A 55,634-nucleotide genomic window follows, 5' to 3' on the forward strand; every position below is an offset into this window, starting at 1 on the left:
CAGGCCAATCGCCAATCAGCCGAGTGAACAACGCTCCAGGCCAATACACCTAGCCGTTCTCGGAGTCTCCGACGGTGCCGTACTCGGGCCGCCCCGCCACCTCGTACGACTGGATGGACACCCCGGCCCCGGTGACGCTGCCGGCGGTGCGCCGGAACGCGGTCGGGACGGTGCCTTCGGTGAAGAAGCGGCGGCCGGCGCCGAGGACGACCGGGAAGGTCAGCAGGTGGAGGGTGTCGACGAGGCCGAGGTCGAGGAGGGATCGTGCCAGCGCGCCGCTGCCGTGCAGCTGGAGTTCGCCGTCGGTGCGCTCCTTGAGCGCGCCGACCTCCTCGGCGAGGTCGCCGCGCAGCACGGTGGTGCCGGACCATCCGGGGTCGGTGAGCGTGCTGGAGGGGACGTACTTCGGCAGCCGGTTCAGGGGGCCGGCGACCGGGTCGTCGGGGTCGGTCACCTTCGGCCAGTACGCGGCGAAGATGTCGTAGGTGCGGCGGCCGAGCAGGAAGGCGCCGACGCGTCCGAAGACGTCGTCGACGAACCGTCCGAAGTCGTCGTCGACGTACGGGAAGACCCAGCCGCCCTGCTCGAAACCGTCGCGGGTGTCCTCCTGGGGGCCGCCCGGGGCCTGGTAGACGCCGTCGAGGGTGACGAAGACGGTGGAGACGAGCTTGCCCATGACGAGTGCCCTTCCTGGGAGTGCGCGGGTCTGCTGTCATCAGTGCAGACCCGCCGGACCGGCGCAACTCGTCGGTTCACCCGGCGTGCGGGGCTCCCGGTGGCCGAGGTCGACGTCCGTTCACCGCCGGTCTCCGGGGGCGGGAACGGCTGGAATGGCCGCATGAACTCCTCGAACACCATGAACACCGTGAATTCCATGAGCCCTGAGGCGCCCCTCGCCGGCAAGGTGGCTCTCGTGACCGGCGGCAGCCGCGGGATCGGCGCGGCGACGGTCCTGCGGCTCGCCCGGGAGGGCGCGGACGTCGCCCTCACCTACGTCAGCGGGAAGGAGGCCGCCGAGGACGTCGTACGGGCCGTGGAGGCGACGGGTCGCCGCGCGGTGGCGCTGCGGGCCGACTCCGCGGACGCCGAGGAGGCGGCGGGTGCGGTGGAACGCGCCGCGTCGGCGCTCGGCGGTCTGGACGTGCTGGTGAACAACGTGGGCGTCGGGCTGCTGGGCCCGCTGGACGGCATCACGCTCGCCGATGTGGACCGGGTGCTGGCGGTGAACGTGCGCGGGGTGTTCCTGGCCTCGCAGGCGGCCGCCGCGCGGATGGCCGAGGGCGGGCGGATCGTCACCATCGGCACCTGCATGACCCAGCGGGTGCCGGGCCCCGGCGGCACGCTCTACGCGATGAGCAAGGCCGCGCTGACCGGGCTGACCAAGGCGCTGGCCCGGGAACTGGGCCCGCGCGGGATCACGGCGAACATCGTCCACCCGGGCCCGATCGACACCGGCATGAACCCGGCGGACGGCCCGTACGCGGCCGGGCAGGCGGCGATGACCGCCCTGGGCCGCTTCGGGACCGCCGACGAGGTGGCGGCGACGGTGGCCCACCTGGCCGCCGCCTCGTACGTCACCGGGGCGGAGTTCTCGGTGGACGGCGGCCACGCGGCCTGAGGCCGCGGACCGGCTGAAACGCGGGGCGCGCCGGTGCTGTCCGGCCGGGGCGCCCCGCGGGTCGTGGGCGGGCGGTGGGTCAGCCGCCCAGTTCCTGGTGGCGGGCGGCCAGCCGCTGGGCGCCCTCCTCCGTCAGGGAGCCGAACAGGCGCAGGCGGGAGATGCCGCCGTCCGGGAAGATGTCGACGCGGGCGTGGGTGCCGACCGCGGGCTCCGGCAGGACGAAGCGGTGGTTGGTGTCGGGCTGGAGGCGGGTGCGGGGCAGGATCTCCCGCCAGTCGCCGTCCTCGCCGTCCTTGACGGACACCGAGGCCCAGCCCGCGCTGTTGCCCTTCAGGTAGGCCGTGTCGATCTCGATCGCGCGGATCCGGGACTGGGACACCAGCTGGTAGCGGATCCAGTCGTTGCCCTGGTCGCGGCGGCGGCGGGTCTCCCAGCCGTCGTCCATCTTGCGGGAGCGGCCCGGCTGGATGGTGTTGGTGGCGGGCGAGTAGAAGAGGTTGGAGGCGTCCTCGACCTGGCCGCCGTTCTCCAGCGCGACGACGTCGAAGGTGCCGAGGACTTCCAGCCACTTCGGGTCGGGTACGACCTCGCCGTACACGCGCAGGCGGGCGATGCCGCCGTCGGGGTGCTGGTTGACGCGGAGGTGGGTGAAGCGCTGCTCCGCCGAGACGGCGAAGCCGTTCGCCGCGTGGCCGCCCACCGGCGTGCGCGGGACGAGCGTCGTCCACTTCACGTCGTCGGCGAGCAGTTCCTCGGGGGACGGGGAGCCGGCCACCGACGCGCCCTCGACAGACACCGACTGCGGGTAGTTGCCGCGGAAGTGGGCGGTGTCGACGACGATGCCGCGGATCACGCCGGGCGCGCCGAGGCGGATCAGCGCCCAGTCGTGGTCCTCGGCCGCCGGCCAGGGGTGCTCGGCGGAGACGCCGCGGCGCCGCCGGGTCTCCCAGCCGTCCATCACCTTGCCCTTGTGGCCGAAGTGCTCGGGGTCGAACTCGGCGCGCTCGGGCACCAGCAGGTTCTCCCGCTGGGCGAAGAACTCGTCGTTGGCGGCGATGACACCGGCGCCGAGCTGCCGGTCGGCGAGGTTGGCGTACTGGGTGAAGGGCAGGTCTGCGGTGCGGTAGTCCGCGTACGGGTCACCGCCTCCGTAGGGGTTCGCGTCGCCGGTGAAGCTGGGTATCGCCGTCACGGTGATCAGTTCTTCCTTTCGGGAGTCGGCCGCCGGGTGCGGGCGGGCGGCGGTCAGGGGGTGCGGGTGAGCAGGTGCCCCCGGGGATCGGTGAATTCACCGTCGGCGTAGATCCGCTCGCCGCGCAGCCAGGTGGACTTCACGACGCCGCTGAGGGTGCGGCCGGCGTAGGCGGTGACGCGGTTGCGGTGCTGCAGGGCCGCCGGGTCGACGGTGAAGGTCTCGTCGGGCGCGAGGACCGCGAAGTCGGCGTCGCGGCCGGCCTCGATGGCGCCCTTGCGGTTCAGTCCGACCAGTTCCGAGGTCCGCGTGGACATCCAGCGGACGACGTCCTCCAGGCCGTGGCCGCGCCCCCGGGCCTCGGTCCAGACGGCGGCGAGGCTCAGCTGGAGGCCGGAGATGCCGCCCCACGCGGTGGCGAAGTCGTCGGTCTTCAGGTCGGCGGTGGACGGGGAGTGGTCGGTGACCACGCAGTCGATGACGCCGTCGGCGAGCGCCTGCCACAGCAGGTCCTGGTTGGCGGCCTCGCGGATGGGCGGGCAGCACTTGAACTCGCTGGCGCCGTCGGGGACTTCCTCGGCGGTCAGCGTCAGGTAGTGCGGGCAGGTCTCCACGGTGACGCGGACGCCCTCCTCGCGGGCGGCGGCGATCAGCGGCAGCGCGTCGCTGGAGGACAGGTGGAGGATGTGCACGCGCGCGTGGAGCCGCTTGGCCTGGGCGATGAGCGCGGCGATCGCGGTGTCCTCGGCGTCGCGCGGGCGGCTGGCGAGGAAGTGCGCGTACTTGGGGCCGCCCTGCTGCGGGGCCGCGTCGAGGTGGTGCGGGTCCTCGGCGTGCACGATCAGCAGGCCGCCGAATCCGGCGATCTCCGCCAGGGAGCGGGCCAGCTGTTCCTGGTCGAGGTGCGGGAACTCGTCGACGCCGGACGGCGACAGGAACGCCTTGAAGCCGTAGACGCCGGCCTCGTGCAGCGGGCGCAGGTCCTTGACGTTGTCGGGCAGGGCGCCGCCCCAGAAGCCGACGTCGATGTGCGCCTTGGCCGCCGCGACCTCCTGCTTGATGCGCAGGTGGTCGACCGTGGTGGTGGGCGGGAGGGAGTTGAGCGGCATGTCGACGAGGGTCGTGATGCCACCGGCGGCCGCCGCGCGGGTGGCGGTCCAGAAGCCCTCCCACTCGGTGCGGCCGGGGTCGTTCACGTGTACGTGGGTGTCGACGAGGCCGGGGAGGAGGACGTGGTCGCCGAGGTCCTCCAGGCGGGCGCCGTCCGGCACCGGGGCGTCGTACGGCAGTACGGCCGTGATGGTGCCCCGGGCGACCGCGACCGTCGCGGCGCGCGTTCCCTCGGGCGTGATGACGCGCGTCGAGCGCAGCACCAGTTCAGCGTCGGACACCCGGACCCCTCTCTTCGCCGCCGTGTCACTTCCGGGAAAACGGGCGTGACCGCCACGAAACAAACTTCAACACTCTGTTGAATCCGCTTCGGAGTCTTCACTCCCGCTCCCCCGCCGTCAAGGGGCACACTCTCCACGGTGCACCCTCGACGGCCGCTCTGGATGTTTCCACAAAGCGGAATTAGAATTCCAGCAAGCAGAACGTAGCTACGCACAAGCCAGGAGTCAACCGGCCGCCGGGTAGGCTTCTGACCTCCCGCCAGTCCCGAAAGGAACGCGCCGTGCCGACGTCCAGCGCCAGCACCACCGACTCCGCCAGGTCCGCCAACGGCGGTGGCGGTGTCCAGTCCCTCGAGCGCGCCTTCGATCTGCTGGAACGGATGGCGGACGCGGGCGGCGAGGTCGGGCTCAGCGAGCTCTCGGCCAGCAGCGGACTGCCGCTGCCCACCATCCACCGGCTGATGCGCACCCTGGTCGCCTGCGGCTACGTGCGCCAGCAGCCCAACCGCCGGTACGCGCTCGGTCCCCGTCTGATCCGCCTCGGCGAGTCCGCCTCCCGGCTGCTCGGCACCTGGGCGCGGCCCTACCTGGCCCGCCTGGTCGAGGAGACCGGCGAGACGGCGAACATGGCCCTGCTCGACGGCGACGAGATCGTCTACGTGGCCCAGGTGCCGTCCAAGCACTCGATGCGCATGTTCACCGAGGTCGGCCGGCGCGTCCTGCCGCACTCCACCGGCGTCGGCAAGGCGCTGCTCGCGAGCTTCCCGGACGACGAGGTGCGCGCCCTGCTGGCCCGCACGGGCATGCCCGCGGCCACCGACAAGACCATCACCACCGCCGACGGCTTCCTCGCGGCCCTGGACGACGTGCGCGAGCTCGGGTACGCGGTCGACGACAACGAGCAGGAGATCGGGGTCCGCTGCCTCGCGGTGTCGGTGCCCGACTCCCCCACCACCGCCGCGATCTCCATCTCGGGCCCGGCGGGCCGGGTCACCGAGGCGGCGACCGAGCGGATCGTGCCGGTGCTCCAGCAGGTGGCGCGGGAGCTGTCGGAGGCCCTGGCGAGCTCGACCGGCGCCGCCTGACCCTCCCTGCGGGACCTCACCCGAACAGCCGAACAGCCCCTGGCCGGGAAGGCCAGGGGCTGTTCTCGTATCGACCCGGATCAGTTCCGCGGCGGCGGCCCGAACAGCTCCACCGCGTGCCGTACGTCGGCCAGCGACCGCGACAGCGCGCTGACCGACCCGATCGCACCGGCGATCAGCAGCAGCGAGCGCCGTAACCGGGGGATCTCGGGCGTCCCGACGACGGTCATCGCGGCGAGCGCGGCGAGTTCGTCCTCGGCGACCGCCCGGTCCGGGAACTCGGCGGGGTGGGCGGCGAGCTGACGGCGCAGCCGGGACACCGCGCTCCGCAGTTCCGCCACTCTCGGGTCCTCGCCGCTGCCGGTCACCGGCCTCTGCCCCAAGCTCCGCAACACAGCTCTCCCCCCTGGCACACCCTTGTGCCCGTACCGTTCACTCCCCCTGTGCGCCCCCCGCACGAATCGGGCGCCGGGGATGTGCGGGTCAGTAAACGCCACCGGGTGCGCGAGCGCCACCACGAGGAGAGAAATTGAGTCCGCGAGGACGACCCGGTCGAGCCCTTGTCCGGTATGCGGGAGCGTCCGGTATGCAGGAGCCATGACTGACACCGAGGACCGGATCGCCGGGGTGCTGCTCGCGGCGGGCGGCGGACGCCGGCTCGGCGGACGCCCCAAGGCCCTGCTGGAACACCGGGGGCGGCCGCTGATCGAACACGCGCTGGGGGTGCTGCGGGCGGCCGGCTGCGCCCGCGTCCACGTGGTGCTGGGGGCGCGCGCCGACGCCGTACGGGAACGGGCCGAGCTGCCCGGATGCGTACTCGTGGAGAACCCGGAGTGGGAGCAAGGCATGGGCACCTCGCTGCGGGCCGGGCTCGCCTCGCTGGCCGGGACGCCGGCCCGCGCGGCGCTGGTGTCGCTGGTGGACCAGCCCGGCATAGGACCGGAGGCGGTGGCCCGGGTGCTCGCGGCGTACGAGGACGAGCACTCCCTGGTCTCGGCGGCGTACGCCGGGGTACGCGGACACCCTGTGCTGTTCGGGGCGGCGCACTGGGCGGGCATCGAGGAGGCGGCGACGGGGGACCAGGGCGCCCGCGGCTATCTGCGGGAGCACGCGGCCGAGATCCGCCTGGTGGAGTGCGGCGACGTCGCCCAGGCCTATGACATCGACACCGAGGCCGACCTGGTCCACCTTGAGTGAGCGGGGTGGCACCCGGCGACACCTTGCCTCGACTCAGAGAATCTCGACATCAACAAACCATTGAAGTTCCACAATGAGGAAACTAATATCCACTGACCAGAAGCACCCGACCTCCCCCACTCTCGGACACGCTCGAGCGGGGGGACCCCCATCGCGGGTGCGATTTCCCCCATTCGTGCCCCTTGGCACCCGGTGCCACCGCTGAAGGAAGTGACAGCTCATGTCCGCACCAGCGCCGTCCCCGCTGGCCATCGTCGACGCCGAGCCCCTGCCCCGGCAGGAGGAGGTCCTCACCGACGCGGCGCTCGCCTTCGTGGCCGAGCTGCACCGGCGGTTCACGCCGCGCCGCGACGAACTCCTCGCCCGCCGGGCCGAGCGCCGCGCCGAGATCGCCCGCACCTCCACGCTCGACTTCCTGCCGGAGACGGCCGCCATCCGCGCGGACGACTCCTGGACGGTGGCCCCCGCTCCGGCCGCGCTGAACGACCGCCGCGTCGAGATCACCGGCCCCACCGACCGCAAGATGACCATCAACGCCCTCAACTCGGGCGCGAAGGTCTGGCTCGCCGACTTCGAGGACGCCTCCGCACCCACCTGGGAGAACGTGGTCCTCGGCCAGCTCAACCTGATCGACGCCTACACCCGCAGCATCGACTTCACCGACGAGCGCACCGGCAAGTCGTACGCCCTGCGGCCGAACGAGGAGCTGGCGACCGTCGTCATGCGCCCGCGCGGCTGGCACCTGAACGAGCGTCACCTGGTCGTGGACGGCCGGCCGGTCCCCGGCGCCTTCGTCGACTTCGGCCTGTACTTCTTCCACAACGCCCAGCGCCTGCTCGACCTCGGCAAGGGCCCGTACTTCTACCTCCCGAAGACCGAGTCGCACCTGGAGGCCCGCCTCTGGAACGACGTGTTCGTCTTCGCGCAGGACTACGTCGGCATCCCGCAGGGCACCGTCCGCGCGACCGTGCTGATCGAGACGATCACGGCGGCGTACGAGATGGAGGAGATCCTCTACGAGCTGCGCGACCACGCCTCCGGGCTGAACGCGGGCCGCTGGGACTACCTCTTCTCCATCGTGAAGAACTTCCGGGACGGCGGCGAGAAGTTCGTCCTGCCGGACCGCAACGCGGTCACGATGACCGCCCCGTTCATGCGGGCCTACACCGAACTCCTGGTCCGCACCTGCCACAAGCGCGGCGCGCACGCCATCGGCGGCATGGCCGCGTTCATCCCGTCCCGCCGCGACGCCGAGGTCAACAAGGTCGCCTTCGAGAAGGTCCGCGCCGACAAGGACCGCGAGGCGGCCGACGGCTTCGACGGCTCCTGGGTCGCCCACCCCGACCTGGTGCCGATCGCCATGGAGTCCTTCGACAAGGTCCTCGGCGACAAGCCCAACCAGAAGGACCGGCTGCGCGAGGACGTGCACGTGGAGGCGGCCGACCTGATCGCCGTCGACTCCCTCGACGCCAAGCCGACGTACGCGGGCCTGGTCAACGCCGTCCAGGTCGGCGTGCGGTACATCGAGGCCTGGCTGCGCGGGCTCGGCGCGGTCGCGATCTTCAACCTGATGGAGGACGCCGCCACCGCGGAGATCTCCCGCTCGCAGATCTGGCAGTGGATCAACGCCGGGGTCGTCCTCGACAACGGCGAGCAGGTCACCGCCGACCTGGCGCGCAAGGTCGCCGCCGAGGAGCTGGCGAACATCCGCGCGGAGATCGGCGAGGAGGCGTTCGCCGCGGGCCACTGGCACCAGGCGCACGACCTGCTGCTGACGGTCGCCCTCGACGAGGACTACGCCGACTTCCTGACGCTGCCGGCGTACGAGCAGCTCAACGGCTGAGCCGCACGCGGACTCACGCGGGTTTCTCCGAGTGGCCCAGGGGTTTCCCCGGGGCCACTCGGTCGCGTACGGCCCGCTTCACCGCCGTCGGCTCGGGGAAGCCCTGCTCGCGGCGGTCCCAGACCACCTCGTCGTTCACCCGGACGACGAACACCCCGCCCGTGCCCGGCTTGAGGGCCAGTTCGGTCAGCTCGGCCTCGAAGGTCGTCAGCAGTTCCTGCGCCAGCCAGGCCGCGCGGGGCAGCCAGCGGCACTGGGTGCAGTACTCGATCTCCACGCGCCGTACGTCGCTCGTCGCGCCGCTCATCCCAGGTGCACCGACCAATCCTGTTCCGCCGCCGGCTTGCCGTGCAGGTCGGGCACCCGCTTCAGCCAGTCCGGGCGGCCCTGTTCCGTCCGCGCCGCGCGGCGCGCGTTCTCCTCCGCCAGCTGCTCCCGGCTCGGGAAGTCGGTGGGCAGCCAGGCGTCGCAGGACCGCACGCGCGCGTGGAGGTACGCCACATAGGCCTCGCGCACCTCTTCGGGGCCGCCGAAGCCGGGTTCGTCGGCCAGCCAGGCGTCCGGCACCTCGTCCGTGACGGCCCGCAGCAGCTCCCCGGTCACCTTGGGCCGCAGCTCGGCGTCGGCCGCGCGGACGTCCGGCCCGTACTGACCGAGGGCGTGGTGCCGGAAGTCGTACGCCTTCGTCGGGTCGGTGGTGCCCCAGCGGTGGTGGAAGACGAGCGCGGCACCGTGGTCGATCAGCCACAGGTGCGGCGGCGCCACCCCGAGCGTCGGCCAGACCATCAGGTTGGAGCTGTGGACCGTGCGGTCGACGTTCGCCGTCAGCGCGTCCAGCCAGACGATCCGCCCCGCCTCCAGCGGATCGACGTCGAAGACCTCCGCCAGCTCCGGCGTGAAGTCACGGGCACCCGGCAGATAGTCCATTCCGAGGTTGACGCCCGCGCTGGCCGCGTGCAGCTCGCGGACCTCCTGGTGCGGTTCGTGCGCGGCGATCGCCGGGTCGAAGCGGACCAGGACCAGCTCGGGGAAGCGCAGCCCCAGGGCGCGCGCCAGCTCACCCACGATCACCTCGGCGACCAGCGCCTTGCGGCCCTGCGCCGAGCCGGTGAACTTCACGACGTAGGAGCCCTGGTCGTCGGCCTCGACGATTCCGGGGACGGAGCCGCCGGAGTGCAGGGGCGCGACGTAACGGGTTGCGGTGACCTCTCTCAGCATGTCCTCAAGCCACCCGCCTCACCCAGCAGTCCCGTCGACGGCCGTCCGGCTGCTGCCTCCGGCCTCCGGCACACGAAGTGAGCATAGTAACCGGGGGTGATCGTCGGCGAGGAGCGCCGTCCTCGTTATGGCCGGTTGACGCCTTGTCCTCGTCGGGCGCCCCGACGAAGCATGGGCCCGCGGGTACGCCTGGCCCACCGCGTTCCGTGTACCGAGCGCGCTTCCGACCACACGCACCGAGGAGTCCGCGTTCGTGTCCGAGCAGCCGATCATCGTCCTCGACCCCGCCGGGTCCGACCGTCACGCCGAGCACCGGGCCCTGCGCGCCCAGGGGCCCGCGGCACGGGTCGACATCCTGGGCGTCCAGGCGTGGGCCGTCACCGACCCCGCCCTCCTCAAGCGCCTGCTGACCAGCCCCGACGTGTCCAAGGACGGCCGCGCGCACTGGCCCGCCTTCGCCGAGACCGTCACCCGCTGGCCGCTCGCGCTGTGGATCGCGGTGGAGAACATGTTCACCGCCTACGGCCCCGACCACCGCCGTCTGCGCCGCATGATCGCCCCCGCCTTCAGCGCCCGGCGCATCGCCGCCATGAAGGACGCCGTCGACTCCATGGTGACCGCCCTGCTCGACGAGCTGGCCGCGCTGCCCCCGGGGGAACCGGTGGACCTGCGGGCGCACCTGGCGTATCCGCTGCCCATCGCGGTGATCGGCCATCTGATGGGGGTGCCCGAGAGCCGGCGCGAGGCCTTCCGCGGCGTCGTCGACGGCGTCTTCGACACCACCCTCACCCCGGCCGAGGCGCAGGCCAACACCACCGCCCTGTACGAGCAGCTGGACCGGCTCGTCGCCGACAAGCGCCGCACGCCCGGTGACGACATGACGTCCCTGCTGATCGCCGCGCGGGACCACGAGACCGACGGGGCCAGCCTGACCGGGCAGGAACTGCGCGACACGCTGCTGCTGATGATCAGCGCCGGTTACGAGACCACCGTCAACGTCATCGACCAGAGCATCCACACCCTGCTGACCCGCCCCGACCAGCTGGAGCTGGTCCGCACCGGGGCCGTCGGCTGGCAGGACGTCGTCGAGGAGACCCTCCGTCACGAGCCGGCCGTCAAGCATCTGCCCCTGCGCTACGCCGTCAACGACATCGCCCTGCCCGACGGGCGGACCATCGCCCGCGGCGAAGCGATCCTCGCCTCCTACGCCGCCGCCAACCGCCACCCCGACTGGCACCGCGACCCCGACACCTTCGATGCCGCCCGCCCGGACCAGGACCACCTGGCCTTCGGGCACGGCATCCACTACTGCCTCGGCGCACCGCTGGCCCGGCTGGAGGTCGCCACGGTCCTGGAACGTCTCTTCGACCGTTTCCCGCACATCCGGCTCGCCGTGCCCGCCGCCGAGCTGCGGCCGGTGCACTCCCTCATCAGCAACGGCCACCAGACCCTCCCCGTCCACCTCCACCGCCCCTGACCGGCCGCCGGGGAGCGTCAGCCCCCGGTGAGCCAGGTGCCGATGCCCGGCAGCGCGTCCGGTCCGCTGTCGGTCTCCACCGAGGTGACGAGATCGGCGATGGTGACGCCGGCGAGCGAGGCCCGCCACGCGGCGTCCGCGGCGCCCATCGCGCGGGCGATGGGGCACGGCTTCACGCACTTCTCCGGCGGTGTCGCGAGGGGGCCGCGCTGACGGATCTCGGTGCAGACGAACGCCGGAGCGGCCCCGTCGACGGCCTGGACCACGTCCAGCAGCGTGATGTCGCTCGCCTTCCTGGTCAGCACGTATCCGCCGGTCTTGCCCTGCACGGACCGCACCAGGCCCGCCCGCGACAGTGCCTGCATCTGCTTGGCCAGATAGCTCGGCGACACGTCGTGCAACTGGGCCAGCCGGGCGGCCGGCACCGGTTCGCTCGCCGCCGTCAGGACCACACAGCAGTGCAGCGCCCATTCCACGCCACCCGACAGTTTCATTCCGCCGCCTCCCCGGTTGACCCGGATACAGAATATCCGAGTATCATCTCGGACATCAGGTATCCGAGTTTGCGCTCCGTCGGTGACCGACCTCCGGTGCGCGAAGGGAAGGCCTCACCATGAAGATCACCGTCATCGGCGGCACCGGCCTCATCGGCTCCCAGCTCGTCTCCCGGCTTCAGGACGCGGGCCACGACGTGGTCTCCGCGTCGTTGTCCTCGGGAGTCGACCTGCTCACCGGCGCCGGACTCGACGAGGCGCTCGCCGACGCCCACACGGTCGTCAACGTCACCAACTCGCCGACCTTCGACGAGCAGTCCCCCGCGTTCTTCCGCACCAGCATGGACAACCTGCTGGCCGCGGGCGAGCGCGCCGGAGTGAGCCACCAGGTCGTCCTGTCGATCGTCGGCGTGGACCAGGTCCCCGAGCTGGACTACTACCGCGCGAAGACGCTCCAGGAGGAACTGCTGCGCAAAGGGCCCACCCCGTACTCGATCGTGCGCGCCACCCAGTTCTTCGAGTTCATGGACGCCGTGCTGTCCTGGACCTCCGACGCCGAAACCGTCCGCCTGCCCGCCACCCCGGTGCAGCCGATCGCGTCCGCCGACGTGGTCGAGGCCCTCGCCGACGTGGCCGGCGCGGAGCCCCGCAACGGCATCCTCGAGGTCGCCGGACCCGACGTCCTCCCGCTGGACGAGATCGGCCGGATCACCCTGGCCGCCCGCGGTGACGGCCGCGCCGTCGTCACCGACGACCAGGCCGGCATGTTCGCCGCCGTCCGGGGCGACGTCCTCGTCGCGGGCCCCGACGCCCGCCTGGCGCCCACCCGCTACCAGGACTGGCTGAGCGCCCGGCTCGGCGGCTGAGCCCCGCCTCGCGGGATCAGCCGAGTCTCCACAGGGCCAGGCGGTAGTCCAGGGACTCGGCCGGCAACGCGCCGTCGGGGCTGAAGGCCAGGGCGGTACACAGGGCCTGGTCCGACGCGGCCGGCCCCATGGCCTCCGCCGCCCCCTCAACCCTCTCGTCCAGCGCCCGGACGGGGTTCCAGGTGGCGGTGGACCAGACGTGGACCGGCCCGCCCCGCTCGGGGGAGCCTGTCACACCGGCGTGAGCAAGTGCCCTGCGGAGCAGCTGGGTTGGCGGTCAGCCCGTGGACAGCGGGTTGGGCAGCGGCAGGTAGCGGGCGTCGGCGCCGTCCGCGCCGGTCCAGCGCAGCAGCAGGTTGGTCTTGGCGGGCAGGGCGGGCGCGGTGAGCAGGCCGGCGATCTCGGGCAGGTCGTGCCGGGCCAGTTCGCGGCGGACGGCGGGCCACGGGTCCAGCCCCGGGTGGCGTTCGGCGAGCGCGTCGGCCAGCTCCAGCAGGTGGTTGACGACCAGGCAGTACACCAGCCGTTCCCAGCCGGCCGCGCGGTCCACGTCGGTCAGCAGTTTCACGCCCTCGGCGTCCCGGAACAGCGCCTGCACCGGCATGCCGTCGTCGTCGCAGGCGATCAGGCAGTTCTGCAGATGGGCCTCCAGGACGACGCCGTGGCCGGCGAAGGCGGCCAGGGCGGGCGGGACGACCTGGGCGAGGTAGGCCTCCCACCAGGCGGCGGGGTCGGCGAGGCCGTCGAGCGGGCTGCCCGCGAAGCCCTCGACGAGTCCGGCGGCGAGGCAGGGCGTGGCGCCGGGCAGGACGTGGTCGCGCAGTCCGTCGCGGACCAGGACGGCGAGTTCCTCGAAGGCGAATCCGGCGGTGCGGTAGCCGCGGTCGGAGAGCCAGGCGGCGGGCCCGTCGAGGGCGGCGAAGGCGGTGCGGACGGCGGTGTCGGTGCGGGTCAGCCTCAGCAGGTCGTGCCGCCACAGCCGGCGGATGTCGTTGGTGACGCGCACGTCGAGGCTGAACTTCAGGAAGAGGTCGCGTCCGGGGACGTGGACGGTGCGGATCGCGGCCGTCGGCCAGGTGTCGAACGCGGTGGTGCCGAGCCGGATCAGCCGGCCGTCGGCGAAGGCCGCGGTGAGCGCCGCGCCGGCCAGTTCCAGCTGCCAGGGGTGCGCGGGCAGCAGCCGGTAGCCGGGCGGGGCCTCGCCGAGGGCGTCCAGCGCCGACGGGTCGCCCTCCTCGACGACGCAGTCCTCGCGCACGCCGAGCAGGGTGAGCGGGAAGCGGGCGTGCGCCTCGGGCGCGTACGGCAGCCAGCCGGCGGCCGGTCCCCCGCCGCGCGCCTTGGGTGCCGGGTGGTGCGGGTGGCCGGTGATCAGGCACTGCTCGGAGCGCGCGTACGGGTCGGTGGGGGTGCTCGCGTGGGCGCGCGCGGTGAGCAGGGCGGCGACCGCGTCGCGGCTGTCGGCCATCTCGGCGGGCAGTTCGTGGTTGGGCCGGCCGGTGTGCCGGCGCAGTTCCTCGGAGACGAGCTCGACCAGTCCGGGGTGGTCGAGGCGGTGCCAGCCGCCGTCCGTGCGCACCTCGGGCGCGGCGGGCCGCCGGCCGCCGCGCACCCGCAGCAGCTTTCCGCAGCCCGGCAGCCGGTGGACGCCCGCCCGGCCCGCGACGGGCCGGGCGACCTCCCGCAGCAGGCAGTTGAGCAGCGGCGCGGCCGCGTACGCGTCGGCGCGGGCGGCGACGTCGTGCGGGGCTGCGGAGTCGCCGCCGGCGGGCGGGGGCATGAGGTCCACGCGATCCACTCGTTCCTACGGTCTTGCGAGGGTTTCCAGTTTCCGTGCCTCTCGCGGAGTTCCCTACGGTTCTCCCGGAGACGATCAGTATCGCCGCCGTCACGCCCCGCCGTGACCCGCTCCCGCTCGCCCTATCCGTACGGAGGACCCGACCGTGCACCGTTCCCCCACCGCCGAGGCCGAGGTCGCCGGTGAGCTCGCCGCCCTGCGCCCGGACCTGGCAGCGCGGTACGCGGCCGAACTGCCCGGCGCCCGGGCGGCCGTGCTGACCCGCCTGTGGCGGGCGCTGACGCACGAGCCGCTGCCGTGGATCGAACGCCGGGAGGCGGCCGGGGACGGCGCGGTGCTGCGGCTGCGCGACGGCCGCCGGGTGCACGGCCCGGCGCCGGACCCGTACGCGACCGGCGCGTACGTCACCGCCGTACGGCTCGACGAGGTGGTGTACGAGGACCCGGCACGGCTGATGGCGGACCTGGCGGTGCCGCACGGCACGGAGTTCGCCCGGGAACTCGGGCACAGTGTGGCCTCGATGGCGCTGTCCCGGGCCGGGCAGCCGGCCGGGGAGCGGGCGTGGCCGGCGCGGGACTGGGAGTGGGAGCAGCGGGTGGTGGACGGGCACCCGTACCACCCGGGCTGCCGGTCCCGGCCCGGTTTCTCGGTGGCCGAGCAGCTGGCGTACGCGCCCGAGCACCGGCCGGTGGTGGGGCTGGGCCTGCTGCCGGTGCCGGGTGAGGCGTGCCTGGTGACCGGGGACTGGCCGGCGGATCTGCGGGACGGGGGCCGGGTGCTGGTGCCGGTGCATCCGTGGCAGGCGGCGCATGTGCTGAAGCGGCCGGCCGGGGAACGGCTCGCGGGGCATCCGCTGATGTCCCTGCGCACCCTCGCGCTGCCGGGCGGGCCGCATGTGAAGACCGCGCTGAGCGCCCGGCTGACGTCGTCGGTGCGGGACATCTCCGTGGGGTCGGTGGCCGCCGCGACGGCGCTGTCGGCCCTCGCGGAGGAACTGGCGGACGAACGGCTGCACTTCACGCGCACACTGGGCGCGGTCACGGACGGCTCGCCCGAACTCGCGGCGGTGCTGCGGGAGTCACCCGAGGTGTACGCGGGGGCGGGTGAGCGGGTGGTGCCGGTGGCCGCTCTGCCCGGCACCGGGCTGCCCGGGGAGCCGGGCTGGGCGGCGGAGTTCGCGCGGCTCGCGCTGACCGCCGGGCTGCGGCTGCTGGAGCGGGGGGTGGCGTTGGAGGCGCACGGCCAGAACCTGCTGGTGGTCCTGTCGGCGACCGGTGCCCCGCTGCGGCTGGTCTACCGCGATCTCGCCGACATCCGGGTAAGCCCGGCCCGCCTCGCCCGGCACGGCATCCGGCCGCGTGTGCTGCCGGAACTGCCGGCGCGTGTCCTCACCGACGAGGTGACGGCGCTGCGGCGGAAGACGTTCGGTTCGCTGGTGGGCGGCGCACTCGCCGGGGTGACGGGTTCGGCGGCGGCGCTGCGGGCCGCGCTGGAGGCCGTCGTACGGGATCTGCCGGACACGCCCGATCTCGCGGCGCTGACCGGGGAGCCGCTGCCGGTGAAGGCGCTGACGCTGATGCGGCTGTCGCCGGGGACGCCCGGGGACCAGTGGACCCGGCTGCCCAATCCTCTGGTGTGACGGTCCGTTTTGGTGGACACCCCGCTCGGTCCATAAGATCCGCCGATGATCACAAGAAGACGGCTGGCGGCAGGGGCCGGTGCCCTGTCCGCCGCGCTGGCGGTGGGGCTCTCCCTGCCGTCCACGGCGCTCGCCGACGAGACCACGGCCGGACAGCCCAAGGTCAACCTCCTTCTGGACGTGAGCGGTTCGATGCGCGCCCGCGACATCGACGGCCAGTCCCGGATGGCCGCGGCCAAGCAGGCGTTCAACGAGGTGCTGGACGCCACTCCGGAGGACGTCCGGCTCGGCATCCGCACGCTGGGCGCGAACTACCCCGGCGACGACCGCAAGAAGGGCTGCCGGGACACCGCGCAGCTCTACCCGGTCGGCCCGCTGGACCGCACCGAGGCCAAGACGGCCGTCGCCACCCTGGTGCCGACCGGCTGGACGCCGATCGGTCCGGCGCTGCTGAAGGCGGCCGACGACCTGGACGGCGGCACCGGCTCCAAGCGGATCGTGCTGATCAGCGACGGTGAGGACACCTGCGCCCCGCTCGACCCGTGCGAGGTCGCCCGCGAGATCGCGGCCAAGGGCATCGGGCTGACCATCGACACCCTCGGTCTGGTGCCCAACACGAAGATGCGGCAGCAGCTCAGCTGTATCGCGGAGGCGACCGGCGGCACCTACACCTCGGTCGAGCACACCGACGATCTCGCCGACCGGGTCAACCAGTTGGTGGACCGGGCGGCGGACCCGGTGGTGACCCCGGTGGTCACCCAGGGCGGCTCGGAGTGCGCCAAGGCGCCGACCCTCGAGTCCGGTCTGTACACCGACCGCGAGGAGTTCGGGCAGCAGCGCTGGTACCGGGTCGACCTGCGGCCGGGCCAGGAGCTGCGCGCCTCGGTGAGCGTGTCCGCGGACCGCGCGGTGAACCCCGGCTACGGGGTGCTGCTGCGGGCCGTCACGGTGCACGAACGCGAGATAGTGCGCGGCGAGGCGGCGGGCGACGGCCGTACGGACGTGATCTCGACGGGCCTGCGCTACCCCAAGCCGGAGACCGACGAGGACGAGGACGACGCCTCCGTCGAGACCGTGTGCCTCCAGGTGGCCAACTCCTTCTCGCCGGCCTCCGGCGTCAAGACCACGCCCGGCCTCCCGCTGGAGCTGACCCTCGACGTGGTGGACGGGCCGAGCGAGTCGGACGACGTGGCCGCCTTCGGTCTGGGACGCGGCTGGTGGCTGCTGGGCGCGCTGATCGTCGCCGGGTTCCTCGCCGGTGTGGTGTGGGGCTGGGTGTCGCGCTGGCGGATCGCGGTCTGGAGGACCAACTGATGCGTATCCCGCGTTTCTCCAAGGTGTTCGGTACGGCGCTGCTCCTGCTGGGCCTGGCCGTGGCTCCCGCGGCCGCGGACGGCACCGACGCCGGGGACGCGCCCACCGAGGCGGGCACGTCCTTCCGTACGGCCACCGAGATCGACCAGGGGCAGACCGCGACGGCGGACGCCTCCGCGGGCGACTACCTGTACTGGTCGTTCCCGGCGGACGCGGAGCAGCGGCCGACGGTCCGGGCGACGGTGAAGCTGCCCAAGACGCACGCCGCCGAGACCTGGCAGATCGACGTGTACGACGGTCTGCGCCGCCGTCAGGCCTGCCAGTGGGGCGCGCAGACCCGCACCGCCGCGGCGGACGCGGGCAGCGTGGAACTGGCCTGTGTGCTGCGCACGGTGCGGGCCTGGTCGGAGCCGTGGGCGAACGACCCGCTGCCGGGCACGTACTACGTCCGGCTGACCGCCGTCGGCCTGCCCACCGGGGACCTGGGGCTGCCGGTCGGCGCCGAACTGCGGGTGGATTCCAAGGACATGGGCGGCGCGGCGGCGGTGGACGGCCGGCTGGCCGAGCCGCTGGTGCCGGGCAGCGCGGTGGCGGCCGCGGAGCCGGACGAGGACGCGTCGTCGGCGGTGCTCTCGAGCATCGAGCCGGAGGACGGCTGGGCCTCCGGCTGGTGGTCCGACCGCTGGGTGTGGACGGCGGTGGGCGGTGTGCTCGCGGCACTGGCCGGGATCGGCGGGTACGCGCTGACGCGCGGCTCGGGGCGTCCGTCCCGGGTTCCGCCGAACGCGTGACCCCCTGAACACCCCTGGGAAGGCCCGCCCCCGCGCGGGCCTTTCTCGTCTCTCGTTCCCTCGGGTCTCATTCCCTCAGGGCTTTGGCGATCGCCCCGTCGCCGGTCACGGTGACCCGCCCGTCCCGCACCGCGTCGGCCAGGGCGGCCTCGCCGCGCGCGACGGCCGTGCAGGTGCCGACGTCCAGGACGAGCCTCGCGTCGGGCTCGCCGGGGGCGGGGCCGTCGCCGTAGAGGGGACCGTCCTCGGCGCCGACGTACAGATGGAACTCCCCCTCGTCGAGGCGGACTTCGACGACACCCTGGCCCTCCAGCCCGCGCAGCAGCGGCAGCGCGAACCAGTGGGCGCGCACCGCGTCGGTGGGCCGCCGCTCGCCCAGCTCGGCCTGCCCCCACGCGCCGACGGCCTGGAGCACCGGCAGCAACTCGCGTCCGCGCGGGGTGAGTTCGTAGACGTAGGCCGCGCCGGGCGGCGGCAGCCGGCGCCTGGTGGTCAGCCCGTCGCGCTCCATGTCCTTCAGCCGCGAGGCGAGGACGTCCGTGCTGACGCCCGGCAGGTCCGCGTGCAGGTCGGTGTAGCGTCGCGGGCCGGCCAGCAGCTCACGGACGATCAGCAGGGTCCAGCGGTCGCCGATGACGTCGAGCGCGCGGGCGGCGGAACAGTACTGGTCGTAGCTTCGGCGAGGTGGCATGCGACGCAGTCTAGACATGTTGTTGGACTTTCCAAGCGACTACTTGGTAAAACCAAGTGACACTGGTTACCTGGAGGGGCGCATGGAGTTCCGGCAGTCGAGCAAGCTCAGCGAGGTCTGTTACGAGATCCGCGGCCCGGTCATCGAGCAGGCCAACGCGCTGGAGGAGGCCGGGCACAGCGTGCTGCGCCTCAACACCGGCAACCCGGCCCTGTTCGGCTTCGAGGCGCCGGAGGAGATCCTCCAGGACATGATCCGGATGCTGCCGCGGGCGCACGGCTACACCGACTCGCGCGGCGTCCTCTCCGCCCGCCGCGCGGTCGCCCAGCGCTACCAGACGCTCGGCCTGGAGGTGGACGTCGACGACGTGTTCCTCGGCAACGGCGTGTCGGAGCTGGTCTCCATGGCCGTCCAGGCGCTGCTCGAGGACGGCGACGAGGTCCTCATCCCCGCCCCCGACTTCCCCCTCTGGACGGCGGTGACGACCCTCGCGGGCGGCAAGGCTGTCCACTACCTGTGCGACGAGCAGGCCGAGTGGTACCCCGACCTGGCCGACATGGAGTCGAAGATCACCGACCGGACCAAGGCGGTCGTGATCATCAACCCGAACAACCCGACCGGCGCGGTCTACCCGAAGGAGATCGTCGAGGGCATCCTCGACCTGGCCCGGCGGCACGGCCTGATGGTCCTCGCCGACGAGATCTACGACCAGATCCTCTACGACGACGCCGTCCACCACTCGGCCGCCGCCCTCGCCCCCGACCTGGTGGTGCTGACCTTCTGCGGCCTGTCGAAGACGTACCGGGTGGCGGGATTCCGCTCCGGCTGGCTGGTGGTGACGGGCCCCAAGCAGCACGCGCGCGACTACCTGGAGGGCCTGACCATGCTGGCCTCCATGCGGCTGTGCGCCAACGCGCCCGCCCAGTACGCCATCCAGGCCGCGCTCGGCGGCCGGCAGTCCATCGCCGACCTCACCGCACCCGGCGGGCGCCTGCACGAACAGCGCAATGTGGCCTGGGAGAAGCTGAACGAGATCCCCGGCGTGTCGTGCGTGAAGCCGAAGGGCGCGCTGTACGCCTTCCCCCGCATCGACCCCAAGGTGCACCCGATCCACGACGACGAGAAGTTCGTCCTGGACCTGCTGCTCCGCGAGAAGATCCAGGTCGTCCAGGGCACCGGCTTCAACTGGCCCGCCCCCGACCACTTCCGCATCCTCACCCTCCCCCACGCGGACGACCTGGAGGCGGCGATCGGACGGATCGGACGGTTCCTGAGCGGATACCGGCAGTAGGCCCCACGTAACCTGGCCGCATGGGTGATCTCTTCCTCGTGCGGCACGGTGAGACCGAGTGGTCCCGGTCCGGACGGCACACCGGATCGACGGACGTCCCGCTGACCGAGCACGGCCGGGAGGAGGCGCGGCGGCTGGTGCCGCTGATCCGCTCCCACCGGATCGGGGCCGCGTTCGTCAGCCCCTTGCAGCGGGCGCGCGAGACCGCGGAGCTCATCGGGTTGCAGGAGGTGCGGGTGGACGCCGATCTGCGGGAGTGGGACTACGGGGCCTACGAGGGCGTCACCACCGTCGAGATCCAGCGCGAGCGGCCCGGCTGGTTCCTGTTCCGGGACGGGGTCGCGCCGGGGCCCGCGGCGCGGCCCGGGGAGACGCCGGAGCAGATCGGGGAGCGGGCCGACCGGATGCTGGGCAAGGTGGACGCGGCACTCGCCAACACCGAGGGCGCCGTGGTGCTGGTCGCGCACGGGCACATCCTGCGGGTGCTGACCGCGCGGCGGCTCGGTTTGCCGCCGCACGACGGGGCGCTGTTCCAGCTGGCCACGGGAGCGCTGTGCCGGCTGGGCACGGAGCACGGGCGGCCGGTGATCGCCGGCTGGAATGTCAGACCCCCGTCGTAGCCTTCGAGGCGATGGGTCCTGACCCGCCGCCGGGAAGGAGCACGCCGTGACCCGACCGCCCACCGCCGCGCAGCGGCGTGTCGTCGACGCCGCCGATCCGGTCACCGGACGGCTGAAGGGAACCGAGGCGCAGCTCGCCGCACTGGTGAAGCGGGGGCTCGCCTTCCGGCATCCCCGGCCGCCGCACGACCACTTCCTCACCCCGGCCGGACACCGGCTGCGGGAGGCCGAGCCCACGGCGCCTCCCCCGCCGCCCGCGCCCGCCGAACGCACCGGCGTCTTCGCCGCCCGTCTAGGTGGTGAGGAGGACGTGCCTGCATCGGGCCCGGCCCGGGTCCGCGAGGTGCACAGTGCCTGGCAGGGTCTGCTGGAGCTGCGCCGGATGACCAACCCGGACGGTGCCACGGACCGGCCGTGCGGCTGGGAGCGGACACATCTGGTGCAGGCCGCCGCGCTCGCCCTGGAGGCCGCCGGACACCGGCCGGAGGGACCCGGCTCACCGGGGTACCGGGTGCGCGCCACCCCGCAGCCGGAGGCCGTCGCCGTGCACGAACCGGACACCGAGGCGCTGCGGGCCTGCGCGGCCACGCTGGAGGGGGCGGGCTGGCAGGCCGGCGAGCACACGGAGCCGCGGACCCGGGCGCGCTATCTGCTGGCCTCCCCTCGGCGGGCGTGAGACCCGCGCATGCCAAGATCGGACGAAGCAACCGCCGACCGACAGGGGACATGGTGAGCACGCCGTTTTCCGTACCGGTGACCGTCCGCGGGTACGAGACCGACACCCAGGGCCACCTCAACCAGGCCGTCTACCTCAACTACGCCGAACACGCCCGCTGGTCCCTGCTCCAGGCGGCCGGCATCCGCCAGGCCGCCCTCCAGGCGAAGGGCGTGGGACCGGTGGCGCTGGAGACGACCATCCGCTACCTGCGGGAGCTGCTGGCGGGCGACGAGGTCGAGGTGACCTGCGAGTTCGTGTGGGGAGACGGCAAGACGTTCCGGATCCGCCAGCACATCGTGAAGGCCGACGGCACGGTCGCCGCGGAGATCGAGGCGGTCGGCGGCCTGCTCGACCTGAAGGAGCGACGGCTGCTCCCCGATCCGCGCGAACGCTTCAAGGAACTGGCCGCGGATCCCGCGGTGTTCGGGCTCTGAGCCCCATGGCGACACGACACGTCAAGCCGAGCCTGTACATCTCGGTCGACATCGAGGCGGACGGCCCGATCCCAGGGCCGTACTCCATGCTGAGCCTGGGGGCGGCGGTCGCCGGTGTGCAGGACGCCGACGGGTTCACCGCGGCCGATCCCGAGCGGCGCACGTTCTATCGCGAACTGCGGCCGATCAGCGACGAGTTCGTGCCCGAGGCGCTCACGGTGAGCGGGCTGGACCGCGACCGGCTGCGCGCGGAGGGCCTGGACCCGGCCCTCGCGCTCGCCCAGTTCGTCCGCTGGGTGCGCGAGGTGGGCGCCGAGGCGGGCGCCCAGCCGGTGATGTGCGGCTACCCGGCGTCGTACGACTGGACGTTCCTGTACTGGTACCTGATCCGCTTCACCGGCGAGAGCCCCTTCGGGCACTCCGGCTGCCTGGACATGAAGACGCTGTACGCGACGAAGGCCGGCGTCCCGCTGCGGGCCGTCGCCAAGCGCTCCATGCCTCCCGAAACGCTGCCACGGCGCCGCCATACACATCACGCACTGGACGACGCCGTGGAGCAGGCGGAACTGTTGATCAACCTCATGAAGTGGCCGGGGCCCGGGTCGTCGCCCCGGTGATCTCCTCTCCCGCTTCCATCGGGTGGGTGACGTCCTGGGCGTCGCGGCCCTTGCCGAGGTGGTTGAAGACGAAGTTCAGCAGGACGGCGGCGACACAGCCGGTCGAGATGCCGGAGTCCAGGACGATCTTCGCGGTCTCCGGGAAGGCGTGGTAGAACTCCGGCGCGGTGATCGGGATGATGCCGACGGCCAGGGAGACCGCCACGATCAGCACGTTGTTGTCCTTGTCCAGGCCGGCCCGCACCAGGGTCTGGATGCCGCTCGCGGCGACCGAGCCGAACAGGACGACGCCCGCGCCGCCGAGGACCGGGCGGGGCACGACGGCGATGAGCGAGGCGGCGACCGGGCACAGGCCCATCAGCACCAGGAAGCCACCGCCCGCGGCGACGACGAACCGGCTGCGGATCCGGGTCATCGCGACGAGGCCGATGTTCTGTGCGAAGGCGCTGCACATGAAGCCGTTGAAGACGGGGCTGATGGCGGAGCCGAGGGTGTCGGCGCGCAGCCCGGCGGCGATGGTCCTCTCGTCGGCCGGGCGGTCGACGATCTCGCCGAGCGCGAGCATGTCGGCGGTCGACTCGGTCATCGAGACGACCATCACCACGCACATGGAGAGGATGGCGGCGAGCTGGAACTGCGGGGCGCCGAAGTGGAACGGCGTCGGGAAGCCGACGATGTCCGCGTCGGCGACGGGGCTGAAGTCGGTCACGCCGAGCGGGATCGCCACCAGCGTGCCGGCGACCAGGCCGAGCAGCACGGCGATCTGCTTGACGAAGCCGCGGGTGAAGCGGCGCAGCAGCAGCACGATCACCAGGGTCGCGCCGGCCAGGCCCAGGTTGGTGACGGAGCCGAAGTCGTCGGCGGTGGGGCTGGATCCCTGGGCCCAGCCGAAGGCGACCGGGAGCAGCGAGATGCCGATCAGGGTGATCACGGTGCCGGTGACGACCGGCGGGAAGAACCGGACCGCCTTGCTGAAGAAGGGGGCGGCGAGGAAGCCGAGGAGGCCCGCGACGATCACCGCGCCGAAGATGATCGGCAGGGCGTCGGACTTGTCGTCGGTGGCGGCGACGATCGCGGTCATGGGGGCGACACCGGCGAAGGTGACGCCGTTGACGAAGGGGAGCCGGGCGCCGATCTTCCAGATGCCCAGGGTCTGCAGGAAGGTGGCGAGGCCCGCGGTGAACAGGCAGGCGCCGGTGAGGAAGGTCAGTTCGGTGCCGGAGAGGCCGATGGCCGCGCCGACGATCAGGGGCGGGGCGACGACTCCCGCGTACATGGCGGCCACGTGCTGCAGGCCGGTGGTCGCCATCTTCAGGGGCGGAAGCTTCTCGTCGACGGGATGCACGCCGGAACGCGCGGTGGGGTCCTCGGGGGACATGGGCGGTACGGCTTCGGGCTGAGCGGCCACGGCGGCTCCTCCGGTCGGGTACACGTCGGCTCTGACGTGGGTGTCAGGGAGGTGGTGCGGTTGTGGTCGTGCGGGACCGTTGGGGGGGTGGCGCTGGGGGGAACGGTGACCGTTCCGGGGCGCGTGCGTCCACACGCGCCCCGGAGACGGCTGCCGTGGATCCCGCTCGGATCCACGGGTCCCGGCCGGGAGCCGTCCCTCTCGGCCGGAGTCTTGTGAAGCGGGTCAGCCCTGTGCGGCGATGCGCGCCAGGCGCTGGGCTTCCTCGCGGGTGGAGCGGGCGACGGCGTCCTCGTCGACGGTGAGCAGGCGGCCGCCCTCGACGATCTGCCGGCCGTTGACGAAGGAGGCGGTCACCGGGGCGGCGGCGCCGAAGACCAGCGCGGTCACCGGGTCGGCGATCGAGGCGTGGGCGAGCGTGTCCATCCTCCACAGCACCACGTCGGCCAGCTTGCCCGGCTCCAGCGAGCCGATCTGCTCGGCGCGGCCGAGGACCTGGGCGCCGCCGAAGGTGCCGAGCCGCAGCGCCTGACGGGCGTTCAGCGCGGCCTCGCGGTGCGTGCCCAGGCGGTTGATCAGCAGGGCGTTGCGCAGTTCGGTGTGGAGTTCACCGGACTCGTTGGAGGCGGTGCCGTCGACACCGAGGCCGACCGGGACGCCCGACCTCAGCATGTCGGGGACGCGGGCGATGCCCGCGGCGAGGCGGGCGTTGGACGACGGGCAGTGGGCGACGCCGGTCTTCGTGCGGGCGAAGGCGGCGATGTCGGAGTCGGTCATGTGGACGCAGTGCGCCATCCACACGTCCTCGCCGAGCCAGCCGGTGGACTCGAAGTAGTCCGTCGGGCCCATCCCGAACAGCTCGTGGCAGAACTTCTCCTCCTCGACCGTCTCCGAGCCGTGGGTGTGCAGCCGCACGCCGAGCCGGCGGGCCAGCTCGGCGCCCTCCCGCATGAGTTCGGTGGAGACGGAGAACGGCGAGCAGGGGGCGACCGCCACCTGGGTCATGGCGTCGAAGGAGGCGTCGTGGTGCTGCTTGACGGTCTCCTCGGTGGCGGCGAGCGCACCCTCGAGCGTCTCGACGGCGAAGTCCGGCGGCAGGCCGCCGTCCTTCTCGCTGCGGTCCATCGAGCCGCGGGCCAGCGTGAACCGGACGCCCATCTCGGCGGCGGCGCGGATGATCGAGCCGGAGATGTCGCCGGAGCCGTGCGGGAACACGTAGTGGTGGTCCATGGCGGTGGTGACACCGCCGCGGGCCATCATGGCGAGGGATCCCTGCGCGGCCGCGTACGTCATCCGCTCGTCGATGCGCGCCCACGTCGGGTACAGCGCGACCAGCCAGTTGAACAGGTTGTGGTCGGTGGCCAGGCCCCGGGTGATCCACTGGTAGAAGTGGTGGTGGGTGTTGACCAGACCGGGCGTGGCCAGATGGCCGCTCGCGTCGATCCGGCGTACCACGTTCTCCAGCCCCTCGGGGGCCCGGCCCGCTCCGACCGACTCGATGCGGTTGCCGGCGAGCACGAGGTACCCGGAGGCGTACTCGGTGTCGCCCGCGTCCACGGTGGCGATCGCACAGTTCTCGATGACGATGCGCTGGGCTGCCGATGGTGCCATGGCGCTTCCTTGTCTTTCAGTGGCGGCCCGTGAACGGTGAGGTGTCCACGGGGAGGGCACGGCAGGACCCTAGGAGGATTTGAGTGCCGGGGCCGGCCGGCGGCTCCGGGTGCCGAGATGGTGGAAGAACAGGTTGAGGGTGACCGCGACGAGCGCGCCGGCGCTGATGCCGGATCCGAGCACGGTCTGCGCCCAGGCCGGGAAGTCGGCGTAGAAGGTCGGAGCGGCCAGCGGGATGATGCCGGCGCCGAGAGCCACGGCCACCAGGATGATGTTGGAGCTGTCGTCGAGGCCCGCCTCCGACAGGGTGCGGATGCCGCTGACGGCGATCGAGCCGAACAGCACGATACCGGCGCCGCCGAGGACCGGCATGGGGACCAGGGAGACCACCGCGCCGAGGACGGGGAAGGCGCCGAGGACGAGCAGGGTGGCGCCGGCGACGGCGACGACGTAGCGGCTGCGTACCCGGGTGAGGGAGACGACGCCGACGTTCTGAGCGAAGGCGGAGGTGGGGAAGCCTCCGAAGACCGGGCCGATCAGGGTGGCGATGCCGTCGGTGCGCAGGCCGCGGGTGATGGTCCCGGCGTTGGCGCGGCGGTCGCAGATCTCGCCGAGGGCGAGCATGCCGGCGCTCGACTCGGTCATCAGCACGAGCATCACGATGCACAGCGACAGGATCGCCGCGGGCTGGAACTCGGGTGCGCCGAAGGCGAACGGGGCGGGCAGCGCGGCGACGGGCGCCGACTTGAGGGCGCTGAAGTCGGCCATGCCGAAGGGGATGGCGGCCAGGGTGCCGACGAGCAGTCCGAACAGCAGGGCGACCTGCTTGACGAAGCCGCGGCCGAACCGCTGGACGAGCAGGATGACGGCGAGGGTGAACCCGGCGAGCGCCAGGTACCTCATGGCGCCGAAGTCGGCGGCGGTCTTGTCGCCGCCCTGCGCCCAGCTCACCGGGACGGGCATCAGCGTGACGCCGATCAGGGTGATCACCACGCCGGTGACCAGGGGCGGGAAGAAGCGCAGCAGCCGCCCGAAGAACGGGCCGACCGCCAGGCAGAAGACGCCGGCGACCATCACCGCGCCGTAGATCGCGGGGAGTTGGCGGCCCGGGTCGTTGGTCTCGGCGATCGCGAGGATCGGGGCGATGCCGGCGGAGGAGGCCGCGTTGACGAAGGGCAGCCGGTTGCCGACGAAGCCCTTGACGCCGATGGTCTGCAGGATGGTCGCGACACCCGCGATGAGCAGGCTCGCGGCGATCAGCCGGGTGCGGGCCGCGACGTCGAGTCCGCAGGCCTGGCCGATGATGAGCGGAGGAGTGACAACGCCCGCGTACATCGCGGCGATGTGCTGGAGCGCGGCGGGGACGAGCCGCGAGGGGTGGAGCTTCTCGTCCACCGGGTGCACGGACGTGACGGCGTCCTCGGTGTGCACCGGCGGGGTGGAACAAGGGGCTTTCACCGGCCCCTGTGCAGGCTGTGCCATGGTGTTCCCTCCGGTGTGGCGCGCCCCCGGTCCGGGTGGCCGGACCGGGGGCGCGCGTCCCGCGTCAGAGGTTGGTCATGTCGACCGGGATACGGGCCTCGCAGCCGTCCCGCAGGATGGTGGCCTCGATCAGGCCGTAGGGACGGTCCGCGGCGAAGTACACCTCGTTGTCGTTCTTCAGCCCGAACGGCTCCAGGTCCACCAGGAAGTGGTGCTTGTTCGGGAGGGAGAAGCGGACCTCGTCGATCTCGCTGCGGTTGTTGATGATCCGCGAGCCCATCTGGTACAGCGTCTGCTGCAGCGACAGGGAGTACGTCTCGGCGAAGGCCTGGAGCATGTGCTTCTTGACCTGCTCGTAGGACTTCTCCCAGTTGGGCATCTTCTGCTCGTCGTCGGTCCAGTTGAACCGCCAGCGGCCGGAGACCTGGGTGGCCAGGATGCGGTCGTACGCCTCCTGGAGGGTCGTGTACTTGTCCTTGACGTAGCCCCAGAACTCGGAGTTCGTCGAGTTCATCACGACCAGGTCCTTGAGGCCGGAGACGACCTCCCACCGCTCACCGTCGTAGGTGATCTGGGTGACGCGGACCTCCTGGCCCTTGCGGACGAAGGAGTGCTTGACGTCGTCGGCGCCGATGAACTTGCTGTTGGCGTCGGAGGTCTCGATCCGCTCCCAGGCGTACTCCTCGATGCGGATCCGCGCCCGGTGGATCGGCTCCTGGCTGGTGACGAAGTGCCGGGCGAGGTGGATGCCGAACTGCTCGGCGGACTCGATGCCGTACTCCTTGGCGAACGCGAACACCGTGTTCTTGGTGGTGTCGGTCGGGAGCACGTTGGCGTTGGAGCCGGAGTAGTGGACCTCTTCCATGTCGCCGCTGAGCGCCACGGAGACGTTCAGGTCCTTGATGTGGTGGGTGGCGCCGTCCCGCGTGATCTTTACGACTCGGTTCTCGGCCTTGCCGTACTGGTTCTGTCCCAGGATCGTGGGCATTGTCTGCTAGCTCCCTCGGTAAACGGAGTAGCCGAACGGGTTGAGCAGCAGCGGTACGTGGTAGTGCTCGCCCGGTACGACGGCGAAGGTGATCGCCACCTCGGGGAAGAACACCGCGGCACCGCTGTCCCGATTCGCGGGGGCGTCCTGCTGCGCATCGGCTTGCTTCTTCTCGAAGTACGGTTCGACGGCGAAGTCGAGCCGTACGTGGGTCGTCCCCTCCGGCAGGGCCGGAAGGTCCTTGCACCGGCCGTCGGCGTCGGTCGCGCTGCCGCCGAGCGCCTGCCAGTCCGCGTCCCTGCCGGCGCGGGCGGAGAGCCGGACGGCGACGCCCTCGGCGGGGCGGCCGACGGAGGTGTCCAGGATGTGCGTGGACACGGAGGCGGTGGTGCTGGTGCTCATGGTGTCAGGCGTCCTCTTCGACGAGTCGGGCCAGTCGGATGCGGTTGATCTTCCCCAGCTCGGTGCGGACGATCTCCCGCTCCTCCGCCGGCGTGTTCCCGATCCGCTCCTTGACCGCGTCCCGCATCTGCTCGCCGGTCCTGCCGGTGGCGCAGATCAGGAAGACGTGGCCGAACTTCTCCTGGTAGGCCAGGTTCAGTTCGAGCATCTCCGCCTTGAGCGCGTCGGAGGCGCCGGCCATGCCGCGCTGTTCGCGGGCGGAGGTCGGGTCGCCGGGCTTGGGGCGGCCGATCGGCGGGTGCCCGGCCATCGCCTCGGCGAGGTCCGTCTCGGTCAGGTCGGCCATGGCGGCGTCGCTGGCCGCGTACAGGTCCTCGGCCGAGGCGTAGGGTCGGGCGGCGAGCAGCCGCTTGGCCCAGCTCGTGGAGGCACACGCCTCGTGGAGCGCGGCGAAGGCCGCGGACTCCTGAAGAGCGTTGAACCGGGTGAGGCCCGGCGGCGGCGTGGAAGTGGAAGTCACAGGAGCCTCCGTGGCCGTTTCGGCCATCGTGCTGAACGGGCTGCGGATAGCTAACGCCCTGCGAAACAGCACGTCAACACTTTGTTGAAAATTCGCGGTAACAAAAGCGGGATGACAAAAGCCGCCGCCCCGGACCGGGACGGCGGCCGCACACGACTCGCCACGAGGGCCGTCCGGCCCTCCTCCTCGCGGTTTCGATCCCGACTCCGGCGTCAGCCTTCCTTCTCGCGGTTGAGGTAGTTGTAGACCGTGAAGCGGCTGACGCCGAGCGCGCCGGCCACGGTCTCCACGCCGTGCCGCACGGCGAAGGCACCGCGCGCCTCCAGGGACCGCACGATCTCCTGCTTGGCCCGGCGGTCCAGGTCGGCGAGCGGCATGCCGCGCTTGCGCTCCATGGCGGCCAGGATGTGGTCGAGGGAGTCCGCGAGCTGCGGCAGCCGTACGGCCACCACGTCGACGCCCTCCCAGGAGAGCACGACGTCGTCGGGGCCGGCCTCGTCGGGCGGCAGCATCACCCCGCCCATGGCGTCGACCAGCGGCTTCACCGCCGTGATGAAGGGCTCGTCACCCGCGCCGGTCACCGGTCACCCTCCCCCACCACGTTGACCTGGAGCGAGACACGGGTGGCGCCGGCGTTCAGGGCCTTGCGCAGCAGGGCGTCCACGGCGGTCAGCACCTGGTCGGCGCCGCCCTCCGCGGTGTTGCCGAACGGGCCGACGTCGACCTCGTCCAGCTCGGCGGCCTCGATGACCTCACGCGCCACCACCGCGTGCGCGGGGGCCTCGTCGAGGTCGAAGGGCTCGGTTGTGAATTCCACTCGCAGTCGCACGGGCTCAACCTAACGCGCGCGGCGGACGTTCGGGCAGGCCTGGGGCCCGGTCCCTCTTGACAGCCTCCCGACGTCCAGGCAGTCTTCCTCACGTCTTCCGGTAAGCAGAAATCAACTTCCGCAATGCGAAAGAGCAGGGCGGAGGGCAAGTCAGGAAGGGAGCGCGGATCCGATGCCAGGTTTTGAATCCAGCACAGCCGCAGACCAGCGCTTCAACGTCAACCTGTCGATCCTCTTCACGGAACTCCCGCTCCTGGAGCGCCCCGCGGCCGCCGCCGCGGCCGGCTTCACCGCGGTCGAGCTGTGGTGGCCCTGGATCGACACCCCCACCCCCGAGCGGTCCGAGCTGGACGCGCTGAAGAAGGCGATCGAGGACGCGGGCGTACAGCTCACCGGCCTCAACTTCTACGCCGGGCAGCTCCCGGGCCCGGACCGCGGCGCCCTGTCGGTGCCGGGCGCCGAGTCGGAGCGGTTCCGCGCCAACATCGACGTGGCCGCCGACTTCGCCGCCTCCCTCGGCTGCAAGGCGCTCAACGCGCTGTACGGCAACCGCGTGGAGGGCGTCGACCCGGCCGAGCAGGACGCGCTGGCGCTTCAGAACCTGACCCTCGCGGCCCGGGCCGCCGACCGGATCGGCGCGATCCTGCTGATCGAGGCGCTGAACCAGCCCGAGTCGCCGCTGTACCCGCTGGTGAGCGCGCCCGCCGCGGTCGGCGTCGTCGACAAGGTCAACGAGGCGACGGGACTGGGCAACGCCAAGTTCCTGATGGACCTCTACCACCTGTCCATGAACGGCGAGGACCTGCCGTCGGTGATCGAGCGGTACGCCGCGAAGACCGGCCACGTGCAGATCGCCGACAACCCCGGCCGCGGCGCCCCCGGCACCGGCACCCTGCCGCTGGAGGACCTGCTCGACCAGCTGAGGAAGGCCGGTTACGACGGCTGGGTCGGCCTGGAGTACAAGCCGGGCGACCGCCCGAGTGCGGAGGCCTTCGACTGGCTGCCCGCCGAGGCCCGCGCCGCCCGCTGACCACCTTGCACCAAGAGAGGCACCCCATCATGAGCAACCTTCCCAAGATCGCCTGGATCGGCCTCGGCATCATGGGCTCCCCCATGTCCGAGAACCTGCTCAAGGCGGGTTACGACGTCACCGGCTTCACCCTCGAGCAGGAGAAGCTGGACCGCCTGGCCGCCGCGGGCGGCGCCGCCGCCTCGTCGATCGCCGAGGCCGTGCGCGACGCCGACGTGGTCATCACGATGGTGCCCGCCTCCCCGCAGGTCGAGGCCATCGCCTACGGTCCGGACGGCATCCTCGAGAACGCCAGGTCCGGCGCCCTGCTGATCGACATGTCCTCGATCACCCCGCAGACCTCGGTCGACCTGGCGAAGGCCGCGCGGGACAAGGGCATCCGCGTCCTGGACGCCCCGGTGTCCGGCGGCGAGGCCGGCGCCATCGAGGCCGTGCTGTCCATCATGGTCGGCGGCGAGCAGGCCGACTTCGACCAGGCCAAGCCGATCCTCGAGGCGCTGGGCAAGACCATCGTGCTGTGCGGCCCGCACGGCTCCGGCCAGACCGTGAAGGCCGCCAACCAGCTGATCGTCGCCGTGAACATCCAGGCGTGCGCCGAGGCCGTGGTCTTCCTGGAGAAGTCGGGCGTGGACCTGAAGGCCGCACTGGACGTCCTCAACGGCGGCCTGGCGGGCTCGACCGTGCTGACGCGGAAGAAGGACAACTTCCTGAACCGCGACTTCAAGCCGGGCTTCCGCATCGACCTGCACCACAAGGACATGGGCATCGTCACCGACGCCGCCCGCAACGTCGGTGCCGCCCTGCCGGTCGGCGCCGTGGTGGCCCAGCTGGTCGCGTCACTGCGCGCCCAGGGCGACGGCGGCCTGGACCACTCGGCCCTGCTGCGGGCCGTGGAGCGCCTGTCGGGCGCCCAGGTCTGACCGGCCCCACCGAGACCCCGGGCGGCGCCGCCGCTGACACCTGTCCTGTCGCGCCCAGGCGGCGGCGTCGCCCGGAATCCACTTCAACAAACTGTTGACGCCCAGATCGGCCCACTTCTAGGCTCCACAAAGCGGAAATGGTTTTCCGCTGCCCCTCGTACGGAAGGTCCACGATGTCGAAGCGCGTGCTCACCACCGAGTCCGGCGCCCCGGTCGCCGACAACCAGAACTCCGCCTCCGCCGGCGTCGGCGGCCCGCTCCTGCTCCAGGACCAGCACCTCCTGGAGAAGCTGGCGCGCTTCAACCGGGAGCGCATCCCGGAGCGCGTGGTGCACGCGCGCGGCTCCGGCGCCTACGGCTACTTCGAGGTGACGGACGACGTCACCGGCTACACCCACGCCGACTTCCTGAACACCATCGGCAAGCGCACCGAGGTCTTCCTGCGCTTCTCCACCGTGGCCGACTCGCTCGGCGGCGCGGACGCGGTGCGCGACCCGCGCGGCTTCGCGGTGAAGTTCTACACCGAGGAAGGCAACTACGACCTCGTCGGGAACAACACCCCGGTGTTCTTCATCAAGGACCCGATCAAGTTCCCCGACTTCATCCACTCGCAGAAGCGCGACCCGTTCACCGGCAAGCAGGAGCCGGACAACGTCTGGGACTTCTGGGCCCACTCCCCCGAGGCCACCCACCAGGTGACGTGGCTGATGGGCGACCGCGGCATCCCGGCGTCGTACCGCCACATGAACGGCTACGGCTCGCACACCTACCAGTGGACGAACGAGGCGGGCGAGGCCTTCTTCGTGAAGTACCACTTCAAGACGAACCAGGGCATCCGCTCCCTGTCCACCGAGCAGGCCCAGGAGCTCGCGGGCAAGGACCCCAACTCCCACCAGACGGACCTGCTCCAGGCCATCGAGCGGGGCGTGAACCCGTCCTGGACGCTGTACGTGCAGCTCATGCCGGCGGCGGAGGCGGCGGACTACCGCTTCAACCCGTTCGACCTGACCAAGGTGTGGCCGCACAAGGACTACCCGCTGCAGCGCGTGGGCCGCCTGGTGCTGGACCGCAACCCCGACAACGTCTTCGCCGAGGTCGAGCAGGCCGCGTTCTCCCCGAACAACTTCGTGCCGGGCATCGGCCCGTCCCCGGACAAGATGCTCCAGGGCCGGCTCTTCGCCTACGCCGACGCGCACCGCTACCGCCTGGGCGTCAACCACACCCAGCTCGCGGTGAACGCGCCGAAGGCGACCGTCGCGAACAACTACGGCCGCGACGGCCTGATGGCGGTCAACGGCCAGGGCCGCCACGCCAAGAACTACGAGCCGAACTCGTACGACGGCCCGGTCGAGACCGGCCGCCCGCTGTCCGCCCCGCTCGCGGTGGCCGGGTACACCGGCAACCACGCGGCGCCGCAGCACACCAAGGACGACGACTTCTTCCAGGCGGGCGAGCTGTACCGGCTGATGAGCGCGGAGGAGAAGTCCCGGCTCGTCGCCAACATCGCCGGCGGTCTCTCCCAGGTCTCCCGCGACGACGTGATCGAGAAGAACCTGGCCCACTTCCACGCCGCCGACCCGGAGTACGGCAAGCGCGTGGAGGAGGCGGTCCGCGCCCTGCGCGAGGACTGAACTCCCTGACTCCCTGACCGTGCCCGGCCGCCGGGCGGCCCGGATGAGGGGTGGCCGCCCGCGGTGGGCGGGCACGGACAGGGTGCGGACCGCGGCGGCGTGCGAGCCAGTGCGGTGGTGAAGGAATCGCGACCCCCTTCTCGACCTGAGGGAAGGGAGTTCACGGCTCCGTCGCATCCGCCGCGGTCCCAGCAACACCTCGGCAGGACCCCGGACGAGCGCCGGGTGCGGACGGTCCCGCACCCGGCGCTTTCCCGTGCCCGGCCGCCCGTGCCCGCCGGGGTGCGGATTCATCCGCCGCGCAGCACGCTGAAGGCATGGCACAACCAAGGCAGCATCCGCACGTCGTGGTCCATCCCCCCGCCCTGGACGGATCCCGACGGGTCACGGAGGGCGACGAGACGCTGGGCATCGCCTCGCACGCCGACGACGTCGGCGAGATCCTGCGGCTGGCCGACCTGTACGTGACGGACGTGGCGGAGAACGACCTCATCGAATGGCAGGGCGGCGGCCCCGACGACTGGCCGGGCCTGTCGGAGCACCACGCCGGCTGAACGGCCGTACGTCACCGGCCGTACGGCGGCTACGACATCCTCAAATGAACCTCTGAACCCGTCCCCGCGAGGCGTGAGCGACCCCCGGGGGCGGGCACAGTGCTGTCACGGGACCCGCCGGCACGGGGGCGGCGGGCCCCGGCACGGGGGTGAGCCATGAGCGACGGTACGGCGGGCCTGGAGCCGCACGAGATCGCCCTGCTGCGGGGCGGCCCGCGCGCCGCCGTCACCGTCGCCCTGGTGGCGCTGCATCTGCGGGGCGTGGTGGAACCCGGACGGCCGGGCACGGTGCGCGCGGTGCCCTGGGACGCCGCGGTCTCGCGGCTCTCCTCCCCCTGGGAGGACGTCGTGCACTCCGAGCTGGAGAAGCCGCTTCGGCCACGCCGGCTGACGCGCCGGCCGTACGTGCGGCTGGGCGTGTCCCTGATCCGCGTCCGGCTCGCCGAGGAGGGACTGCTGCGCTGGCCGTTCCTCGGACCGACACGGGCCGCCCGCCGCGACCTGGCGGCGCTGCGGGAACGGCACCCGCCGCCCGCCCGACGGCAGGGACTGACCGACCACGACAGACTGCTGGCCGTCGCCCTGCACGGCGAGGCGGCCCTGCGGGTGCTCGTGCCGCGGTTCGCCTACCGGACGGGGCTGCTGCCCGGCGCCGGGGTGGCGGACCCAGGGAGCCCGGGGTCCTCCTGGGGTTACGGCGGCGGGGCGCACGGCTGCGGCGGGGGCTCCGACTGAGCCGGTGCGGGCATGCCGAAGGGCGGCCCACCCTCCCCGGATGGGCCGCCCTCACCGCTCGGCGCGTCAGGCCTTCAGCGTCTTGATCGAGGTCGGGGCGTGCCCCGGCTCGGTCGCGATGTCCTCGAACTCCACGACGTTGCTGATGTCGTTGGTGCCGGACATGGAGATGTTGGTGACGCGCTCCAGGATCGCCTCGACGACGACCGGCACCTGGAACTCGGCGGCGAGCTTCTTGGCCTGCTCGAAGGCCGCGCCCAGTTCGTTCGGGTCGGTCACCCGGATCGCCTTGCAGCCCAGGCCCTCGGCGACCTTGACGTGGTCGACGCCGTAGACGCCCAGCTCGGGCGAGTTGATGTTCTCGAACTCCAGCTTGACCTGGAAGTCGATCTCGAACGCCCGCTGAGCCTGGCGGATCAGGCCCAGGTAGGAGTTGTTGACCAGCACGTGGACGTACGGGATCTTGTGCTGCGCGCCGACCGCCAGCTCCTCGATCATGAACTGGAAGTCGTAGTCGCCGGAGAGGGCGACGACCTGCGCGTCCGGGTCGGCCTTCGCCACGCCCAGCGCGGCCGGGATGGTCCAGCCGAGGGGGCCCGCCTGGCCGCAGTTGATCCAGTGGCGCGGCTTGTAGACGTGCAGCATCTGGGCGCCGGCGATCTGGGAGAGGCCGATGGTGGAGACGTACCGGGTCTCCGCGCCGAAGGCCTTGTTCATCTCCTCGTAGACGCGCTGCGGCTTGATCGGGACGTTGTCGAAGTGGGTACGGCGCAGCAGGGTCGCCTTCTTCTCCTGCGCGGCGGCGGCCCACGCGGAGCGGTCGGGCAGTTCGCCCTCGGCCTTCAGCTCCCGCGCGACCTCGACGAACAGCTCCAGCGCGGCCTTGGCGTCGGAGGCGATGCCGTAGTCCGGGGCGAAGATCTTGCCGATCTGGGTGGGTTCGACGTCGACGTGGACGAACTTGCGGCCCTGGGTGTAGACGTCGAGCTTGCCGGTGTGGCGGTTGGCCCAGCGGTTGCCGATGCCGAGGACGAAGTCGGACTCCAGGAAGGTCGCGTTGCCGTAGCGGTGCGAGGTCTGCAGGCCGACCATGCCGGCGTTCAGCTCGTGGTCGTCGGGCAGCACGCCCCAGCCCATCAGGGTGGGCACGACCGGGGTGCCGGTCAGTTCGGCGAACTCCACCAGGAGGTCGGCCGCGTCGGCGTTGATGACACCGCCGCCGGCGACGATCAGCGGGCGCTCGGCGGCGTTCAGCATGCCGAGCGCCTTCTCGATCTGGGCGCGGGTCGCGGCCGGCTTGTACACCGGCAGCGGCTCGTACGTCTCCGGGTCGAACTCGATCTCGGTGAGCTGGACGTCGATCGGCAGGTCGATGAGGACCGGGCCGGGACGGCCGGAGCGCATCAGGTGGAAGGCCTGCTGGAAGACGCCGGGGACCTGCGCGGCCTCCAGGACGGTCACCGCCATCTTCGTGACCGGCTTGGCGATGGAGGCGATGTCGACGGCCTGGAAGTCCTCCTTGTGGATCACCGCGGTCGGGGCCTGGCCGGTGATGCACAGGATCGGGATGGAGTCGCCGATGGCCGAGTACAGGCCGGTGATCATGTCGGTGCCGGCCGGGCCGGACGTGCCGATGCACACGCCGATGTTGCCGGGGTGGGTGCGGGTGTAGCCCTCGGCCATGTGGGAGGCGCCCTCGACATGGCGGGCGAGGGTGTGGTTGATGCCGCCGGAGGCCTTGAGGGCCGCGTAGAAGGGGTTGATCGCGGCGCCGGGCACACCGAACGCGTCGGCGACGCCCTCGCGCTTGAGGATCTCGACTGCCGCACGGGCAGCGGTCATACGAGCCATGGGAACTCCTGGTTCGGCTGTCGGATTCGCACTCCCGTCGCGCCCCGCGGTGAGCACCCCTCCGTTGTTCAATTTCCGCATTTTCCGTATTGCGGAAACTAACTTCTACTATCTGGAAGCAAGGTAATGGGGTCGGCGAAAGCCGTCAAGAGACGCTCCAACCAACGGACAAGCGGGCCGCCGCTGGAGCACGATGGAGGGCATGTCCGAGAGCGTGCCGGTGCGCTGCCCGGCCTGCCGGCGGGCCCACGTCTACGCCGCGCCGTCCTATCCGTGCGCGTGCGGCGCGCCCGTCACACCACCGCTCGACCCGCACCCGGCGGCGACCGCCGTCACCCACCGCGCCTGGGACGAGGAGTGGGTGACCGTGCGCTGCCCGGCCTGCGACCGCGTCACCCAGTGGCCCCACCCCGAGCTGGGCTGCCCGTGCGGCACGGTGCTGCGGATACCGGTGGCGGGCGCGCCCGCCGAGCCGCCGGACACCACCCCCGCGCCCACCCGCCCCGCGTTCCAGCCGGTGACCATCCGCACCGCCCGGGACGCGGTCACCGCCGCCGCCCTCTATCTGCGCTGGCTCGGCCACCGGGACGTCCGGCGCGCGGACCGGCGCCCGCCGTCCGGCATCGGCCTCGCCGCCCGCGGCGTGCTCGCCCAGGTCGACCCGACCGTGCGGCCCGCGCAGCCCCGGGACGTGGAGTGCCTGTGGCTGACCGCCATGGCGGAGTCCGCGGCCTGCGTCTACTTCTCCCTCGCCGGGTACACCGACGAGGCCCGCGCCCGCGCCGACACGCTGCGCGTCCCCCTGTTCGTGCTCGACCTGACGGGCACCCCGCAGCCCGTCAACGACCACGCCGACGCGCTCGCCGCCGAGGCCCCCCGCGCATGACGGCGCCGGCTCCCGGTGAACCGGGAACCGGCGCTGCGAACAGGGGTGCTACGGGTTGACGCAGCCGATCGAGCCGACCGGGAAGTCGTTGCCGGTCGACGTGGCGGTGAAGCCGAACGTCACACTGCCGTCCGGCGCGATGGTCCGGTTGTGGTCGGCGTTCCTGACCGTGACCGCACCGTCGGTGCCGGTGCTGAGCGTGCCGTTCCAGACACTGTTGATCCTCGTGCCGGCGCCCGGCTGCCAGCGCACCGCCCAGCCGTTCTGCGGTGCGGTGGCGTGGTTCATCACCTCGACGGAACCCTGGAAGCCGCCGTTCCAGGAGTTCGTCACCGAGTAGACGGCCATGCACCCGGTGTGCGGGTCGGTGGGCGTCGGGGTCGGGGTCGGGGTGCCGTTCGAGCCGCGGATGCCCGTCACCTCGCCGTTGCCGCCGTCGAAGACGATGTCGGAGCAGGAGAAGAAGTTCTCCTGGCTGTCCGAGCGCACCCACTGGATGAACATCACCGCGTCACCCGAGCGGCCGGAGGGCAGCTTCAGGTCCCAGTAGTAGTGGCCGGTCTCGCTGCCCACCGAGCCGGACTGCGGCGGGTTGGTGACCGTCTGGACCAGCTCCAGGTCGTCCCAGCCCAGCTCGGTCGCCGGCGAGTAGCCGGGCTTGGAGACGTACACCCGGAAGTCGCCCGGGTGCGCCGCCCAGTTGCTGTACTTCACCCGGATCGTCGCGCCCGAGGTGAGGTGCGTGCGGGGCCAGTCGGCGCGGGCCGCGTTGTAGCCGGTGAAGTTGTACGGGGAACGGTCGCCGGCACTGCACAGCTTGCCGTCCGGCACGTAACCCGCGCCGCGTCCGCCCGCGTTCGAGTCGAGCACGGCGAACCAGTTGTACAGCGCCGTCGCGCCGCTCTCGGCGAGCGCGGCCTCGCAGGCCGGGTTCGTCGGGTCCAGGGAACCGGTGCTGGTCTTGGCGTCCAGGTAGCAGAGGTAGGTACGCGAACCCGGCATCATCGCCACACCGTGCGCCTGCGCGCTTCCCTGGCCGAGTAGCACCAGGCCGATCCCGCTGAGCAGGGTGCCCAGCACCGCCGCCCAGGAGAGGAGGCGGTTTCTGCGTCGAGCCATCGTGTCTGTCTCCTGTCGTTGGTCGGGACTGTCCGCTGTGGAGCCCCCGCCCGCCCGGGGAACGCGTCGCACCGGACGGGCGAGGGAGTGTGTGGGGGTGTACGCGGATCAGTCGGCCGGCGCGCTCCACGTCCTGGACACGTCCGTCTCCGCGGCGGGCGCCTCGCCCGCGGACAGCTGAGCCGCCGCCCCGAGCAGCAGGGTGGTCACGACGGTGGCCAGCGCGGCGGCCCGCCTGCGATGCGGTCGGCGCGGCCGGGCGGCCCCGCGTCGGGTCCGGTCAGTCATGTGCTGTCTCCTCCCTGGGGCGGGTCACGCGGCGGTGCAGCGCGGGGCGGGCGCGCCCGCGGGGCCGCTCGCGGTGAAGCCGAACGATGTCGTGGCACCGGCGGAGAGGGTGCCGTTGGAGGTGGTGTTGCGTACGGTGACGCGGCCGTCGGCGACCGTGTGGGTGCCGTTCCAGAGACTGCCGACGGTCGCGCCGCCGAGGTCCCAGTCGACCGTCCAGCCCGTGACCGGGCCGGTGCCGGTGTTCTTGACGGTGACCTCCGCCTGGTGGCCGCCGGGCCAGGAGTTGACGAGCCGGAGGCCGGCGGTGCAGGCCTTCGCCGGACCGGGCTCGGGGTCCGGATCAGGGTCCGGGTCGGGATCGGGATCCGGGTCCGGGTCGGTGTCGTAGGTCAGGCCGTGGCCGTACGGGAAGAGCGGGCTCTTGCCGTCGCCGTCGTTGATCGGCTGCTGGGCGGCGGCGCGCATCCACGTCATGGGCAGCTTGCCGGTCGGCGCGTGGTCGCCGAACAGCACGTCCGCCACCCCGCCGCCCTCGGTGCCGGGCAGCCAGGCCGCCAGCAGCGCCCGCCAGTCGGGCAGCCGGTCGGCGATGTCGAGGGGACGGCCGGAGACCAGCACCACCACGACGGGCACGCCGCTCGCCTTCAGCCGGGCCAGCGTCTGCAGGTCCTCCTGGTCGAGGCCGAGGCCGTCGGGCCGGTCGCCGCGCATCTCGGCGTACGGGGTCTCGCCGACGACGGCCACGGCGGCCGTGTAGCTGCCGTCGATACCGTTGCCGTAGCGGTCGTAGGTGACCCGGGACGGGTCGGTGACGGCGGCGCGGATGCCCTGGAGGACGGTGGTGCCCTCGGTGACGGGCCCGCTGCGGCCCTGCCAGCCGAGGGTCCAGCCGCCGCTCTGGTTGCCGATGTCGTCGGCGGACTTCCCGGCGACGAACAGCTTCCCCGTCTTCGGCAGCGGGAGGACGCCGCCGTCGTTCTTCAGCAGCACCTGCGAGGCGCGCACCGCCTCCCGCGCGAGGGCCCGGTGCGCCGCCGAACCGACCGTGGAGGTGTACGAGCGGTCGGTCAAGGGCCGCTCGAACAGCCCGAGTCGGAACTTCTTCGCCAGGATGCGGCGGTTGGCGTCGTCGATCCGGGCGAGCGGCACACGGCCCGCGGTGACCTCGGCGCGCAGCAGGCTCAGGAACCTCTTGTAGTCGTGCGGGACCATCACCATGTCGACGCCCGCGTTGACGGCGGTGGCGATCTCGGCGCCGGTGAAGCCGCTCTGCCCGTCGAGCTGGTCGACCGCCGCCCAGTCGGACACGACGAAGCCGGTGAAGCCCAGCTCGCCCTTGAGGACGTCGGTGACCAGGTACTCGTGGGCGTGCGAGCGCACCCCGTTCCAGCTGCTGTAGGAGAGCATCACCGAGCCCACGCCGCGCCGGACCGCCTCCCGGAACGGCGGCAGGTGGACGGCGCGCAGCTCGGCCTCGGAGATCCGGGTGTCCCCCTGGTCGGTGCCGCCGCTGGTGCCGCCGTCGCCGATGTAGTGCTTGGCGGTGGTGAGCACGGAGGCCGGGCCGGCGCCCAGCGTGTCGCCCTGCATGCCGGTGATGAACGAGGTCATCGCGGTGGGCAGTTCGGGGGTCTCGCCGAACGACTCGTAGGTGCGGCCCCACCGGTCGTCGCGGGCCACGCACAGGCACGGCGCGAAGGACCAGTCGATGCCGGTGCCCGCCACCTCCTCGGCCACCGCGCGCCCGACGCGCTCCACCAGGGCGGGGTCACGGGTGGCGCCGAGACCGATGTTGTGCGGGAAGATCGTCGCGCCCCGCACCGCGTTGTGCCCGTGCACCGCGTCGATGCCGTAGATCACCGGGATGCCGAGCGGCGTGGTCAGGGCGGTGCGCTGCAGGGAGTCGTAGGTGTCGGCCCAGGTCCGGGCGTTGTTGGGGCTGACCGTGGAATCGCCGCCGGAGAGCACCGAGCCGATGCGGTAAGCGGCCAGGTCGGACCGCGGGACCAGGGCGTCCTTCTCGACCTGCGTCATCTGGCCGAGCTTGTCGTCGAGCGTCATCCGGCCCAGCAGGTCGTCGACCCGCTCCGGCACCGGCAGGGAGGGGTCCTGGTACGGCAGGACGGCGGCGGGGACGGCGGCGCCCTCGGGCGGGGCGGCGGCGGTCAGCGCGGTCACCGCGAGGGCCACGGCACACAGCGCTGCGACGATCGCGGGACGGCGGGCGGAGGGTGCGGGGCGCGGGCTCATGGGCGGGGGCCTTTCCGGGTGCGGGCCGGAGGGGCGGGGAAGGTGCGCCCCGGGGCCCGGCCCCCTGTCGGCGCGGGGAAGGCGGGCGGGCCCCGGAACGGGCCGGTGCGGCGAACGAACCGCCGGATCGGAGGAAGCCGGATCGGACGATGCCGGATCAGGCGAAGCCGAGATAGGCGAAGCCGGATCAGGCGAGCCCGGATCAGGCGACGGTGCAGGCGGTGCCGTTCAGGGTGAAGCCGGCGGGTTCGGCGAAGCTGCCACCGTAGGTGCCCTGGAACCCGAAGGTCTGGGTGCCGCCCGCCGCGATCCGCGCGTTGTGCGCGGCGGGGCTCACCGTGACGGCGCCCGAGGACCCGGACACGGTCGCGTTCCAGGCGGTGGCGATCCGCTGCCCGGACGGCAGCGTGAAGCCGAGCTGCCAGCCGTCGACGGCGGTCGAACCGGTGTTGCGGACGGTGACGTCGGCGGTGAAGCCGCCCTGCCAGACGTTGGCGCCGTACGACACCTCGCACGCCGCCGCGGGATCGCCCGGGTCGCCCGGGTCACCGGGGTCGGTGCCGCCGATGTTCACGGCCGAGGAGAAGGAGTTCACGCTCAGCCCGGCCCCGTTCTGCCACGGCTCGAACCCGGCCTGAACACTCGTCAGGTACCAGTTGCTCTGGGCCATGCCACGGGCGACGGTCTGGTCGACGAAGTCCATGACGTCGAAGCTCCAGCTGCCGATCGCCGACGGGGCGACGAAGGAGATCACGTCGTTGGAGCCGTTGCTGCCGGTCCACACCTCCCAGGTGCGACCGCCGACGGTGGCGGTACCGGTCGGCGCACCGATCGGCTGGATCGGACCGACCCGGTTGAACCAGATCATGATCTCGGTCCGGTTGACGCCGTCGGTGCGGGGCGTCGGGTCCAGCCAGATGTCGTACGACGCGTTGAACACCGCGTTGGACACGAAACCGTACGAGATGCTGCTGGGCGCGCTCGAGATGGTGCTGAGCCGCGCCGGGAGCTTGGTGCCGGGCGAACAGTTCGTGTAGTGGCAGCCGTTGAAGACCGAGGGGTACGACTTCGGCGCCCCGTTGGTGGGCACCGACCCGTCGGCCTGGGCGACCCGGAAGCCGGTGTCGGTGGCGGTGACGCACTGCGTGGCGCTGGTGCCCCAGCGGTTGTTCTGGACGACGTAGCGTCCCTGGATCACGGTCGATCCGTACTGCTCGCAGATCGTGGTGTCGGCCTGGGCCGGCGCTCCGGCGGCGACGAGTGCCGCCAGGGTGGCGAGCGCGGTGAACAGCGCGCCGAGAAGGGCGCGGACGGTGCGGAGGCGGTGCGGTGACGATCGCATGCGGGGGCCTCTCTGGAAGGGAACTGGCGGTCTTCTGTTTTTCGGGAGCGCTCCCACCTCCCCACTGATGGGAGCGCTCCCACCCCACCGGTTTCGGACGCGACTGTAGGAGCCGTCCATGTCCCTGACAACCCTGCGCGCGCGAATCCGTCGAATGGATTTCGAAGACGCAGGTCGGGTGGGTGACGCTTGGGCGGATCGATCAACGAGCTTGAAGATCGAAGGAGTTGGGAGCGCTCCCGAAAGTTGCGAGAGCCGAACGCAAGCGCGACGGATCGTCCAGTTCCCTCTACGAGGAGATCGGGGGGACGGGAGCGGTCGGGGATACGGCAGCCTGGCGTCTCTGCAGCCCCAGCCGCTCCCGGTACCGCTCCGGTGTCGAAGCAGAACGGAGTCAAGGATGCCCGCGCACAACGACGTTCCAGCTACATCGACATTCGGTCAGCGTGTCCAACGCGCTCGCGAACGAACCGGGTAGACCAGGGCTGTCGTCGCGGGACTCATGGAGCAGTCCACCGAGTGGGTCAAGGCGATCGAGACCGGCCCAGCACGGCGCCCTGCCCGTCATCAAGCGCTCGCTGACGACCTACCGACTCGCGTCCGCCGACCGGGAGCCGGAGCCCGCCGACGTACTCGCCGCACGCCTGCGGCAGGCCTGGAAGCTGTGGCATGCCCGTGACCGCCGTTCGGGCCCGGGTCACACCGTCGAGGGCAACCGGTCCCGCATCGCCGCTCTCCTGCCCTCGCCGACACCCACACGCCACGCGCTCGCTCGAGGGGGCCGACCGCCGGCGCGCCCTCGTCGCGCTCGCCGAGACCTACCACCTGACCCAGTTGTTCCTCTCCTTCCAGCCCGCCCCGGAGTTGGTGATGCTCACGGGAGACCGGGCCATGACGGCGGCACAGGACGCGGACAGCCCGCGCGCGATCGCCGCGGCCGCCTGGTACGTCAACCACGTCCACCGGGACGCCGGAGAAGCCTCGGAAGCACGCGTCGAGCCGGCCGAACAGGCTGCCGCGCTGCTGCCGGACCAGGACGACCCGGAGCACATCGCCCGCCTCGGCCTGCTCCACCTGGCGGTAGCCCTGTCGTACGCCAAGACCGGGCAGGCCGGGGACGCTTGGAGGTATTGGGACAAGGCCGACGCCGCCGCCCGCCGGCTCGGAGACGGCTACTCGCATCCCTGGCTCATGTTCGGGCGGGGCATCGTCGACGGCTACGCCATCACCATGCACAACGATCTCGTGCAGCCGGGCAAGGCCCTCCAGATCGCGGACTCTCTGGACCTTGACCGGATCCCGTCGGCAACCCGCCGCTCGTACCACCTGATCGAGACAGCCCGCGCCTACGGCATGGCCGGCAAGCGCGTGGCGGCCGTCTCCCTGCTCAAGAAGGCCTACGAGGAGTCGCCGGAGACGATCCAGTACAACCTGCACACCCGCGGCGTCCTGCCGGAGCTGGTGAAGTCGGGACCGCGCATGGTCCGCGACGACGCACTTGGCTTGGCGCGAGATCTGGGAGTGCCCGTGTGATCGCGTAGGGGTAGAAAACCTACCCTCACGTCTGGGGGCAACAGGTCTACCCCTCAAGGGCGTTGACTGCCCGTAGCGTCGGCAGCTCCGAAAGACCCCCGCGACCGCGCGAACGGTCCGGGGGCGGACCGCGGGCCCCGGGGCGGCACCGCCGCACCAACACACTCCCCGTGCTGTCCCCTGCCCCCGCCCGTCAGACGGAAGCGACGCGCCTCATCCGCACAGGCACCGTGGGAGCACGCGGGCGTCCTTGTCCGGCCCTACGTGGCTCGCCTGGGAACGGACATCCACGCGAGCGCCCAGGCGGGCCCCCTCGGGGGTGAGCGCTGGTGGTGACCTACCAGCCCCGCCTCGGAGACCTCGTCCAGGACACCGGCGCACGGAAGATCGCCCCGCTCGTCCGCTACCCGTGGCGGAGGTGCGGGGCGCCTCCCGCGCTGAAGGGAAACGGCTGGACGCAGGCGAGGCGTCAGGGGGGCAAGTTCAAGAGGGACCGTCGTTGATCACGCCGAGCTGCCGCAACTGCGAGAGCACGTCCACGACGCCCCAGATCTCGGCGATCCGGCCGCCAGTGAAGCGGAAGACGAAGATCTCGTCATACCGGACCGATGCGCCTGTCGGCGGGAGCCCTCTGTACTCGCCCTGGTGGGTCCCGGTGACCGTGTTCCTGACCACGACCTTGTCCCCCTCGGCGATCAAATCCTCCACCTCGACACGGAGATCGGGGAACGCGCGAAGCAGCACCACCCACACCCGTTTGAGCGCCTGCGCCCCCGTCGCGCCCATCGGCACGGGCGCGTGGAACAGCAGGTCCGGGGCGACGACCTCGTCGATGGTCTTGGCGACGGCCTCCGCGTCGCCGCTGTTCATGGCGTCGTGCAGACGGCTGAACACCGCCTTGTTCCGGGCCACCTGGTCTGTCGACATGCGCTCCTCCTCGAATCGGCCGCACGTGACGGCATACGGCGGCTCCGCATCCAGGACGAGACACCTCACCACGATGTGACATACGGAGGGCGCGGTGACGCGCGCGGACGCACGTCGCGCCATGCGTCACACTGTCGTCGTTCGTGATCAGGCGTGCTGCGGGGGTCCGTGCGGTGAGCGGGAGAGAGAAACGGCCGACGCGATGGCGTCGTCGCGTGGTGCTGGTGGCTCTGACCGCCGCGCTTCTCGCCGCGGCCGCCTGGCGACTCATCGACGTCCAGGACTCCAAGCCCCGGCTCGCTGTCGTCCCCTCCCGTTCCTCGGTGCTCGGTACCTGGGAACTGGAGGACGACGCCGGCGGCCAGGTGGAGTTCGCCGCCGACGGGCGGTTCTCGGCGGTCGACCTGCCGGTCAGGACGTCGCCGGGCGGGGAGTTCACCGGCGCCGGAAGCTGGTCGCTGGACGACCGGGGCGGGTCCGTGAAGCTCGCGCCGGATGATCCCCCCGCGGGCATGAACCCGCAGCCCGGCCTGGCGGTCGTCCGCGCCGACGGGGACGTGCGGTTGTGTGTCACGTCCGGGTCGCCGGGCGTGCTCTGCGACCAGCTGCTGCGGCTTGCGGCGGCGCCTCGGTGACCTGCGCTGCACTCTGGACCCGCGTGTGTACGGCGTGGTCTCCGACGCCGACGGTCAGCGTCTGCGCAGGGTGCCGGTGCAGCGGGTGTGAACGCGTCCGGACCGGTCCGCACGGTCCGGAGAGCCGGCCCGCCCAGTTGGCGCTGGCCGGTGCCGGCGAGGCACGCCGCCGCCTGCTGGAACCCGGGGCAGCGGATCTGAAGGGCGAGGTCGCGCGCGCGACGCGGCTCGCCCGTTCAACGGTGGCCCTGTGCGACCACTACGACGCGCTCACAGGTGCCGTGACGTGCTTGGTCTGACCGCCTGATCAAGCACGGCGAAGCGTCCGTCGCCTACGACCGGTTCAAAGTCCCTGCTGAAGAGTCGCACGCTGTTGTGACCCAGCAACGCGTGCCCTTTCGGCCGCGTCGATGGCACTTTGACGGTTCGCCGGGCGCAAGTGCCACACGGAGTCACACGGGCAGCCCCACGTGATCGGCGAGCTCGCGCATCTCCGGCGTCAGTGTCCGCCGTCTGCTCACGATGCGGTCGAGGATGTCACGGGCGTACCGCTGGTTGGGCAGCCACTCCGACGAGCCGGCCCGGATCCGGTGGAAGACGTCGACGGCCTCGGCGTACTGCCGCAGCTGCGTGTGCGCGCTCGCGACATCGAGCAGGTGCCTGTTCCGGTTGTTCGACGTCGGCTTGAGGCTGTCGGCGGGGATGCGCGAGGCGAGGGAGAGCACCTTGTCCGGCCGCCCCGCGACCATCGCGTTCTCCGTACGCTTCAGTTCGACCGTGATCGGCCCGAAGGTGCGCGGGAAGTCACCCTCGGGTGTGCAGTCGCGCCCGAGCGCCACCGCCGCGGACTTCGCGAGCCGCAGCGCGTCCTCGGCCTCACCGGGGCGGTTGTCACGGATGGCGGCCGCCGATACGCGCAGCAGGAGCCAGCCCCACGCGCTCAGCTCGGCCGGCGTCGCCCGGGACATGCGCGGCTCGACGTCGTCGGCCCAGCGGACGGCCAGCTCCCGGGCCTCTGCCCTTGTCGTGGCCCGTCACGCCGACTCCCGCACCACCAACCGCGTCCGCAGGATCACATGCCGCCAGGCCACCTCCGGCTGTTCCATCTCCTCCAGCAGCAGTCGCACCAGCGTGTGGCCGATCTCCTCCAGTGGCTGGCGGACGGTGGTCAGGGGTGGGTCGGTGTGCTGGGCGAGTTGGAAGTCGTCGAAGCCGATGACGGCGACGTCGTCGGGGACGCGGCGGCCTGCCGTGCGGAGGACGGCGAGGGCTCCGGCGGCCATGGTGTCGGAGGCGGCGAGGACGGCGTCGACGTGCGGGTGCCGGCGGAGGAGTTCGGTCATCGCCCGGCGTCCGCTCGCCTCGGTGAAGTCGCCCTCGACGGTCCAGGAGGCGTCGGCGGGCAGGCCGGCGTCGGCGAGGGCCTGGTGGTAGCCGCGCAGACGGCACTGGGCGACGTACATGCCGAGCGGGCCGGTGATGGCGGCGATGGACCGCCGGCCGCCGCGCAGCAGGTGGGCGACGGCGTCGCGGGCGCCGCCCACGTTGTCGGCGTCGACGTAGGTGACCCGCTCGTCACCGGAGCGGCGGCCGAGCAGCACGGTGGGCAGGCCGGCGTCGGCGAGCATGTCGGGCAGCCGGTCCTCGGCGCGTACGGACATCAGCAGGACGCCGTCGACGCGGCCGCCGCGCGCGTACTCGACGAAGCGCTGCCGTTCGGCGTCCGTGCGGACCAGGGTGAGCAGGAGTTGTACGGAGGTGTCGGTCAGCGCGTCACCGACGGCGGTGACCGTCTCGGAGAAGAACGGCTCGCCGAACAGCCGCCAGTCGCGTTCCGTCATCACCAGTGCCACGGCGTCGGCCCGCCGCCCGGCGAGCGACCGTGCCGCCAGGTTGGGCACGTAGCCGAGTTCGGCGATGGCCCGCTGCACGGCGCGGCGCGTCGACTCCTTGACGCCCGCCTCGTTGTTGACGACGCGGGAGACCGTGCCCCGCCCGACGCCGGCGAGTGCGGCCACCTGTTCCAGTGTGGGCGTCGTACCGGCCCGCCGTCTGACCATGTCCACCCCCCATGGGCGTCCGATCTTACGGGCCGTGGCCCGTCGTGATCGAACGCCCGGGGGTCCGTCAGGCGCCGTACCGCTCGCGCAGTTCGACCTTGCGCACCTTTCCGGACACCGTCATCGGGAAGGTGTCCAGGACGCGGAGGCCGGTCGGGATCTTGTAGTGGGCCAGCCGGCCGTCGCAGTACGCCCGCAGCTCGTCCAGGGTCGGGGGGTCGGCCGGATCGCGTGGGATGACGCAGGCCAGTACCTCCTCGCCGTAGTGCTCGTGGGGTACGCCGATCACCTGGACGTCGGCGATCTTCGGGTGGCCGTACAGGAACTCCTCGATCTCGCGAGGGTAGATGTTCTCGCCGCCCCGGATGATCATGTCCTTGATGCGGCCGACGATCTCGACGTAGCCGTCGTCCCGCATCAGCGCGAGGTCCCCGGTGTGCATCCAGCGGCCGGCGTCGACGGCCTCGGCGGTCTTCTCGGGCTCGTTCCAGTAGCCGAGCATCACGCTGTAGCCGCGGGTGCACAGCTCGCCCGCGGTGCCGCGCGGCCGGGTCACGCCGGTCGCCGGGTCGACGATCTTCACCTCGATGTGCGGCAGGGCCCGGCCGACCGTGCCCGTGCGGTGCTCCAGGTCGTCGTCCATGCGGGTCTGCAGCGACACCGGGGACGTCTCGGTCATGCCGTAGCAGATGGAGACCTCCGCCATGTGCATCTCGGCGACCACCCGCTTCATCACCTCGACCGGGCAGGGCGAGCCCGCCATGATGCCCGTGCGCAGGGAGGAGAGGTCGTAGCTCGCGAAGTCGGGGAGGTTCAGCTCCGCGATGAACATCGTCGGGACGCCGTACAGGGAGGTGCAGCGCTCCTGCTGCACCGCCTCCAGGGTGGCCTTCGGGTCGAAGGAGGGGGCGGGGATGACGATGCAGGCGCCGTGGGAGGTGGCCGCCAGGTTGCCCATGACCATGCCGAAGCAGTGGTAGAAGGGCACGGGCACGCAGACCCGGTCCCCCTCGCCGTAGCCGATCGACTCGCCCACGAAGTAGCCGTTGTTGAGGATGTTGTGGTGGGAGAGGGTGGCGCCCTTGGGGAAGCCCGTCGTGCCCGACGTGTACTGGATGTTGATGGGGTCGTCGCAGGACAGTTCCTCGGGGCGCGCGTCGGGCGTGGCCCGGCCCAGCAGCGCCTCCCAGCTCGGGTCGCCGAAGTACACGGCCTCCCGCAGCAGCGGGCAGTCGCCGCGCACCTGCTCGACCATCGCCTGGTAGTCGCTGGTCTTGTGGCTGAGCGAGGCGAAGAGCAGCGAGACGCCGGACTGCTTCAGGACGTACTCCACCTCGTGGGTGCGGTACGCCGGGTTGATGTTCACCATGATCGCGCCGATGCGCGCCGTGGCGTACTGGACGAGGACCCATTCCGGGCAGTTGACCGCCCAGACGCCCACCCGGTCGCCCTTCGCGACGCCGCTCGCGAGCAGCGCCCGCGCCAGCGTGTCGACGTCCGCCGCGAACTCGGCGTACGTCCAGCGGCGGCCGGACGGTACGTCGACCAGCGCCTCCCGGTCCGGCCAGGCGGCGGCCGTGCGGTCCAGGTTCGCGCCGATGGTGTCGCCGAGCAGCGGGGTGGCGCTCACCCCGTGGGTGTACGAGTTCACCGGAAGTCCTCCTCGCGGTACTCGGCGTCCGAACCGGCCGCCGTGGCCTCGCGCAGCTGCACGCGGCGGATCTTGCCGGAGACGGTCTTGGGCAGGTCGGCGAACTCCAGGCGGCGGATGCGCTTGTACGGCGCCAGGACCTCGCGGGAGTGCTCGAACAGCACCTTCGCGGTGTCGGGGCCCGGCGACCAGCCGTCCGCGAGGACGACGTAGGCCTTGGGGACGGCCAGGCGCAGCTCGTCCGGGGCCGGCACGACGGCGGCCTCGGCGACCGCCTCGTGCTCCAGCAGGGCGCTCTCCAGCTCGAACGGGCTGATCTTGTAGTCGGACGCCTTGAAGACGTCGTCGCTGCGCCCGATGTACGTCAGGTATCCGTCCTCGTCCCGCGCCCCGATGTCGCCGGTGCGGTAGTAGCCGCCGGACATCACCTCCGCCGTGCGCTCGGCGTCGCCGTGGTAGCCGGTCATCAGGCCGACCGGGCGGGCGGACAGGTCGAGGGCGATCTCGCCCTCGGGGGCGCCGGGGGCGCCGGTGACCGGGTCGAGGAGTTCCACGCGGTAGCCGGGGCTGGGGCGGCCCATGGAGCCCGTCTTCAGCGGCTGGCCGGGGGTGTTGGCGACCTGTACGGCGGTCTCGGTCTGGCCGAAGCCGTCCCGGATGGTGACGCCCCAGGCGCGCCGCACCTGTTCGATGACCTCGGGGTTCAGCGGCTCGCCCGCGGCGACGGCCTCGCGGGGCGGGGTGCGCAGCGCGCTCAGGTCCGCCTGGATGAGCATGCGCCACACGGTGGGCGGGGCGCAGAAGGTGGTGACGCCGGCCCGGTCCATCTCGGCCATCAGGCGGGCCGCGTCGAAGCGGGTGTAGTTGTGCAGGAAGACGGTCGCCTCGGCGTTCCACGGGGCGAAGAGGTTCGACCAGGCGTGCTTGGCCCAGCCCGGCGAGGAGATGTTCAGATGCACGTCGCCGGGCTTCAGGCCGATCCAGTACATGGTCGCCAGGTGCCCGATCGGGTACGTGGTGTGGGTGTGCTCGACCAGCTTGGGGCGGGCGGTGGTGCCGGAGGTGAAGTAGAGCATCAGCGGGTCGTCGGCGCGGGTCGGGCCGTCGGGTGTGAAGCCGGCCGGCGCCGAGTACGCCTCCTCGTACGGCAGCCAGCCGTCCGGCGCGCCGCCCACCGCGATCCGGGTGTAGCCGCCGGGCACCTCGGCGAACTTGCCGGTGTCGTCGGCGCGGACGAGCACATGGCGGACCCGGCCCCGCTCCACGCGGTCGCGCAGGTCGGCGGGGCCGAGCAGCGGGGTGGCCGGGATGACGACCGCGCGCAGCTTCATCGCGGCCAGCGCGGTCTCCCACAGCTCGGCCTGGTTGCCGAGCATGACGAGGACGCGGTCACCGGCGGTGACGCCCCGCGCGCGCAGCCAGTTCGCGGCCCGGTCGGAGCGGTCGGACAGTTCGGCGAAGCTCAGCCGGGTCTCGGTGCCGTCCTCCTCGACGATGTGCAGCGCGGTGCGGTCGTTGCCGTCCGCGATGACGTCGAACCAGTCCAGCGCCCAGTTGAAGTGCTCGGGCCGGGGCCAGGCGAACCCCTCGTACGCCGTGGCGTAGTCCTCACGGTGTGCCAGCAGGAAGTCCCGCGCCCTGCGGAAGTCCTCGGTCGCCGTCGCCGTCGTCATCTGTTCTCCCTCTGTCCGGACCGTTGCCGGGCGGCTCCCGGACATCGTGTAATCCGTGATGCAGATCTCAATACCCCCTAACGGGGGTGTGCGCCGCAGGACGCGGTCGGGAAAGGGCGAGCACGTGGGAGCACACGCAGCGGACACGGCGGAGATTCGGGGCGCGCTGCTGCGGCTGCGCCGTACGACCGGCCTCCCGGTGGCCTTCGGCGGGCTGGTGGAGGCGGGGCGCCCGCGGATGCGCATCACCGAGCTGACCGGGACGCGCACGCCGGCGCTCAGCGCGCTCGCGGTGACCTCCGGCAACGGGCTGGGCGGCAAGGCGGTGGCGCTGGGCCGGCCGTGCGCCGTGGCGGACTACTCCGCCTCACGGCAGATCAGCCACGAGTACGACGTGCCGGTCGCGGCGGAGGGCCTGCGGTCCGTGCTCGCCGTGCCCGTCGTCGTACGGCGCCGGGTGCGGGGTGTGCTGTACGGCGCCCTGCGCACCGCCGACCCGCTGGGCGACCGGACGCTGCACGCGGCGGTCGAGGCGGCGCGGGACGTGGAGCAGGCGCTGGTGGCGCGGGACGAGGCCCGGGGTCTGCTGGTCGCGGCGCGGGTCGAGCCGGGCGGCGACGCGGCGGCGGGCGCCGTACGGGAGCGGATGCGGGAGGCGCACGCGGCGCTGCGGGCGCTGGCGCCGCGGATCGCCGACCCGGCGCTGCGGGCGGAGCTGCTCCAGGCGTGCGGGCTGCTGGCGCCGGAGACCGTGCCGGACGCGGTGCGGCTGGCGCCGCGTGAGGTGGACGTGCTGGCGTGTGTGGCGTCGGGGGCGACGAACGCGGTGACTGCGGAGCGGCTGGGGCTGCGGCCGGAGACGGTGAAGAGCTATCTGCGCTCGGCGATGCGGAAGCTGGGGGTGCGCAGGCGCGGGGAGGCGGTGGTCGCGGCACGGCGGGCGGGGGTGCTGCCGTAGCGCCCGCTGTGGGGACCGATTTCGTTCACCGTGCAACGAAGTGCCGCCCGTGAGGGCCGTAACAGCCGTCCGTGATGCGCCGGAAGCGCCCTCCTTCATGCAATTGACCCCCCGCTGAAATTCCCCATGCACCCGGCTGTTATTTCCCTCACCGTCTCACCCCTCCGAATTTCAATGACTTGCCGCCTAGAATTTGGCCCGAACACGACACACGGAGGGGAGCGGTGACCGTGCGACGGGACTTCAAGGAGCCTGCCAGATGCCGCCCCGACCTGGTCATCGGACGGGAGGAGCCGTTCGCCGGCGCCCGTGACCAGCTGGAGCGCGGCGGCAGTGTGCTCCTCCACGGGCCCGCCGGAATAGGAAAGTCGACCGTGCTGCGGGCATTGGCCGCGGAATACGGCGCGACGGTACGGACCGTGTTGCGCTGCTCCGCGACCGAGTCCGAATCCCATCTCCCCTTCCTCGCCCTCGCCGACCTCCTCGGCCTGGTCCTGGACGAGGTGTCCGACCAGCTGCCCGCCACCCAGCGCACCGCACTGGAGTCCGCGCTCACCGGCCGCGGCGAGTCCAGCCTCCAGCGCGACGGCCTCGCCCTGCGTCTCGCGGTGCTGTCGGCGCTGCGCGCACTCGCCGCGGCCGGACCCGTCCTGCTCGTCGCCGACGACCTGCAGTGGCTGGACCCGGCCAGCGCCGAACTGCTCGGTTTCGCCGCCCGCCGCCTCGGCGACACCCCCGTCCAACTGCTGTGCGCGGTGCGGACCGAGGGCCAGGAGTACGACCGGCAGCTGCGGGCCAGCCCGCCCGACACCCTCGCCCTGCGCCTCGGCCCGCTCTCCCGCGCCCAGGTCTCCGCGCTGCTCGACCACCGCGGCTACACCGGTCTGGCCCGCTCGACGGTCCGCGACATCCACCGCACCAGCGGCGGCAACCCGCTGTTCGCGCTGGAGCTGGGCCGCGCCCTCGCCGAGGCCCCGACGCCGCCCCGGCCGGGCGAGCCGCTGCCGGTGCCGACCTCGCTGCGGGCGCTGGTGCTGAGCCGGCTGGAGATGCTCCCGGACGAGGCCCGGCACACCCTCCTGGTGGCCAGCGCGGGCGCCCGGCCCACGCTGGCCCTGCTGCACGCGGCCGGCCGGCCCGACGCCGAGGCGGAGACCGCGCGGGCCGCCGAACTGGGGCTGCTGGCCACCGACTCGGAGGGCCCCGCCGTACGGTTCGCGCATCCGCTGATCTCCGCCGCGCTGTACGCGGAGGCGCCCGCGCACCAGCGGCGGGCGGCGCACGCGGCGCTGTCGGAGGCCGCCTCGGACCCGATCGAACGCGCCCGGCACCTGGCGCTGGCGACCACCGGCACGGACCCCGAGGTGGCGGCCCGGCTCGCCGAGGCCGCCGCGCTGGCCCGGGACCGCGGCGCCCCGTCGATGGCGGCCTCGCTGGGGCTGCTCGCCGCCCGGCACACCCCCGCCGACGGGCAGCCGGGCGCCGACGAGCGGCGGCTGCAGGCCGCGGAGGACGCGATCACCGCCGGCGAGGTGGACCTCGCCCGGGACATCGCGCGGGAGGTGCTGGCCCGGTCGGCGGTGCCGGCCGACCGGGTGCGGGCCTGGATGGTGGTGATCGAGGCGGCCGGGCAGGCCCTCGGGGAGGTCGACGCCGTCTTCCCGCAGGCGCTGGCCGACGCGGGCGACGACCCCCGGCTGCTCGCCCTGGTCCACTATCAGCTGGCCTGGCGGGGCCTGGTAGTGGAGGGCGACTTCGCGGAGGGCCGCGAGGAGGCCGCGCACGCGGCGGAGCTGGCCGCGCGGGGCGGGGACCGGCGAACGGAGCTGCTGGCGCTCGCCTTCCAGGCGCAGGCCGAGACGCTGATGGGCCACCCGGACGCCCCGGCGACCATCAAGCGGGCGCTGAAGGAGCCCCAGGACCCGCAGGTCGCCTGCCATCACAACGGGGCCGGCTCGACCCGGCTGCGCTGGCTGCTGATGAGCGACCAGCTGCCGGACGCCCGCGCCACCGTCACCAAGCTGCTCAGCGAGGCGCGGCGGCGCGGCATGGTGGAGAGCGAGGTGCACTTCCTGCGGATGCTCGCCGAGACCGAACTGCGCTCCGGGCACTGCGGGCGCGCCCTCGACCTGGCCCGCGAGAGCATGCGTCTGGCGCGGGACTCCGGGATCGGCGAGGTGGCGTCGGCCGTGCTCACCTCCGTCGCGGAGGCCTCCGGCGGCGACGTCGAGCGGGCGCTGGCGCTCGCCAGGGAGGCCGCCGAGCACGCGGAGGAGGACGGCGACCACATCTACATGTCCCGCGCCCTGGCGTCCCTCGGCCATGTCCAGCTGGTCGCCGGGGACGCCGCCGGCGCGGTGCGGTCGCTGCGCCGGGTGCGGGAGCTGGAGCAGGGGCTCGGTGTGACCGACCCGGCGCGCGGACGCTGGCACGGCGACCTCGCGGAGGCGCTGGTGCGGATCGGGGAGATCACGGAGGCGCAGGACGTCGTCGACGTGACCCGGGAGCAGGCGCTGCGGCTGAGCCGGGAGAGCGTGCTCGCCGTACTGGACCGGGCGGAGGCGCTGGTCCGCGCGGCGCGCGGGGAACTCGACGGGGCGATTGCCCAGCTGACGTCGGTTCAGGACCGGCTGGCCAAGCTGGGGTACGGGCTGGAGGAGGCGCGGGCCGCGTTCGTGCTGGCGCGGCTGCGCCCCGGGCGGCCGGGGCCGACGGCGTACGACGAGGCGGCGCGGCTGTTCCGGCGGTGCCGGGCGCTGCCGTGGTTGCGGCAGGTGGAGGCGGCGGCCGCGATGCCGGCGCCACCGGAACCGGCCCTCGCGCCGGGGCCCGCGCCGGCCGTGCTGGAGGGGCTGGCGTCGATGGAGCGTCAGGTCGCCGCGCTGGTCATGGAGGGCGCGACCAACCGGGAGATCGCCGCGCGGCTGTTCATCAGCGTCAAGACGGTGGAGGCGACCCTGACCCGGGTCTACCGCAAGCTGGGGATCCGGTCGCGGGTGGACATCGTCCGGCTGGCGGCGGGGCGGCGCGCGCCCTGAGCACCGAGGGTTTTCCCTCACCAACCCCCTTAGGGGGTTCCCTCATTGGGAGGGCGGGGCCGCCGGCCCTAGCGTAAGGGCGTGCCGCTCGCCGGGCACACGGGGATCTGTCCCGAGATCCCCGTGCACCACCCCCCACCCCGCGCGACCCCCCACCGGCAATCCCTGAGGAGACTCATGTTCGGGCTCACCCGTGCGAGAAAGGCCGCCGTGGCCGTCGCCGCCGGCGGCGCCGCCGCCGCGACCGTGCTGACCGGCGCCCCCTCGGCCGTCGCCGCGCCCCAGCCCGTCGTCGGCGGCACCACCACCACGACGAGCGCCTATCCGTTCATGATGCAGATCACCGACGCCTCGCAGAACCAGTTCTGCGGCGGCACGCTGGTCTCGCCGACGAAGGTCGTCACCGCCGCGCACTGCATGGTCGGGGAGAGCACCAGCAGCGTCCGCGTGGTCGGCGGCCGGACCTACCTCAACGGCACCAACGGGACGGTCGCGCGGGTCAGCAGGATATGGATCCACCCGAACTACACCACCGCGACCCGCGGTGAGGACGTGGCGGTGCTGACGCTGTCGACGTCGATGCCGTACACCACGGCCAAGTACGTCTCGTCGACCGACGCCTCCGTCTACAAGGCCGGCACCACCGCCCGGGTGCTCGGCTGGGGTACGACGTCGCAGAGCGGCAGCTCCTCCAACCAGCTGCGGACCGCGACCGTACCGATCGTCTCCGACTCGAGCTGCGGCGGGAGTTACGGCTCCGACTACGTCGCGAACGAGATGGTGTGCGCCGGATACTCCTCCGGCGGCGTGGACACCTGCCAGGGCGACAGCGGCGGTCCCCTGCTTGTCGGGGGCGTCCTGGCAGGGATCACTTCCTGGGGCGAGGGCTGCGCCCAGGCCGGTTACCCGGGTGTGTACACCCGGCTGACCACCTTCTCCAGCCTGGTGACCGCGCAGGTCAACTCGTGACCAGGTAAGGACTCCTGAGGGCACCCCTCAGGTGAGTACCAGGG

General features: G+C 72.3%; 54 protein-coding genes. 26 read left to right on the forward strand and 28 right to left on the reverse strand.

The window, feature by feature from the left end; genetic code table 11:
- Positions 1-49: 49 nt before the first annotated feature.
- Entirely contained in the window at positions 50-676 is a 627-nt protein-coding gene (locus AMK31_RS04195; protein WP_073939000.1) for a dihydrofolate reductase family protein, read from the reverse strand.
- A gap of 198 nt (positions 677-874) precedes the next feature.
- Between AMK31_RS04195 and AMK31_RS04200 the strand changes: the two genes are divergently transcribed.
- Positions 875-1,618 (forward strand): SDR family NAD(P)-dependent oxidoreductase, encoded by a 744-nt coding sequence (locus tag AMK31_RS04200; RefSeq protein WP_073939529.1) that lies wholly within the window; start codon positions 875-877, stop codon positions 1,616-1,618.
- A gap of 79 nt (positions 1,619-1,697) precedes the next feature.
- Here the strand turns inward: AMK31_RS04200 and alc are convergent, their stop codons facing one another.
- A complete protein-coding gene (alc, locus tag AMK31_RS04205) occupies positions 1,698-2,813 on the reverse strand; it encodes an allantoicase (protein WP_073939001.1) in 1,116 nt (371 codons plus the stop codon).
- A gap of 53 nt (positions 2,814-2,866) precedes the next feature.
- Entirely contained in the window at positions 2,867-4,204 is a 1,338-nt protein-coding gene (gene allB / locus AMK31_RS04210) for an allantoinase AllB (protein ID WP_073939002.1), read from the reverse strand.
- A 281-nt stretch (positions 4,205-4,485) separates the two neighbouring features.
- Here allB and AMK31_RS04215 point away from each other — a divergent pair, with 281 nt between their 5' ends.
- Positions 4,486-5,289, forward strand: coding sequence for an IclR family transcriptional regulator (locus AMK31_RS04215; protein ID WP_073939003.1), 804 nt, complete (start codon positions 4,486-4,488; stop codon positions 5,287-5,289).
- Positions 5,290-5,369: 80 nt separating this feature from the next.
- Here the strand turns inward: AMK31_RS04215 and AMK31_RS04220 are convergent, their stop codons facing one another.
- A complete protein-coding gene (locus tag AMK31_RS04220) occupies positions 5,370-5,684 on the reverse strand; it encodes a DUF5955 family protein (protein WP_073939004.1) in 315 nt (104 codons plus the stop codon).
- Positions 5,685-5,886: 202 nt separating this feature from the next.
- On the opposite strand from AMK31_RS04220, the gene AMK31_RS04225 reads away from it, so the two are divergent.
- Together AMK31_RS04225 and aceB are read left to right on the forward strand one after the other, a co-directional pair.
- Positions 5,887-6,486 carry a nucleotidyltransferase family protein gene (locus AMK31_RS04225; protein ID WP_073939005.1) on the forward strand — a complete coding sequence of 200 codons (600 nt, stop codon included), beginning with the start codon at positions 5,887-5,889 and terminating at the stop codon, positions 6,484-6,486.
- A gap of 220 nt (positions 6,487-6,706) precedes the next feature.
- Positions 6,707-8,329, forward strand: coding sequence for a malate synthase A (gene aceB, locus AMK31_RS04230; RefSeq protein ID WP_073939006.1), 1,623 nt, complete (start codon positions 6,707-6,709; stop codon positions 8,327-8,329).
- Between the two features lie 13 nt (positions 8,330-8,342).
- Here aceB and AMK31_RS04235 read toward each other — a convergent pair whose 3' ends face one another.
- The gene (locus AMK31_RS04235) at positions 8,343-8,636 is read right to left on the reverse strand and encodes a SelT/SelW/SelH family protein (RefSeq protein WP_073939007.1); all 294 of its coding nucleotides are present in this window, start codon (positions 8,634-8,636) and stop codon (positions 8,343-8,345) included.
- On the reverse strand, positions 8,633-9,547 hold the full coding sequence (locus AMK31_RS04240; protein ID WP_073939008.1) for a HipA family kinase: 915 nt from the start codon (positions 9,545-9,547) through the stop codon (positions 8,633-8,635). Before AMK31_RS04240 ends, AMK31_RS04235 begins: the two co-directional genes overlap by 4 nt.
- Before the next feature lie 253 nt (positions 9,548-9,800).
- On the opposite strand from AMK31_RS04240, the gene AMK31_RS04245 reads away from it, so the two are divergent.
- Positions 9,801-11,024 (forward strand): cytochrome P450 family protein, encoded by a 1,224-nt coding sequence (locus tag AMK31_RS04245; protein ID WP_073939009.1) that lies wholly within the window; start codon positions 9,801-9,803, stop codon positions 11,022-11,024.
- A gap of 17 nt (positions 11,025-11,041) precedes the next feature.
- Here the strand turns inward: AMK31_RS04245 and AMK31_RS04250 are convergent, their stop codons facing one another.
- Positions 11,042-11,518, reverse strand: coding sequence for an RrF2 family transcriptional regulator (locus AMK31_RS04250; RefSeq protein WP_073939010.1), 477 nt, complete (start codon positions 11,516-11,518; stop codon positions 11,042-11,044).
- Between the two features lie 119 nt (positions 11,519-11,637).
- Here AMK31_RS04250 and AMK31_RS04255 point away from each other — a divergent pair, with 119 nt between their 5' ends.
- Positions 11,638-12,384, forward strand: coding sequence for an SDR family oxidoreductase (locus tag AMK31_RS04255; RefSeq protein ID WP_073939011.1), 747 nt, complete (start codon positions 11,638-11,640; stop codon positions 12,382-12,384).
- A 16-nt stretch (positions 12,385-12,400) separates the two neighbouring features.
- Here AMK31_RS04255 and AMK31_RS04260 read toward each other — a convergent pair whose 3' ends face one another.
- A complete protein-coding gene (locus tag AMK31_RS04260; protein WP_073939012.1) occupies positions 12,401-12,619 on the reverse strand; it encodes a hypothetical protein in 219 nt (72 codons plus the stop codon).
- A gap of 42 nt (positions 12,620-12,661) precedes the next feature.
- Positions 12,662-14,182 (reverse strand): IucA/IucC family protein, encoded by a 1,521-nt coding sequence (locus AMK31_RS04265; protein ID WP_073939013.1) that lies wholly within the window; start codon positions 14,180-14,182, stop codon positions 12,662-12,664.
- A 145-nt stretch (positions 14,183-14,327) separates the two neighbouring features.
- On the opposite strand from AMK31_RS04265, the gene AMK31_RS04270 reads away from it, so the two are divergent.
- From AMK31_RS04270 to AMK31_RS04280, 3 genes are read left to right on the forward strand one after another with little or no spacing between them, the layout of a single operon-like run.
- Entirely contained in the window at positions 14,328-15,821 is a 1,494-nt protein-coding gene (locus tag AMK31_RS04270; RefSeq protein ID WP_073939014.1) for an IucA/IucC family protein, read from the forward strand.
- A gap of 45 nt (positions 15,822-15,866) precedes the next feature.
- Positions 15,867-17,135, forward strand: a complete 1,269-nt coding sequence (locus AMK31_RS04275) for a VWA domain-containing protein (RefSeq protein ID WP_073939015.1) — start codon at positions 15,867-15,869, stop codon at positions 17,133-17,135.
- Positions 17,135-17,926, forward strand: coding sequence for a hypothetical protein (locus tag AMK31_RS04280; protein WP_073939530.1), 792 nt, complete (start codon positions 17,135-17,137; stop codon positions 17,924-17,926). The genes AMK31_RS04275 and AMK31_RS04280 overlap by 1 nt, the downstream gene beginning before the upstream one ends.
- A gap of 67 nt (positions 17,927-17,993) precedes the next feature.
- Here AMK31_RS04280 and AMK31_RS04285 read toward each other — a convergent pair whose 3' ends face one another.
- Complete coding sequence (locus AMK31_RS04285; RefSeq protein ID WP_073939016.1) at positions 17,994-18,617, reverse strand: winged helix-turn-helix transcriptional regulator; 624 nt, start codon at positions 18,615-18,617, stop codon at positions 17,994-17,996.
- A gap of 82 nt (positions 18,618-18,699) precedes the next feature.
- Between AMK31_RS04285 and AMK31_RS04290 the strand changes: the two genes are divergently transcribed.
- From AMK31_RS04290 to AMK31_RS04310, 5 genes are read left to right on the forward strand one after another with little or no spacing between them, the layout of a single operon-like run.
- Entirely contained in the window at positions 18,700-19,908 is a 1,209-nt protein-coding gene (locus AMK31_RS04290; RefSeq protein ID WP_073939017.1) for a pyridoxal phosphate-dependent aminotransferase, read from the forward strand.
- Between the two features lie 20 nt (positions 19,909-19,928).
- The gene (locus AMK31_RS04295) at positions 19,929-20,528 is read left to right on the forward strand and encodes a histidine phosphatase family protein (RefSeq protein ID WP_073939018.1); all 600 of its coding nucleotides are present in this window, start codon (positions 19,929-19,931) and stop codon (positions 20,526-20,528) included.
- Positions 20,529-20,574: 46 nt separating this feature from the next.
- Positions 20,575-21,204: a hypothetical protein gene (locus AMK31_RS04300; RefSeq protein WP_073939019.1), complete on the forward strand. Its 630-nt coding sequence runs from the start codon at positions 20,575-20,577 to the stop codon at positions 21,202-21,204.
- Between the two features lie 53 nt (positions 21,205-21,257).
- Positions 21,258-21,680 carry an acyl-CoA thioesterase gene (locus tag AMK31_RS04305; protein WP_073939532.1) on the forward strand — a complete coding sequence of 141 codons (423 nt, stop codon included), beginning with the start codon at positions 21,258-21,260 and terminating at the stop codon, positions 21,678-21,680.
- A gap of 5 nt (positions 21,681-21,685) precedes the next feature.
- Positions 21,686-22,297, forward strand: a complete 612-nt coding sequence (locus tag AMK31_RS04310) for a 3'-5' exonuclease (protein WP_073939020.1) — start codon at positions 21,686-21,688, stop codon at positions 22,295-22,297.
- Here AMK31_RS04310 and AMK31_RS04315 read toward each other — a convergent pair.
- The 8 genes from AMK31_RS04315 to AMK31_RS04350 all read right to left on the reverse strand — a co-directional run bounded on the left by AMK31_RS04315 (position 22,260) and on the right by AMK31_RS04350 (position 29,537).
- Positions 22,260-23,675: a nucleobase:cation symporter-2 family protein gene (locus tag AMK31_RS04315; protein WP_073939531.1), complete on the reverse strand. Its 1,416-nt coding sequence runs from the start codon at positions 23,673-23,675 to the stop codon at positions 22,260-22,262. The genes AMK31_RS04310 and AMK31_RS04315 overlap by 38 nt on opposite strands.
- Positions 23,676-23,930: 255 nt before the next feature.
- Positions 23,931-25,316, reverse strand: coding sequence for an 8-oxoguanine deaminase (locus AMK31_RS04320; RefSeq protein WP_073939021.1), 1,386 nt, complete (start codon positions 25,314-25,316; stop codon positions 23,931-23,933).
- A gap of 69 nt (positions 25,317-25,385) precedes the next feature.
- Entirely contained in the window at positions 25,386-26,798 is a 1,413-nt protein-coding gene (locus AMK31_RS04325; protein ID WP_073939022.1) for a nucleobase:cation symporter-2 family protein, read from the reverse strand.
- Positions 26,799-26,862: 64 nt separating this feature from the next.
- Positions 26,863-27,786: a factor-independent urate hydroxylase gene (pucL, locus tag AMK31_RS04330; RefSeq protein WP_073939023.1), complete on the reverse strand. Its 924-nt coding sequence runs from the start codon at positions 27,784-27,786 to the stop codon at positions 26,863-26,865.
- A gap of 6 nt (positions 27,787-27,792) precedes the next feature.
- The gene (uraH, locus tag AMK31_RS04335; protein WP_073939024.1) at positions 27,793-28,188 is read right to left on the reverse strand and encodes a hydroxyisourate hydrolase; all 396 of its coding nucleotides are present in this window, start codon (positions 28,186-28,188) and stop codon (positions 27,793-27,795) included.
- A 4-nt stretch (positions 28,189-28,192) separates the two neighbouring features.
- Entirely contained in the window at positions 28,193-28,708 is a 516-nt protein-coding gene (gene uraD / locus AMK31_RS04340; RefSeq protein WP_073939025.1) for a 2-oxo-4-hydroxy-4-carboxy-5-ureidoimidazoline decarboxylase, read from the reverse strand.
- 212 nt (positions 28,709-28,920) lie between these two features.
- Positions 28,921-29,289, reverse strand: coding sequence for a helix-turn-helix domain-containing protein (locus tag AMK31_RS04345; protein ID WP_073939026.1), 369 nt, complete (start codon positions 29,287-29,289; stop codon positions 28,921-28,923).
- Positions 29,286-29,537 (reverse strand): thiamine-binding protein, encoded by a 252-nt coding sequence (locus AMK31_RS04350; protein WP_073939027.1) that lies wholly within the window; start codon positions 29,535-29,537, stop codon positions 29,286-29,288. The genes AMK31_RS04345 and AMK31_RS04350 overlap by 4 nt, the downstream gene beginning before the upstream one ends.
- Before the next feature lie 172 nt (positions 29,538-29,709).
- Between AMK31_RS04350 and AMK31_RS04355 the strand changes: the two genes are divergently transcribed.
- From AMK31_RS04355 to AMK31_RS04375, 5 genes are all read left to right on the forward strand, one after another.
- Positions 29,710-30,567: a TIM barrel protein gene (locus AMK31_RS04355; protein ID WP_073939028.1), complete on the forward strand. Its 858-nt coding sequence runs from the start codon at positions 29,710-29,712 to the stop codon at positions 30,565-30,567.
- Between the two features lie 29 nt (positions 30,568-30,596).
- Positions 30,597-31,487 (forward strand): 2-hydroxy-3-oxopropionate reductase, encoded by an 891-nt coding sequence (locus AMK31_RS04360; RefSeq protein ID WP_073939029.1) that lies wholly within the window; start codon positions 30,597-30,599, stop codon positions 31,485-31,487.
- Between the two features lie 173 nt (positions 31,488-31,660).
- Positions 31,661-33,118, forward strand: a complete 1,458-nt coding sequence (locus AMK31_RS04365; RefSeq protein ID WP_073939030.1) for a catalase — start codon at positions 31,661-31,663, stop codon at positions 33,116-33,118.
- Between the two features lie 317 nt (positions 33,119-33,435).
- Complete coding sequence (locus AMK31_RS04370; protein ID WP_073939031.1) at positions 33,436-33,672, forward strand: hypothetical protein; 237 nt, start codon at positions 33,436-33,438, stop codon at positions 33,670-33,672.
- A 156-nt stretch (positions 33,673-33,828) separates the two neighbouring features.
- Positions 33,829-34,407, forward strand: a complete 579-nt coding sequence (locus AMK31_RS04375) for a TIGR04222 domain-containing membrane protein (RefSeq protein ID WP_073939032.1) — start codon at positions 33,829-33,831, stop codon at positions 34,405-34,407.
- A 66-nt stretch (positions 34,408-34,473) separates the two neighbouring features.
- On the opposite strand, the gene gcl is transcribed toward AMK31_RS04375, so the two are convergent.
- Positions 34,474-36,258: a glyoxylate carboligase gene (gene gcl / locus AMK31_RS04380; protein WP_073939033.1), complete on the reverse strand. Its 1,785-nt coding sequence runs from the start codon at positions 36,256-36,258 to the stop codon at positions 34,474-34,476.
- Between the two features lie 193 nt (positions 36,259-36,451).
- Here gcl and AMK31_RS04385 point away from each other — a divergent pair, with 193 nt between their 5' ends.
- On the forward strand, positions 36,452-37,144 hold the full coding sequence (locus tag AMK31_RS04385; RefSeq protein WP_073939034.1) for a hypothetical protein: 693 nt from the start codon (positions 36,452-36,454) through the stop codon (positions 37,142-37,144).
- A 48-nt stretch (positions 37,145-37,192) separates the two neighbouring features.
- Here the strand turns inward: AMK31_RS04385 and AMK31_RS04390 are convergent, their stop codons facing one another.
- The 4 genes from AMK31_RS04390 to AMK31_RS04405 all read right to left on the reverse strand — a co-directional run bounded on the left by AMK31_RS04390 (position 37,193) and on the right by AMK31_RS04405 (position 42,146).
- The gene (locus AMK31_RS04390) at positions 37,193-38,263 is read right to left on the reverse strand and encodes a lytic polysaccharide monooxygenase auxiliary activity family 9 protein (RefSeq protein WP_073939035.1); all 1,071 of its coding nucleotides are present in this window, start codon (positions 38,261-38,263) and stop codon (positions 37,193-37,195) included.
- A 108-nt stretch (positions 38,264-38,371) separates the two neighbouring features.
- Positions 38,372-38,551, reverse strand: a complete 180-nt coding sequence (locus AMK31_RS04395) for a hypothetical protein (RefSeq protein WP_073939036.1) — start codon at positions 38,549-38,551, stop codon at positions 38,372-38,374.
- A gap of 24 nt (positions 38,552-38,575) precedes the next feature.
- Positions 38,576-40,804, reverse strand: coding sequence for a glycoside hydrolase family 3 N-terminal domain-containing protein (locus tag AMK31_RS04400; RefSeq protein ID WP_073939037.1), 2,229 nt, complete (start codon positions 40,802-40,804; stop codon positions 38,576-38,578).
- 202 nt (positions 40,805-41,006) lie between these two features.
- Entirely contained in the window at positions 41,007-42,146 is a 1,140-nt protein-coding gene (locus tag AMK31_RS04405; protein WP_073939038.1) for a GH12 family glycosyl hydrolase domain-containing protein, read from the reverse strand.
- A gap of 891 nt (positions 42,147-43,037) precedes the next feature.
- Here AMK31_RS04405 and AMK31_RS41275 point away from each other — a divergent pair.
- Positions 43,038-43,679 (forward strand): hypothetical protein, encoded by a 642-nt coding sequence (locus AMK31_RS41275; protein WP_241842528.1) that lies wholly within the window; start codon positions 43,038-43,040, stop codon positions 43,677-43,679.
- Between the two features lie 483 nt (positions 43,680-44,162).
- On the opposite strand, the gene AMK31_RS04415 is transcribed toward AMK31_RS41275, so the two are convergent.
- Positions 44,163-44,606: an ester cyclase gene (locus AMK31_RS04415; RefSeq protein WP_073939533.1), complete on the reverse strand. Its 444-nt coding sequence runs from the start codon at positions 44,604-44,606 to the stop codon at positions 44,163-44,165.
- A 215-nt stretch (positions 44,607-44,821) separates the two neighbouring features.
- Between AMK31_RS04415 and AMK31_RS04420 the strand changes: the two genes are divergently transcribed.
- Together AMK31_RS04420 and AMK31_RS41280 are read left to right on the forward strand one after the other, a co-directional pair.
- Positions 44,822-45,241, forward strand: coding sequence for a hypothetical protein (locus AMK31_RS04420; RefSeq protein ID WP_073939039.1), 420 nt, complete (start codon positions 44,822-44,824; stop codon positions 45,239-45,241).
- Between the two features lie 23 nt (positions 45,242-45,264).
- Positions 45,265-45,540: a DUF6415 family natural product biosynthesis protein gene (locus tag AMK31_RS41280; RefSeq protein ID WP_241842529.1), complete on the forward strand. Its 276-nt coding sequence runs from the start codon at positions 45,265-45,267 to the stop codon at positions 45,538-45,540.
- A gap of 153 nt (positions 45,541-45,693) precedes the next feature.
- Here the strand turns inward: AMK31_RS41280 and AMK31_RS04425 are convergent, their stop codons facing one another.
- From AMK31_RS04425 to AMK31_RS04440, 4 genes are all read right to left on the reverse strand, one after another.
- A complete protein-coding gene (locus AMK31_RS04425) occupies positions 45,694-46,209 on the reverse strand; it encodes a hypothetical protein (protein ID WP_241842530.1) in 516 nt (171 codons plus the stop codon).
- Positions 46,210-46,275: 66 nt separating this feature from the next.
- Positions 46,276-47,301, reverse strand: coding sequence for a LacI family DNA-binding transcriptional regulator (locus AMK31_RS04430; protein ID WP_073939534.1), 1,026 nt, complete (start codon positions 47,299-47,301; stop codon positions 46,276-46,278).
- A gap of 67 nt (positions 47,302-47,368) precedes the next feature.
- A complete protein-coding gene (locus tag AMK31_RS04435; protein WP_073939040.1) occupies positions 47,369-48,952 on the reverse strand; it encodes an AMP-binding protein in 1,584 nt (527 codons plus the stop codon).
- Positions 48,949-50,625: an AMP-binding protein gene (locus tag AMK31_RS04440; RefSeq protein ID WP_073939041.1), complete on the reverse strand. Its 1,677-nt coding sequence runs from the start codon at positions 50,623-50,625 to the stop codon at positions 48,949-48,951. Before AMK31_RS04440 ends, AMK31_RS04435 begins: the two co-directional genes overlap by 4 nt.
- A gap of 124 nt (positions 50,626-50,749) precedes the next feature.
- Between AMK31_RS04440 and AMK31_RS04445 the strand changes: the two genes are divergently transcribed.
- The 3 genes from AMK31_RS04445 (at position 50,750) to AMK31_RS04455 (ending at position 55,590) form a co-directional block, all read left to right on the forward strand.
- Positions 50,750-51,583, forward strand: coding sequence for a helix-turn-helix transcriptional regulator (locus AMK31_RS04445; protein WP_073939042.1), 834 nt, complete (start codon positions 50,750-50,752; stop codon positions 51,581-51,583).
- A gap of 224 nt (positions 51,584-51,807) precedes the next feature.
- Positions 51,808-54,621: a helix-turn-helix transcriptional regulator gene (locus AMK31_RS04450; RefSeq protein WP_073939043.1), complete on the forward strand. Its 2,814-nt coding sequence runs from the start codon at positions 51,808-51,810 to the stop codon at positions 54,619-54,621.
- Between the two features lie 177 nt (positions 54,622-54,798).
- Positions 54,799-55,590: a S1 family peptidase gene (locus AMK31_RS04455; RefSeq protein ID WP_073939044.1), complete on the forward strand. Its 792-nt coding sequence runs from the start codon at positions 54,799-54,801 to the stop codon at positions 55,588-55,590.
- Positions 55,591-55,634: the final 44 nt, after the last annotated feature.

This window comes from Streptomyces sp. TSRI0107 (assembly GCF_001905845.1).
Taxonomy (GTDB): domain Bacteria; phylum Actinomycetota; class Actinomycetes; order Streptomycetales; family Streptomycetaceae; genus Streptomyces.

Coding starts and splice junctions, on each gene's coding strand:
- AMK31_RS04195 (WP_073939000.1), bottom strand. CDS start 676: ATGGGCAAGCTCGTCTCCACCGTCTTCGTCACCCTCGACGGCGTCTAC.
- AMK31_RS04200 (WP_073939529.1), top strand. CDS start 875: ATGAGCCCTGAGGCGCCCCTCGCCGGCAAGGTGGCTCTCGTGACCGGC.
- AMK31_RS04225 (WP_073939005.1), top strand. CDS start 5,887: ATGACTGACACCGAGGACCGGATCGCCGGGGTGCTGCTCGCGGCGGGC.
- aceB (WP_073939006.1), top strand. CDS start 6,707: ATGTCCGCACCAGCGCCGTCCCCGCTGGCCATCGTCGACGCCGAGCCC.
- AMK31_RS04235 (WP_073939007.1), bottom strand. CDS start 8,636: ATGAGCGGCGCGACGAGCGACGTACGGCGCGTGGAGATCGAGTACTGC.
- AMK31_RS04240 (WP_073939008.1), bottom strand. CDS start 9,547: ATGCTGAGAGAGGTCACCGCAACCCGTTACGTCGCGCCCCTGCACTCC.
- AMK31_RS04250 (WP_073939010.1), bottom strand. CDS start 11,518: ATGAAACTGTCGGGTGGCGTGGAATGGGCGCTGCACTGCTGTGTGGTC.
- AMK31_RS04255 (WP_073939011.1), top strand. CDS start 11,638: ATGAAGATCACCGTCATCGGCGGCACCGGCCTCATCGGCTCCCAGCTC.
- AMK31_RS04275 (WP_073939015.1), top strand. CDS start 15,867: ATGATCACAAGAAGACGGCTGGCGGCAGGGGCCGGTGCCCTGTCCGCC.
- AMK31_RS04280 (WP_073939530.1), top strand. CDS start 17,135: ATGCGTATCCCGCGTTTCTCCAAGGTGTTCGGTACGGCGCTGCTCCTG.
- AMK31_RS04285 (WP_073939016.1), bottom strand. CDS start 18,617: ATGCCACCTCGCCGAAGCTACGACCAGTACTGTTCCGCCGCCCGCGCG.
- AMK31_RS04290 (WP_073939017.1), top strand. CDS start 18,700: ATGGAGTTCCGGCAGTCGAGCAAGCTCAGCGAGGTCTGTTACGAGATC.
- AMK31_RS04295 (WP_073939018.1), top strand. CDS start 19,929: ATGGGTGATCTCTTCCTCGTGCGGCACGGTGAGACCGAGTGGTCCCGG.
- AMK31_RS04310 (WP_073939020.1), top strand. CDS start 21,686: ATGGCGACACGACACGTCAAGCCGAGCCTGTACATCTCGGTCGACATC.
- AMK31_RS04315 (WP_073939531.1), bottom strand. CDS start 23,675: ATGTCCCCCGAGGACCCCACCGCGCGTTCCGGCGTGCATCCCGTCGAC.
- AMK31_RS04320 (WP_073939021.1), bottom strand. CDS start 25,316: ATGGCACCATCGGCAGCCCAGCGCATCGTCATCGAGAACTGTGCGATC.
- AMK31_RS04325 (WP_073939022.1), bottom strand. CDS start 26,798: ATGGCACAGCCTGCACAGGGGCCGGTGAAAGCCCCTTGTTCCACCCCG.
- pucL (WP_073939023.1), bottom strand. CDS start 27,786: ATGCCCACGATCCTGGGACAGAACCAGTACGGCAAGGCCGAGAACCGA.
- uraH (WP_073939024.1), bottom strand. CDS start 28,188: ATGAGCACCAGCACCACCGCCTCCGTGTCCACGCACATCCTGGACACC.
- AMK31_RS04355 (WP_073939028.1), top strand. CDS start 29,710: ATGCCAGGTTTTGAATCCAGCACAGCCGCAGACCAGCGCTTCAACGTC.
- AMK31_RS04360 (WP_073939029.1), top strand. CDS start 30,597: ATGAGCAACCTTCCCAAGATCGCCTGGATCGGCCTCGGCATCATGGGC.
- AMK31_RS04365 (WP_073939030.1), top strand. CDS start 31,661: ATGTCGAAGCGCGTGCTCACCACCGAGTCCGGCGCCCCGGTCGCCGAC.
- AMK31_RS04370 (WP_073939031.1), top strand. CDS start 33,436: ATGGCACAACCAAGGCAGCATCCGCACGTCGTGGTCCATCCCCCCGCC.
- AMK31_RS04375 (WP_073939032.1), top strand. CDS start 33,829: ATGAGCGACGGTACGGCGGGCCTGGAGCCGCACGAGATCGCCCTGCTG.
- gcl (WP_073939033.1), bottom strand. CDS start 36,258: ATGGCTCGTATGACCGCTGCCCGTGCGGCAGTCGAGATCCTCAAGCGC.
- AMK31_RS04385 (WP_073939034.1), top strand. CDS start 36,452: ATGGAGGGCATGTCCGAGAGCGTGCCGGTGCGCTGCCCGGCCTGCCGG.
- AMK31_RS04390 (WP_073939035.1), bottom strand. CDS start 38,263: ATGGCTCGACGCAGAAACCGCCTCCTCTCCTGGGCGGCGGTGCTGGGC.
- AMK31_RS04395 (WP_073939036.1), bottom strand. CDS start 38,551: ATGACTGACCGGACCCGACGCGGGGCCGCCCGGCCGCGCCGACCGCAT.
- AMK31_RS04400 (WP_073939037.1), bottom strand. CDS start 40,804: ATGAGCCCGCGCCCCGCACCCTCCGCCCGCCGTCCCGCGATCGTCGCA.
- AMK31_RS04405 (WP_073939038.1), bottom strand. CDS start 42,146: ATGCGATCGTCACCGCACCGCCTCCGCACCGTCCGCGCCCTTCTCGGC.
- AMK31_RS41275 (WP_241842528.1), top strand. CDS start 43,038: ATGACGGCGGCACAGGACGCGGACAGCCCGCGCGCGATCGCCGCGGCC.
- AMK31_RS04415 (WP_073939533.1), bottom strand. CDS start 44,606: ATGTCGACAGACCAGGTGGCCCGGAACAAGGCGGTGTTCAGCCGTCTG.
- AMK31_RS04425 (WP_241842530.1), bottom strand. CDS start 46,209: ATGTCCCGGGCGACGCCGGCCGAGCTGAGCGCGTGGGGCTGGCTCCTG.
- AMK31_RS04430 (WP_073939534.1), bottom strand. CDS start 47,301: ATGGTCAGACGGCGGGCCGGTACGACGCCCACACTGGAACAGGTGGCC.
- AMK31_RS04440 (WP_073939041.1), bottom strand. CDS start 50,625: ATGACGACGGCGACGGCGACCGAGGACTTCCGCAGGGCGCGGGACTTC.
- AMK31_RS04455 (WP_073939044.1), top strand. CDS start 54,799: ATGTTCGGGCTCACCCGTGCGAGAAAGGCCGCCGTGGCCGTCGCCGCC.